Here is a 57,671-nt window from a genome sequence, read left to right as displayed (position 1 = left end):
CAGTCGCTCATCCAGCCGAAGTTCCTCGGCGACGCGGTCGGCCTGTCCACGACCGTGACGTTCCTCTCCCTGATCCTGTGGGCGTTCGTGCTCGGCCCGCTGGGCGCGCTCCTGGCCATCCCGCTCAGCCTGCTCACCCGCGCACTGCTGATCGACAGCGATCCCAACGCCGGATGGGCCGCGGCTCTCATCTCCGGCAAGGCCCCGCCCGGGAACGGGAACGACACATCGCAGACGCCCGATGACCGCGCACACGCCGGGCAGCCGTCGGGAGACCATGCGACGGACCACGCGGCGGACCACTCGACCGGCCACGCGGCGAGCACGGCCATCCGGCCCGCCCCGTGACCGCGCCGGTCTGTCGGCCCCGCCCCGTGACCGCGCCGGTCTGTCGGCCCCGCCCCGTAACCTGAAGACGTGTACCGCGAGTGGACTCCGGACCCGGCGCTGGCCGGGCGGGTGGCCTGCCTGTGGGCGAGCGAGGCGACGACCGCGAGGACCCAGCTGGTCGTCCCGGACGGTTGCGTCGATCTGATCTGGGCCCCCGACGGGCCGCACGTGGCCGGGCCCGACACCGGGCCGATGTCGGTGTCCATCTCTCCCGGTGACCGCTACGCCGGGGTCCGCTTCCGGCCGGGCGCGGTGGGCGAGGCGTTCGGGGTCCCGGTGGAGGCCCTGCGCGACCAGCGGGTACCGCTGTCCGAGCTGGGCGGGCTGCCCGGTCTCCCCCTCGACGCCGAGCCTCCCGGCGGGATGACCGCCGAGACCCTGCAGAGGGCACTGGCCGTACGGCTGCGCGCGGCGCCCGGCCCCGACCCGGCCGCACCCGCGATCGCGGAGGCGCTGCGGGCCGGGCGGAGCGTCGGGGAGGTCGCCTGGGACCTCGGCCTGGGCGAGCGGCAGCTCCACAGGCGGTGCGTGCGGGCCTTCGGATACGGTCCCAAGGTGCTGCAGCGGGTCGTGCGCTTCCAGCGGGCGCTGCGGCTGGCCGGCACCGGTCTCAGGCTGGCCGAGGTGGCCCTGGCCAGTGGTTACGCCGACCAGGCGCACATGTCCAACGAGGTGAGGCGGCTCGCCGGGGTGTCCCTGGGCCGGTTCCTCGACCGGCCGTAGGGCCCGGGCGGGGGCGAGGGCGGGCCTCGCCCGAGGCGGGCCCCACGGTCCCAGTCCCGGTCCCGGTCCCGATCGGCGCGGGCCTCAGACCAGCCGGCCGTACGCCTTGAGGGTCTTCAGCCGTTCCACCGTGAGGAAGCCGCCCCACTCGTGCCGCACGACCGGCGTCCACATCGGGAAGTTGGGCTCCCACCCGCCCTCGGAGGTCTGCTGGTCGATCAGCGCGTCGAGGTGCCGTTGCAGGATCTCGTCGGAGAAGAGCGGCAGCTCACCGGGCTCGGGCGCGAAGTCGAGCGGGAAGTGGGCCTCTCCCTGGGCGTCCGGGTCGAGGGCCACGGTGGCCAGGATCGCCTCGCGGAGCCGTGCGAACTGCTCGTGGGCCCGGTCCCGGTCCGAGACGCGCTCCAGGAAGTTGACGATCGCCCGCGCGGTGTACGTCTCGAACTCGGTCGTCTTCTCGATCTCGGCCCAGGTGAACTCGGTGGCCGGGCCCAGCCAGGGGTGGTTGATCTTGTGCTTGTGCAGGAGCCCGGCGATCGAGGCGGTGGGGATCAGGTGGCCGGGCGGGTCGTCGGGCGTCTCCCACCAGGGGGCCCGCGGGGTCTCGCGGACGCTCGGCGTCACGAACGGCACTCCCCCGTCCGCGGTGGTGATCGTCATCAGGTAGTCGCAGGCCCGGAGCACCATCGGGTCGTCGAAGGCGTCCATCTCGTCGAGGATCCAGAACGCCACCTCGACCGGCTCCGGCTGGCTCCCCGGCCCGCGGAGGTCGGGTTCGAGTGCGTTGCCGAACCCGCCGTCGGCGTTCTGGTAGGCGCGCAGTACGGCCAGCACCCGGTCCGGGGATCCGCCGCCGACCAGCCTCTCGTAGCGCAACCGGTCGATCAGGCGGGCGTTGAGCAGCATGTAGCGCTCGGCCGCGGCGAGCGCGTCAGCGGTCAGCATCTTCATGGTCACGACCGTACGGCCGGGACCGTGGCGGTGTCTTGCAGAAATCGGACGGCCGCGCGGAGGGCTCGCCCCGTGAAGCGGGAGAGGGCCGGTCTACGAGGTCAGGAGACGCCCGCGGCCGAACTCGGCGAACCGCTCGCGGAGGGTGGCCCGCGCCTCCCCGGTCAGCGGGACGAAGGTCATGTCACGGGACGGGCTCCACCACACCGGGTCGGCGCACTCCCAGCGCTCCTGCCGCAGTCCTCTCTTGTCCACCTTGTTGGTGGCGGTCAGCGGCATCCGCTCCGTGAGCCGTACGAACACCGGCGCCCACTTGCCGCCGAGGTCGGGCTGGGCCCGCAGGAAGGCGGTGAAGGCGGCCGGGTCGAAGGGGCCGTCGAGTTCGAGGGTGGCCATGACCTGGTCGCCGGTGCGAGGGTCGGGCACGGCGTACACCGCGCACATGACGGTCCCGGGGAAGCGGGACAGGATGCGCTCGACCGGGGCCGCGGCGAAGTTCTCGCTGTCCACCCGGAGCCGGTCGGCGTCCCGGCCGGCGAAGTAGAAGTAGCCGTCCGCGTCGCGGTAGCCGAGGTCGCCGCTCCAGTACCAGCCGCCGCGCAGGCGCTGGGCGTCGGCCTCGGGGTTGGCGTAGTACCCCTCGAACGCGGCGGCGTCCCGGCGGACGATCTCACCGATGGCCTCGTGCCCGTTGAGGAGCCCACCGCCGTCGCCGAACCGGGCGCGCGGGCACTCGCGGCCGGTCTCCGGATCGTGCACGGCGACGTCCATCCCCTCCGGCGGCACGCCGAGCGCGTCGGCCGGGGTACCGGGGACCTTGTTGATCGAGACGACGCCTTCGGAGGAGCCGTACCCCTCGATGATCGAGACCCCGAACCGGCGCCCGAACTCGGCCATGTCCCGCGCGGAGGCCTCGGTGCCGAACGCGGCCCGCAGGGGGTTGTCGGCGTCGTCGGGACGCTCGGGGGTGGCGAGGATGTAGGCGAGCGCGCGGCCGACGTAGTTGAAGTAGGTGACGCCGTGGCGGCGCACGTCGGGCAGGAATCCCGAGGCGCTGAAACGCCTGCGCATCGCGACCGTCGCCCCGGCCCGGGTGGCCATCGCCAGGTTCGCCATGATCGCGTTCCCGTGGAAGAGCGGCATCGCCAGATAGGTCACGCTGTCCCGCCCGATCCCGAACTGCCCGCCCCGCTCAGCGATCGCGGCCAGCCGCCCCTGCCCGCAGACCACGGCCTTCGGCGCCCCCGTGGACCCCGACGTGAACAACAGCAGCAACGGATCCCCGGCCCCCACCTCCGGCGACTCCACGCCGGTACGGCGGGCGAGGAGGGTGCGGTAGCCGGAGGTGTCCACGCGCAGGACGCGCTCCGGGGGGACCCCGGTCTCCAGGCCGTCGAGCAGGCCGTACCCGGTGGAGTCGGTCACGATGAAGCGGCAGTCGGTGTGGCGGACGTCCCCGGCAAGCTCCGCTCCCCGCCTGGTCGGGTTGATCCCGACCACCGCCGCTCCCGACAGGGCCGCGGCGAAGATCCACAGGACGTACTCCGGCACGTTCTCCAGCAGCACCCCGATGTGGAACGGCCGCCCCGGCTCGCGGAGGCCGAGCGCCAGGGCGGCCCGGCGCTCGGCCTCGCCGACCAGCCGCGACCAGGTGTAGCTCTCGTCCTCGAACAGCAACCCCACGTGCTCGTCACCGGCCCGGGCCCGGACCAGGTCCGCGAATGTCACCACATCCGGATCTTGAGCAAGCGCTTGGTGAAAGTCAAGGCTCCGGCCGGGGCGGGCGCCTCAGCGGAGGCGGCGATCCCGCTCAGGACCGGCGCCCTCGATCAGAGTCACCCCCGACCGGAGCCGCCCTCGATCAGAGTCACGGCCTCGTCATCGCCACGGCCCCGCCGCCGACCCGGGTCCGCCCGTCCGCCTCGGCGATCGATCCCTTCAGCTCGCTCGGCCGTCCCATGTCCACGCCCTGGATGATCGTGAACTCCCGCACGTCCGAGCCCAGCGCCCGCAGGTAACCGCCGAACGCCGCGGCCGCCGAACCCGTCGCCGGGTCCTCGACCACCCCGCCGGGCGGGAACGGGTTCCGCGAGTGGTAGCGCCCGTCGTGCTCACGCCAGAACAGGTTCACCGTCGTCCAGCCGCGGCGGGTCATCACCGACTTCAGCGCGTCGAAGTCGTAGTGCAGGTCCGCCAGCCTCGCCCGGGTCGCGACGGCGATCATGGGGTGGTCGTTCCCGGCGAACGCGACGTGCGGCGGGAACTCCTTGTCGAGATCGTCACGGGACCAGCCGAGCGCGGTGAGCGTCTCGTCCAGCGCGTCCTCCTCCATGGGGGCCGAACGCGTGGGCACGCTGGTGAGCGTGGCACGCAGCGTGTCACCGTCGACCTCGGTGTCCACGACGATCTCGCCCGCGTTGGTGGTGAAGGTCAGCCGCCCCACCCCCATCCGCTCCGCCAGGACCACGGCCGTGGCGATCGTGGCGTGCCCGCAGAAGTCCACCTCCGCCGAGGGGGCGAAGTAGCGGACCCGGAAGGCTCGGGCCGCGGTGTCCTGCGACGTCAGGAAGGCCGTCTCGGAGTAACCGACCTCGGCGGCGACGGCGAGCATGTCGGCGTCGGACATCCCGGCGGCGTCCAGGACGACCCCGGCGGGGTTGCCCCCCTCGGGGTCATGAGTGAAGGCGGTGTAGCGCAGGACTTCCACTTTTTTCATCACATTTCGGAACCTAGCAGCCCACCGCCGGGAGGTCCTGACCCTTCCGCGCCCTGGACGCGGTCCCTGCTCACTTCATGCGGAAGACCGGCCCCCTGGGCGTGAAGGGGAGCCGCCCTCCCGCCGGGATCAGGAACGCGTGCTCCCGGCGGACGCGCACCACGTCGCACCACCCGTCGGTGATCACCAGGATGGGCCCCTCCCGGGGAAAGTCGTCGGCCCGTTCCAGCAGGTCGATCCCGGGCTGCAGGACGGTGCCGCCCCTGCCGCGCACCCGGACCCGGCTGGCGATCTCCTCCACCGGCAGGTATCCGGCGTCGTAGGCGGCCGCGTCGCAGAACACCACCCGGGCCCGGGGGACGTCGCGGGCGACGGCGTAGGAGGCGATCGCGCCCAGCGCCTTGCCCAGCAGGGAGGTGTCCATCGAGCCGGAGGTGTCCAGCACGACGCCGAACGTCGCCCGCCGTACCAGCTCCTCCGGGCGGACCCGGCCGGGACGCGGGATGTCCGGCGTCGCGGCCTGGCGGCGGGAGGCGCGGGCGTAGGAACGGCGCCGCTCCACCGCGGGGACGTGCTCGTCGAACCAGCGGGCCAGGGCGGCGTCCCAGGGCAGCGGGGGCTGGTCCAGCGCGCGGATCTCCTGCTCCAGCCCGGCGGGCAGCAGGCCGCGCCCGCTGCTCTGGTGGTAGGCGAGCCCGGTCGACAGCGCGTTGCGGTAGTAGTCGTCGAGGTCGACGTAGCGGCCCGGCGCGCCGGACCTCGGGATCGGGCGGTCGAGCACGTCGCCGAGCCCGCGCCCGCGCAGGGTGGCGAGCTTGCGCAGGCGGCGCAGGTCGGTGGCGATCCGGTCGTAGACGGCCTCGGTGGACAGCCCCGCGAGCGACTGGTCGTACAGCAGGCCCTCGGGCATCACGCCGACGGCCATCTCCACCAGCCAGCCGTTGATCACGTAGTCGGCGGCGACGTTCCACAGGTACGGGTCGCGCCCGCCGACGCGCTCGCCGTGCCGGAGCGCGGCGTGCAGCATCTCGTGGGCCAGGATGAAGCGCCACTCCTCGGCCGACATGCGCACCAGGGGGTTGACGTAGATCTCGGCGGCCTCGGCGCTGACGGCCGCGATGGAGACGTCCCAGCCCCTGGCGAGCTCCGCGTCCGCGACGATCTTCATGCCCGCGGCCAGGGCGCCCAGCAGCGGGTAGGAGGAGATGAACCAGCGCAGCGCGTGGTCCCACGGCCCCGCGACGTGCCGGTCCGCCGTGGAGCGCGGCGCGCCCGCGAGGTCCAGCGCGGCGGTGGCCGTGTCGGCGACACCGATTGCGAAGTCCTCCTGGTAGTCCATGTTCTTGGCCGTCTCCTCGTCACCGATCACGAAGTCGGGCGGGCCGGGCGGGGTGAACCTGGGCGGCAGGCCGAGACGGCGCCACCGCTCCGACAGGGTGGTCTCGTCCTCGGGAGGCAGCTCGGCGGGGAGCGGCTCGGGACAGCGGCCGATCTTGAGGGTGCGCAGGAAGCGGTCGACGGCCAGGCAGCAGGCGGCGCGGTAGGCGGGGTCGGGGAGGTGGCTGGTGACCCAGCGGTCGTCGATCTTCTCTCCGATGTCGCCGGGGAAGGCGGAACGCGGGTCGGCGTGGCCGAAGCCGAGGTGGAGCAGGAGATGGGCGAAGACCCACGCCCACTCCTCGGGCTCGGCCCGGCGCCCGGGATGGTGGCGGACCCGGCCGTCGGCGAAGACCACGGCCCAGGTGTCCGCGGAGAGTTCGCGATCCTCGGCGACGTGGAGACAGGCGCTGTACGCGCGGAAGAGCGGGTGGCGGTCGACGAGCCGCCAGCCCTGCTCCACCTTCTCGCGCCAGGGATCGACCTTGGCCTTCTGCCGGGCCATCACGTGCGCGCCGCGATCAGCCGGGGCAGGTCGCGGCCCACCTCGACGAGGAACCAGGTCGGCAGGGCCGGAGCCCCGTCGGCGTCGTTGGCGATGACGAGCTGCGCGCACTCCAGGGAGATCTCGGCCAGCTCGACCAGCAGCGTCTTGGCCCGGAAGGCGAGGTCGCGGCCCCGGGAGGAGGCGCCGCGCTTGTCGGCCGGCAGCTCCTTCATCAGGCGGGCGCGGAAGGTCTCGGCCAGGAAGTACAGCAGGTCGCGGTCCTCGGGGGCGCGCGGCCAGGGCGCCTCGCCCTTGATCACGGCGTCGAGGTCGTAGGCGTGCCGGACGGTCTTGACGTAGGCGCGGAAGGCCGAGGCGTGGGCGGCGGTGAGGGTGCCGAGGGCCAGCATGGCGAGGGTCTCGTCGTCGACGTCGTCACCGTAGGAGTGCATGACGTCGGAGAGCATGTGCCAGGCGCGCGGGGAGGAGAACGGCTCCTCGGTCTTGGGCGGGGCGCTCCACAGGTGGTCCGGGCGCTGCACGAGGTACTCGACGATCCACGGGTGGATGCCGTTGCCGGTGGCCCAGGTCAGCCAGTCGGTGGCCGAGGCCCGCAGGTGCACGTGGACCAGGCGGTTGATCAGCGCCGAGGCCATCGGCCTGGCCAGCGCGTTGTCGGTGGCGCGGTTGCCCGCGCCGATCACGACCGATCCCGCCGGGAGCTCGTAGGCGCCGATGCGGCGGTCCAGGATGAGCGAGTAGAACGCCTTCTGCACCTCGGGCGCCGAGGCGTTGAGCTCGTCGAGGAACAGGCAGTACGGCTCGTCCCGCGCGATCGTCTCCGGCGGGGCGAACCGGCTGCGCCCGCCGACCAGCTCCGGCACGCCGATGAGGTCCTCGGGGGCGAGCTGGGTGCCCAGCAGCGTCACGCACTCCAGGCCGAGCGAGTCGGCGAAGTCGCGCACGAGCGAGCTCTTGCCGATGCCCGGCGCCCCCCACAGGAACACCGGGCGCACGACGGCGACGTGCAGGAGCACGCCCGGCAGCTGCGCCGGAGTGACGGTGACGGTTGCCTGCATGGCCTCAAGGGTGACAAACCGCCCGTCACAGCCGCACCGGGTTTTCAGGCCGGCGCGGGGACCGGCCTTCAGGCCGGCGCGGGGACCGGCCTGCCCGGAGGGTCGTCGGGTTCCGGCACCGCGGCCCGGGAGACGCGGCGTTCCCAGGGCAGGGCGAGCAGGAGGAGCGGCAGCAGCACGACCGAGGCCCGGGACCAGTCCCGGTGCAGGTACCACCAGGTCGTGGTGTCGAACTGGGTCATGTAGAGATATCCGTACCCCGCCCACAGCGAGACCCCGATGATGGCGGGCCAGGCGAAGCGGGTGGGGCGGGCCACCAGGAACGGCATGAACCACAGCAGGTACTGCGAACCGAGCCGGGGGGTGGTGATCATGAAGGCCACCAGGATGGCCGTGGTGACGTCCACCGGGTCGGCGCGGCGCCAGAAGAAGGCGACCAGCAGCACCGTGACGTAGATCAGGCGGGTGCCGAAGGTGGTGAGGTCGGGACGGAGCGCCCAGTCGCCGCCGGTGAACCACGGGGTGTAGCCCCACTCGCCGACGATCGGGCGGATGTCGCCGATCGTGCGCAGCGCCTGGACGATCTCCCCCAGGGAGGCGTTCAGGAAGATCGGCTCGGTGACGACGAAGAAGACCGGCGCGATGCCGGTGGCCACGAACGCGACCACCCGGGTGCGGACGGTGGGCAGCAGCAGGAGCATGCCGGGGATCAGCCAGATCGGCCAGCTCTTGGCGCACAGGGCCAGTCCCATCAGCAGACCGGCGAACAGGGCCCGGCGCATCGTCTCCCGCTCGCCCTCGTGCGGGGCGAGCGCCCGCGACAGCGTGGGAAGCGCCCTGGCTCCCAGGTGCCGTACGGCGCCGCCGAACCCGAGAGCCGAGATCTTCTCCCGCACCAGCGCGACCGGGTCGTTGCGCAGGCCGGGGCGGTCGGGGTCGGCGGGACCGCGGGCCACCACGAAGGCGGCCACGCCGAAGACCAGCGCGACCGGCTCGACCTGGCCGTGGATCGAGGCGACGAGGACCGCCAGGGGGTTGCAGGCGTACTGGAAGGCGCGCAGGTTGGCGGTGGCCCCTCCGGCGAGCTTGCCCACCAGCACGATGAGGATGATGTCGGCGACCACCGTCACCAGACGCCCGCTCCACTCCCACGGGACGCCGAGCCAGAGCAGCATGCCGTACACGTACGGGATCATCGGCAGGAAGTGCCAGCCGCCCTCGCTGCCGATGACGGGGTCCTGCCCCCGCAGCACCGCCTCACCGGCGGGCTTGAAGCTCTCGACGAAGTCGACCGGCTGCCACTCGCTCAGTGCCGCGAAGAGCATGATGAGCACCCGGAGGCCGATCCCGACCGCGAGGACGACGGGAAGCGACGGGCGCCAGCCCCTCCACTGCGCGACAAGGGCGAGCACGACACCTGTGACGAGGAGAAACCCCGTGGGAATTGCGTAGTCCATGACGGTGACCAGCCTGCCGGAAGTCCGGAGCGAACAACCACTCGAACGCCGAAACGAGACCTCTCTCCCAGCTTCGGCTACGCTTCGCAGTCGTTTCCGCGACGGAGGGTGACATCCGGAAACGGACCTCGCCGCCGGGAGTCCGTCTCTCCCGGCGGCGAGGGGTCCCTTTAGCCGAGCCCGTTGAGGTAGGCCCGGTGGCTGCGGGAGAACTCGAACCCGTTGTACTTGTCCCAGTTGATCGACCAGGTCATCAGGCCGCGCAGGTTCGGGTAGACCCCCTTGGGCTTGTACGGCCCGCAGTTCGTGCCCTTGGCCAGGCAGTCGAAGGCCTTCTGCACCTCGGCCACCGTGGTGAAGCCGTTGCCTGCCCAGGGCGCGGCGGGCAGGCCGATGGCGACCTGGTCCTGACGCAGGGCGGGGAAGACGTTGTTCGGGTTGCCCATGATCGGGAAACCGGCGAGCAGCATGTCGGTCATGGCCACGTGGAAGTCGTGCGTGCCCATGGTGTGGTACTGGTTGTCCAGGCCCATGATCGGGCCGGAGTTGTAGTCCTGGACGTGCAGCAGGGTCAGGTCGTCGCGCATGGCGTGGATGACCGGAAGATAGGCGGCGGACCTGCGGTCGGCGGCGCCGTTCGGGCCGGGGCCGTAGAACTGGTAGCCCAGCTGCACGAAGAACGTCTCCGGAGCCATGGTCAGCACGAACTTCGAGCCGTACTTCGCCTTGAGCGCCTTCAGCGCCGCGATCAGGTTGACGATCACCGGCGTGGTCGGGCCGGCCAGGTTGGTGTCGCCGTTGTCGAGATAGAGCGAGTGGCCCTCGAAGTCGATGTCCAGCCCGTCGAGGCCGTACTTGTCGATGATCGCGCTCACCGAGCGGACGAACGTGTCGCGCGCGGCCGCGGTGGTGAGCTGGACCTGGCCGTTCTGGCCGCCGATCGAGATCAGCACCTTCTTGCCCGCGGCCTGCTTGGCCCGGATGGCGGCGATGAACTCGGCCTCGGACTCGACGTTGGGGCACTCGGCGACGGGGCACTGCGTGAAGCGGATGTCTCCGGAGGTCACCGAGGTGGGCTCGCCGAAGGAGAGGTTGATGATGTCCCACTCGTTCGGCACGTCGGCCATCCGGATGTATCCGGAGCCGTTGGCGAAGGAGGCGTGCAGATAGCCGATCAGGAGCCGGTTGCGCGCGGGCGGGGTGCCCTCGGTCCGCACGGTGACGGTGTTGGAACCGGCGGACTCGACGCCGCTGGTATGGAAGGCCTTGACCTGGTAGGCGTAGCTGCCGGCGGCCGGGGTGACGTCGGTGTGGGAGGTGCCCGTCACCGTCGCGACCTTGGCGCCGCCGCGGTAGACGTTGTAGCCCGTCGCCGTCGGCGAGGCGGTCCACCTCAGCGCGACGCTCAGGCCGGTGGCGGTCCCGCTCAGGCCGGTCGGCGCGGGCGGGGGCGGGGGCTGGTCGTTGCCGACCGTCACGGAGACGGCGGTGGAGCGGGACGACTCCCCGGCCGCGTTGGTCGCGGTCACCTGGTACTGGTGGCTGCCGGGCGGCGGGTTCTCGCTGTAGGTCGTGCCGGTGACCGTGCCGACCCTGGTCCCGTTGCGGTAGACGTTGTAGCCGGTCGCGCCCTCGACCGCGTTCCAGCGCAGCGTGGCGGTGGTGACGCCGCCGGTGCCGCTCAGACCGGTCGGCGCGGGCGGGGCCTGCCCCTCTCCGGGGGGGCCGTCCAGGACGACGTCGTCGGCCTGGTAGGCACCCTGGCCGTACCAGCCGTTGACGTAGATCGTCACCGTTCTCGTCGACGGGCCGGTGGTGAAGGTCTGCGTCAGCCGGGTGTAGGCCGACGGCGAGGAGGCCCAGGTGCTCACGTCCGTGGTCCCGGTGCCGGTGGCGCCGAGGAAGACGTAGCCGCCGCGCACCCACGCCGACAGCGAGTACGACGAGCCGGGCTTGACGGCGACGACCTGCTGGCAGCGCGCCGTGTCGGAGCCGGCGGGGGTGGCCTGCAGCGCCCTGGAACCGGTGTGCACCGGCGAGGAGACCGCCGTCGCGCCCGAGGACGCCGAGCAGCTCCACCCGGTCAGGCCGTCCTCGAAGCCGGAGTTGGCGGCGATGTTGGCGGCGTGCGCGGGGGTGGCGGAGAGCATCGCGCCGCCCAGGGCCAGCACGGCCACCGTCGCGAGCCGCGCCCGCACTGATCGTTGCTTCATTACCTGCCTCACGAGGCTGTCTGTGTGGGGGTGTCGTGGAGGGGATTCGGGGGGTGTCGTGAACAGGGGTGCGGCCCGCGCCCCGGGGCCGTGGGGCGCGGGCCGTACCGGCTAGAAGCCGGCGGTGATCCGGGTGAACTCCCAGTCGGCCTGGGAGATGCCGCTGCAGTTGGAGGTCACGCCGCCGCCCGGGCAGGGACGGTCGCGGTTGACCGCCCAGTAGGCCAGGCGGGTCAGGCCCTTGGACTTGGCCCAGTTGGTGATCTGCTGCCAGGTCGCCGGGGAGGTCATCTCCTGCTGGTCGGACAGGCCGTTCATGCCGGAGATGCCCATGCGGGCGTAGGCCTGCGCGTCGGTGTAGCCGTAGGCGGACTTCAGCGCGTTCTTCAGGCCCTCGGAGGCGTTGACGGTGTCGGTGTAGATGTTGGAGCTGCCGAAGTCGAACGGCATGATCGTGAAGTTGTCGATCGGCACGTTCAGCGCCTTGGCCTGGTTGATCAGGCGGATGCCGTGGGCGTTAGGGCCGGTCTTGGTGGTGCCGAAGGTCACCACGACCTTGACGTTCGGGTTGTTCGCCTTGACGATCTTCAGGCCGTTGAGGATGCGGTCCTGGACCGTGTAGTTCTCGAACTCGTCGGTGTTCTCGATGTCGAAGTCGACCACCGCCGGACCGACGGCGTTGATGACCTGCTGCACGGCGCCGGCGAAGGCCTGCGGGGTGGAGCAGTTCGGGCCGAGCTTGTTCCCGCTCCAGCCGCCGAAGGAGATCTGCACGCTGCCGCCGGCGGCCTTGATCTGCGAGATCGCCTGCGCGTCGGCGCCGCCGGTCAGCGGCCGGTTGCCGTCCCAGGCGGGGGTGCAGCCGCCGCTGGACAGGATGAACGCCATGGTGAAGGACTTGATCCCGGTGGCGTTCATGACGGTCGCCGGGCTCGGCGGGTTGCCCCAGCCCATGTAGAGGTACGGCGCGCCGGCCATCTTGCCGGGCGGCTGCGGGTCGGTGCAGCCGCTGGTGGTGCCGGTGACCTGGGCGCTGGCGGCCGACTCGCCCTGGGCGTTGTAGGCCTTGACCGTGTAGGTGTGCGTGGTGCAGGTCCCCAGGCCGGAGATGGTGGCGCTGGTCCCGCCGACCTGGGCGCGCTGGGTGCCCCCCTCGTAGACGCGGTAGCCGGTCACGGTGCCGGAGGAGGCGCCCCACGACAGGGAGATCGAGGAGTTGGTGGTGCCGGTGACCGACGGGGCGCCGGGCTGGCCGGGCGTGCCGGGCGGGTTCGTGGGGCCGCCGGTGCCGGCCTTCCACAGGGCCGGGACGTTCGGCGGCTCCCAGCCGGGCAGGGAGGTGTGGGCCTGGATGGCCTGGTAGTCGACGCCGTTGTAGCTCACCTGCGCGCCGACGGCGTAGGAGGTGTACGGCTGCCAGGCGGGGGCGGCGAGGACGGCGGCCGCGCGGGGCGCGGTGGCGGCGTTGGCGGTGGCGACGGTGGCGGTGGCGAGTCCGGCCGAGGCCATCGCCAGGGTGGCGAGGACGGCCAGCGCCGCGCGGGGGGTCCTTCTCATGGGCGTTCCCAGGGAGCGGGGGGTTCTCATGGGCCTTCCTAGGGGAGGGTGGCGAGGTGGGGCTTGACGGTCTTGGAGAAGTTCCAGTTGTTGGAGGCGTCCCAGTTGATCGACCAGGTCATCGCTCCGCGGATCCCGGGGTAGGTGCGCGGCGGCACGAAGCTGCCGCAGTTCGTCCCCCTGGCCAGGCAGGTCAGCGCCTGGTTCACCACGGAGGGGGCGACGATGCCGCCGCCGGCCGCGCCGGGCCCGGCGGGCAGGCCGAGGGCCACCTGGTCGGGGCGCAGGCCGTTCTCCAGCTGGATGCAGGCCAGGGCGGTCAGGAAGTTGACCGTCCCCTGCGAGTAGGCGGCCATCTGGTCGCAGCCGAGCATCGAACCGGAGTTGTAGAACTGGGTGTGGACGACGGTGAGGATGTCCTTGATGCTCAGCGCGAGCTTGAAGTACTCCGCGCCGGTGGACTGCATGTCGATGGTCTGCGGGGCCATCGTGATGATCAGGTTCGCGCCCGCCTTGGCGCGCAGCGCCCGCAGCGCCTGGGCCATGTAGGTGGCGTTGAGGCCGTTCTCCAGGTCGATGTCCACGCCCTCGAAGCCGTACTGCTGCATCAGCCCGTAGACGGTGTCGGCGAACTTCGTCGCCGCCGCGGCGCTGGCCACCTGCACGCGGCCCAGCTCGCCGCCGACCGAGAGGATGACCTTCTGGCCGCGCGCCTTCAGGGTCGCGACGTCGGCCTTGAACTGGGCGTCGGTGTAGCCGCCGAGGGAGGCCGACAGACCCGGGTCCACGCCGAAGACGACCTCGCCGGGGGTGCTGGTGGCCTCACCGAAGGAGACCGCGACCAGGTCGTACTCCGCCGGCACCGCCGACAGCCGCAGCTCGACGGCGGCGTTGTCGAAGTTGTGCCAGTAACCGGTGAGGAAGTGCTTGGGCAGCGGGCTCTGCGGGCAGCCGGTGGTGGTGGCGCCCGCCGGGTCGCTGGCCGGCGACTCGCCCTGGGCGTTGTAGGCCTTGACCGTGTAGGTGTGCGACTCGCAGTCGCCCAGCCCGGAGATCGTGGCGCTCGTCCCGGTCACGGTGGCCTTCACCGCGGTGCCCTCGTAGACGCGGTACCCGGTGACGGTCCCGCTGGAGGCGCCCCAGGACAGCGCGATGCTCTTGGCCCCGCCGGTCGCGCTCGGCGTGCCGGGCTTACCGGGCAGCGTGGGGTCGGTCGGGCCGTCGCCGCCGCCGCAGGCGGCGCCGTTGAGCTTGCAGTTCGCCGGTACGGCGGCCGCCCCGCCGGGTGAGCCGAGGAAGCCGAAGCTCACCGACGCGCCGGGGGCCAGGGTGCCGTTCCAGCCGACGTTGGAGAAGGTGAAGTGCTGGCCGCTGCGGGTCAGGGTGGCGTCCCAGAAGGAGCCGACGTTCACCCCGGCGGGGAGGTCGAACTCGACCTTCCAGGAGTTGATCGTGGAGCCGGTCCCGTTCTTGATCGTGTACTTGCCCTCGAAGCCCGAGCCCCAGTCGCCGACCTTGGTGAAGGTGGCGGTGGCCGAGGCGGCCTGGGCGGGCGGCGCGGCCAGCATGGCCGCCAGGAGCGCCGCCAGGGCGACGAGGGACCGGGAGATGACGCGAAGTTTCACGTTGACCTCGTTGAACTGTGGTGGGGGGTGGCCGTACGGCTTGCGCCCGGCGGGGATGCTCCTCGGGGAGTGCGAGGAGGACGCGACGCAAGCCGTACGGCGGGGAGGGCACGCTCCCGCGGTGCAGGAGATCGGGAGGTGCCGGGGATCAGCGCGACGGCCGCAGGATGCTTGCAGGAGCCGTCAGATCGAGTAAAGGGGCGATGCGTCGCATGCGCGCTCCCGCGAAAGGGAGAAAAGGGAATTGTGGGACATCCGGCCAGGCGGACGCCGGGCAGCGACGGCTCTCTTCGTCGAGTTCCCGCAGCTCAGACTCTTGTCGGGGGGGTTCGAACGGGTCACGATCACTCCCATTCGGGCTTTCTTTTAGGAAAGTTTCCTAAGAGTTGACGTGATCGTAGCCTTGACAGAGCACTCTCAACAAGGCCCAAAACCCCGAGACTTTCGGGGATTCGGCGCAAGCCGCGCCTCACCTGGGAGGCGGCCTCCTCGGCACGGGTGGACGGGACCGGCGGCCTGCAGGAGTAAGTCCCGCGGCCCGCCGCACCCGCTGCCGCTTCAGGACCTGCCCGTTCAGCCGATCACTTCGGAGAACGGCTTGCGCGTCAGGTCGGGGACCTCCGCGTCATCGGCGGCGTAGCCGACCGGGAAGAGGACGTAGGGCCGCTCGTTGCCCGGCCGGCCGCAGATCTCGCTGAGGAAGGCCATCGGGTTGGGCGTGTGGGTGAGCGTGGACAGGCCCATCGTGTGCAGGGCGGCGATGAGGAAGCCGCAGGCGATGCCGACGCTCTCGTTGACGTAGTAGTGCTTGACCCGGGTGCCGTCGGGGCGCACGCCGTACTTCTCGGCGAAGCACACCACCAGCCACGGCGCCGTCTCCAGGTACTCCTTGTCGGGGCCGGTCTCCAGCGGGGCCAGCGCCTGCCGCCACTCCGGAGTCAGCCGCCCGCCCTCGTAGTTCTGCCGCTCCTCGACCTCGGCGGCCCGCCTGATCCGCCGCCTCGTCTCCGGATCGCCGATGATCACGAACTTCCACGGCTGCTGGTGCGCCCCCGACGGGGCGGTGTTCGCCGTCCGGATCGCCAGTTCCACGCACTCGCGCGGCACCGGCTCGTCACTGAAGAACCGCACGCTGCGGCGCCGGTCCATGTGCTCGTAGAACTCCCGCCCCCGGGAGATCATCTCCGCCTCGGGGTAACGGACCGGCCGGTACGGGACGAACGGGTGGGAGTGCTGCCGTGCCATGGTGACCTCCGTAGTTGCCCGCTGTTCAGGCGCACCCTGGATCGGGTGGCGGATATGCAGGCGTAGTGTGGATCTCACCGGTGAACCGGGCAACACCCCCGCTGCTCCACTGCCAGATCGTCAGCATCGATCGCGACCCGCACCCCGGAGGTGGACAGATTGGCAGTCCGGAAGCACGGTCTGGACGACCTCGACCGCAGGCTCCTCCACCTGATCAGAGAGCGTCCCCGCACCGGCCTGCTGGAGATCGCCCGCCTTCTCGGCGTCGCCCGGGGCACCGTCTCGGCCCGGCTCGACCGGATGGTCGCCGACGGCGTGATCACCGACTTCGGCCCGAACCTCTCCCCCCGCGCCCTCGGTTACCCGGTGCAGGCCTTCACCACCCTGGAGGTCGAGCAGGTCTCACGCGCCGACATCTCCGCCGCCCTGGAGGCCATCCCGGAGGTGCTGGAGGCCCACATCGTCACCGGCCCCGGCGACGTCTGGTGCCGCGTCGCCGGCCGCGACCACGAGCACATCCAGGAGGTCATCGACCGCGCCCTGGCCATCCCGGGCGTACGGCGCAGCAGCACTGTGATCACACTGTCCACAGTGGTCGGCCACCGCGTCCATCCCCTGGCCGCCCTGGAGTGATCCGCCTCCGCCCACAACCGCGCGCAGCCGGCAGGCTTTCAGGTCCGCAGGGGGTTACGGGTCACCAACCCCGGGAAACGGCTGAAGTCGCAATCCATGGTCCGCAGCTCCCGGACACCGTGCGTGACGCACAGCGCCGCGATCCGGGCGTCGTGCACCATGAAGCCACACTCCCATCTTCGCTTACTCTTCGAATGCTTCGACTACCCAGGGCTTCACCGAGCTCGGGCGAGGGAGACGCCTCACAGCTCATCCGTGGCGGGATGGCGAAGAGGCTGGTGGGAGTACCGTGGGGCAGGATCCTGTTCGCCCCCTGGAGTACCACTATGTTCTTCGGCATCACCGATATCTGGGCCTACGCCATCGGTGCGTTTCTGATCATCCTGCTGCCCGGGCCCAACTCGCTCTACGTCCTGGCCACCGCCGCACGGCACGGGGTGCGGCAGGGATACCTCGGGGCGGCGGGGGTGTTCGTCGGCGACACGGTCCTGATGGCGTTGTCGGCGGCCGGGGCCGCCTCGGTGCTGAAGACCACGCCGCTGCTGGCCGCCATGGTGAAGTACGCCGGAGGCGCCTACCTGGCCTGGATGGGCTTCCAGATGATCCGGGGGGCCTGGCGGGCGTGGCGGTCCCCGAAGACGGCCGCCGCGGCGGCGGAGGAGACGGTGGAGCCGGCCGCGAACCCGTTCCGCCGGGCGCTCATCATCAGCCTGCTCAACCCGAAGGCGATCCTGTTCTTCATCTCCTTCTTCGTCCTGTTCGTGGACCCCGGCTACAGCGCGCCCGCCCTGTCGTTCCTCATCCTGGGCACGATCCTGCAGATCTTCAGCATGCTCTATCTGAGCGCGCTGATCTTCGGTGGCACCTACCTGGCCGCGCAGTTCCGGCGGCGGCGCGTGCTGACGGCGACTTTCACCGCGGTTACAGGCGGGTTGTTCGTCGGCTTCGGCGCGAAGCTGGCCACCTCCACCATCGGCTGAGGCCCCGTCCCGATCGGGAAGGCTTTTCACCTCCCGTGACCTGGGCCACACGGTCAGGATGCCGAATTCCGCAGTGAGCACTCGGACGGGCCGGGTAGCGTGAACCGCCGGCGTACACCGAAGTAACCGTTCCGCAAGCGCGTCAACCTACCCTGGGCACGCCTGGACATCCCTCGCCTGGGTAGACGCGAATTGTCCAGTCATCCAGCGCCGGTCAGTCCACCGTCCCGTGGAGCGTCATGAGCCACCCGAACGTCGTCCTGCCCCGCCTGACCGTCCTCGCCCGGCAGGCGGTGCCCCGCCTGCTCGAAGCCGTCGTCGCCCCGCTCGCGGTCTTCTACGCCACGCTGGCCCTCCTGGGCGAGAACGGCGCGATGATCGCGGTGGCGACCTGGGTGTACGCGGGGATCGGCTGGCGGCTGGTCCGGCGGGTGCGGGTCCCGGCGACGATGTTCCTGGCCGCTCTGGCGATCACCCTGCGCACGCTGATCAGCATGTGGACCGGGAGCCCGGTGTTCTTCTTCCTCCAGCCGGAGCTGGGCACGATCTGCATCAGCATGGTCTTCCTGGCCTCGGTACGGCTGCGCCGCCCGCTGGTGCAGAAGCTGACCCTCGACTACATCCACCTGCCGTCCGCGGTGCTCAGGCACGAGCGGGTCCGCCGGTTCTTCGCCCGCATCACCCTGCTGTGGGCCTTCGTCCTGCTGGCCAACTCCACGGTGAGCATCTGGCTGCTGCTGCACCAGTCGATCGGCACCTACCTGCTGATCCGCACCTCGGCCGTCGCCGCGATCACCGGCCTGGCCGCGGCCGTCTCGATCTACGCCTTCCGCCGCGTCCTGGGCCGCCTGAACCACGAGCCCGCCCCCGCCGCGATCACCGCCTGAGCACGGGGCGCCTCTTCCCGGCGCGGGCCCGCGCCGATCAGAGCCTCTGCACCTCCCCGACCGCGGCGCAGAGCGTCTCCACCGCCTCCTCGGTCCACGGGCCGCCGGTGATCACCACCACGTGCTCGATCCCGAGCGCCGCGAGCGCGGCGCAGCGCCCGGTGAACGAATCCGCCGTCTCACCCGGCTGCAGCCGGGTGCTCAGCGTCTTGTCGATCGCGTCGTAGGGCCGGCCGATCTCCTCGCAGTGCCCGGCCAGGACGGCGAGCTTGTGCTTGACCGTCTGCCCGCCGTCGGGGACGTCGAAGAGGTTGCACGCGTCGGCGTAGCGCGCCGCCAGGCGCAGCGTCCGCCGCTCGCCCATCCCGCCGACCAGGATCGGCGGGCGCGGCCAGGACAGCGGGCGGGGGTTGCCGACCGGGCGTTCCAGCCGGTGGTGCCCGCCCTCGAAGGGGGTCTCGTCGCCCGCCCACATCTGGAGCGCCAGACGGAGCGTCTCCTCCAGCCGCTCGAACCGCTCGGCCACGGGCGGCAGGTCCAGCCCCATGGCCCGCGCCTCCTCCTCGTGGTACCCGGCGCCGAGCCCGAGCCAGGCGCGCCCGCCCGAGAGCACGTCGAGGGTGGTGACGGCCTTGATCAGCAGGGCGGGCGGGCGGTAGGTGACGCCGGTCACCATGGTGCCGAGCCGGGTCGTGCGCGTCTGCCCGGCCAGGAATCCCAGCACCGTGTACGCCTCGAGCATCTCCGCGTCGGGTGCGGCGCCGGGGTCGGCCTGGAGCAGGTGGTCGGAGACCCATACGGTGTCCAGGCCCGCCTCGTCGGCCGTGCGGGCCACCGCGCCGAGGCGGGCGGCCAGGTTCTCCGCGCCGCCCGGCCACGAGTAGTTCGTGATGTTCAGGCTCACCTTCATGGTCTTCACCCTTCCGTGCGCCCCGCCGCCCCGCATCCTCCGCGGGGCGGCCGGTGCCGTACAGCGCAGGGCGTACCCGGCGCAGGGGGCGCCTATCTCACCTCGCCCGCACATCACCCCGCACGCCGTCCCGCACATCACCCTGTACGCCGCCCCGCACGCCGCCCCGTACGTCGCCGGAGATCCGCCCCACCAGGATGAAGATCCCGGCCAGCCCGACGACCGCGCCGGTGAGCAGGGTGAACAGCCCGACCAGCCCGGTGACGCCCTGGCCGCCGCCGGGGTTCAGCGGGTTCGGGGTCAAGGTGACGACCATGCTCCACAGCGACCAGCCGAACATCCCGCCCGACCCGACCCAGGCCAGCGCCACCGGTATCCACAGCGGCCGGTCGGAGCGGCGCCGCACGACCGTCAGCAGACCGGTCACGGCGGCCGCGGCCAGGGCCGCGTTCACGCCGTCCTGCAGCCGGGCGCCGAACCTCCGCTGGGCGATCATCTCGGCGGTGAGGCCGTACTCCGCGCCGAGCGCCCACCCCAGGTCGATCACAACCAGGACCGCGGCGACGGCCACGGCGCCCCACGCCACGAAGGTCTGCAGCTCCCGCGCCGGGCCCGCCGCACCGGCCGCGCCTTCCGAGGTCCGGGCCTCGAACACCGCGGGCCAGCGGTGACGCGCGTGGTGCAGGAACCCGGCCGCCAGGCCGATCCCCTGGCAGATGAACCCGGCGTAGACGACGAGGTAGACCCATCCGGCCACCGGGGCGCCGGCCGGCACGACCGCGCCCTTCTCCAGCACGGCGGCCAGCGCGGTCAGCGGGGCCAGCAGGGGCAGCGGGGCCAGCAGGCCGATCCCGACCCACATGGGCAGCAGGACCAGCCCCGCCGGGATCCGGCGCCCCCACGGGCGCAGGAAGGCCAGCGCGATGAGCAGCGCCACCGCGTCCATGCCGAGGGTCAGGAGATTGAGCCCGAAGAAGCCGGCGTCCGAGGTCAGCCCCGAGTCGTTGAGGCCCAGCCGCCCTCCGGTCAGCCAGGTGACCTTCAAGGTGATGTAGGGCAGCGTGCCCGCGGCGGCCACCGCGACCGCCGTCACACGCAGAGCCCCCATCCGGGCGTCGCCGATCAGTTGAGTCATGCCCCGACTCTCGCCGCCCGCCCCTTCCCCCTCCTCCCGCCCCGAGGGGAACCCCCTCCCCCGCACGGGGGAGGAACCGCGCCGGGGCTCAGGACTCGGACGCCTCCGAGATTCGGGACTCGGAGGCCGCCGGGTCGACCAGGCCCGCCTCGTAGGCCAGGATGGCGGCCTGGACGCGGTTGCGGGCGCCGAGGCGGGTGAGGATCGCGCTCACGTGGGCCTTCACGGTGCCCTCGACCAGGTGCAGCCTGCGGGCGATCTGGGCGTTGGACAGCCCCGCGCCGACCAGGACGAGGACGTCGCGCTCGCGCGGGGTGAGGCCGCCGATCTGCTCGCGGGCGGCCGCCGTACGGCTCATCCGGCCGCCGGTCAGCTCGGTGATGACCCGGTGGGCGACCTTCGGGGACAGATAGGCGGCGCCCTCGGCGACGGCGCGGATCCCGGCCAGCAGCTCGCGCGGGTCACCGGTCTTGAGCAGGAACCCGCTCGCGCCCTCCCCCAGCGCGCGGGCGATGTACTCGTCCTCGCCGAACGTCGTCAGCATCACCACCCCGGTCTCCGGCGCGGCCCGGCGCAGCTCGGCGACCGCAGCCAGGCCGTCCAGCCGGGGCATGCGGATGTCGAGCAGGACGACGTCGGGGCGGTGGGCGAGCGTCAGATCGATCGCCTCCCGCCCGTCGCCCGCCTCGGCGACCACCTCGATCTCCGGGTCGGCGGCCAGGATGGCGCGGACCCCCGCGCGGATCATGGTCTCGTCGTCGGCCAGCAGCACCCGGATCATGTCACTCCGTTCGGCAGGACGTTCGGCAGGACGTTCGGCAGGGCGGGGATCGCGCCGCCCCCGCCGGGCGGTGAATGGATCATGCCACCCCGCCGGGTGAGACACGGTCCGCCGTGTTCTCGCCGCCCTCGCCGGAAGGCTCCGCCGGGGTTTCGCGGGCAGGTTCCGCCCGGGCCTCGTGGGAGGGCTCCGCCTCGTGGGAGGGCTCCGCCTCGTGGGAGGGCTCCGCCTCGTGGGAGGGCTCCGCCTCGTGGGGGAAGCGCGCCACGACCGTGAAGCCCTCCGGGCCGCGGGCGGCCTCGAAGGCGCCGCCGGCCAGCCGTACCCGCTCGCGCAACCCGATCAGGCCCAGACCGCCCCCGCGCGACCGGGCGGGCGGGGCGTCGGGGACGCGGTTGCGCACGGTCACCGTGACCTCCCCCGCCTCGACGGACGTCTCGACCGTCACCGGGGCGCCGGGGGCGTGCTTGGCGGCGTTGGTCAGCGCCTCCTGCACCACGCGGCAGGCCGTACGGTCCCGCAGATCGCCGTCCCCGCGCAGTTCCACCGCCAGGCCCGAGTCCCGCGCCCGATCCACGATCCCCGCGACGCTCTCCTGGAGCGGGGTCAGCGGGACCGCCTCCCCCTCACGCAGCACCCCGATGACCAGGCGCAGGCGCTCGGTGGTCTCACCGGCGGCGGCCCGCAGCTCCCCCGCCGCCCTGCGGTAGCGCTCGTCGAGGTCGGGCGCCATCTCCAGGGCGGCGGCCCGCAGCGCGATCAGGGCGAGGTCGTGGCCGATCGAGTCGTGCATGTCCTGGGCGATGCGGTTGCGCTCGCGGAGGCGGGCCTGGGCGGCCACGAGGTCCTGCTCGCGGACGCGGGACTCCGCGCGCTGGCGTACCACCAGCCCGACCGCCCACGGCAGGACCGCCCAGAGCAGCACGCCGGACAGGACCGAGGACCAGAACGCCGCCTCGGGCTTGGGCGCGGGGCCGAGGGAGACGGCCGCGGCCAGGACGGCGGTGACGCCCACGGTCGCGACGTAGGCCGCCCCGGCGAGCCGCATGCGGGGCATCCGGCGGCCGGCCTGGTAGCTGAGGACGACGACCGCGAGGGTGAACCCGTTCAGCGGTCCCAGCTTCACCGGCTCGGTGACCCACCCGAGCCGGGTGGTGGCCCAGCCCTCCTCGACGTTGAGCGACCCCATCGCCAGAACCGCCAGTGCGACGGCGAGCGGCGCCCGGCGGCGGGCGAGCACGGCCGCCGCCAGGAAGACCGCCCCCACCACGACCGTCCACGCCGGCCTCCAGCCGACGGCGGGTCCCAGCCACGCGGGGGCGGAGGGCACGATGAGCACCGGAACGCAAAGGATCGCCCAGAGCAGCAGATCTCTCCCGGCCCGGCGGACCGCCTTCTCCTTCATCGGCCCCCTCTCGCCCGTCACCCCGTGACGTTACAGGCGTCCTCACCCCGCCTTCCTCCGCCTCAGGGGGCAGGCCCACCCCCGACGAAGGTCAGGGGTGGGCGGAGCCGTTCGTGCGATGCCGGCGAACCTGCACAATCCATACGGTCAACCCATATGCAAGCGACATGACATCTACCACCCATACGGTCCACGTGACGGATCCCTGAGGGATCTCAGGGGTACGCCCCGCGGGCTAGGGGGTCTTCCCCGATGTCCCGGAGATCGCCGGGCCGTCAGCGTGCCATGAGAACCGTCCGAAACCCCTGGAGCCCGGATATGACCGATGCCATCCTCGACGCCGTCCAGCAGGCGATGTCCTCCCCCTGGATCTATCTGGCGCTGTTCGCGCTGGCGATGCTCGACGGCTTCTTCCCCATCGTCCCCGCCGAGACCTCCGTGATCACCGCGGGTGTGTTCGCGGCCTCCACCGGCGCCCCCGACGTGGCGCTGGTGATCGCGGTGGCGGCGCTGGGCGCGTTCGTCGGCGACCACATCTCCTACGCCATCGGCCGCACCACCAACGACAAGCTCCGCAACGGCAAGCGCAGCGCCAAGGCGTTCGCCTGGGCCGAGCAGGCGCTGGCCGAGCGGGGCGGGCTCGTCCTGGTGGTGGCCCGCTACATCCCCGGCGGCCGTACGGCGTGCACGCTGACCATGGGCGCGGTCGCCTACCGCCGCCGCTCCTTCGCCTTCTTCGACGCGATCGCCGCCTCCTCCTGGGCCGTCTACTCGGTCCTGATCGGCTACGTGGGCGGGGCCGCCTTCGAGCACGACCCGTTCAAGGGCCTGCTGCTGGGTCTGGGCATCGCCGTGACGATCACGGTGATCGTCGAGGTCGTCCGGTACGTGCGCCACCGCCGCACCGCCCCCGTTCCGGCCCCGGCCCCGGAGGCCGAGCCCGCCTACGCCGCCGACTGACCCGGCCGGGCCGGGCTCCCCCGCAAGGCCCGGCCCTCCGAAGGCCGCCGAGAACCACCGAGAACCACCGAGCACCACCGCTCCTCCCGGCATCCCGCCGACGATCGCCGCCCCGCGCCCCGGCCCCCGTCAAGGGGGCTTCCCCTACCCGGCTCTCAGGGATCTCCCGCCGAACTCAGGGCGATCCCCGATGGTTGCGGACTTCCCCGGCGCGGGACGCTGCCACTGGTCCCCCGGAAGACCCCCTCCGGACGCCTCGACGAGGTGTTGCGGCCATCTCGCCATGTCTTGATCGGCTCTGGGAGGAGTGCGCATGACCGTGCTTGCGGCCGGACTGGCCCTGCTGGGCTCGCTGTTCTTCGCGGCCGGCGCCGCCCTGCAGCAGTTCGAGGCTGCGGGCGCGGCCGGTCCCAACCTGCGCCGGCTGCTGCGGCGGCCCCGGTGGCTGCTCGGCGGCCTGGCGATCGGCGCGGGCACGGCCCTGCACATCGTCGCGCTCAAGTACGGCCCGCTCACGGTGGTCCAGCCGATGGGCGTGGCCAGCCTCCTGTTCGCCCTCCCGTGCGCCGCCGCCCTGCAACGCCGCAGGCCGCAGCCCGGCGAACTGGCCGCCGCCGCCGTGATCGCCATCGGGCTCATGGGCTTGGTGCTGGTCATACCGGAGCACTCCGACCCGCCGTATCTCGGCACCGGGGAGGCGGTGGCCCTGCTCGCGGGGGCGGCCGCCGTCTCCCTCCTCCTGTGGACCGCCGCCCTGGGCCGCGCCCCCGCCGCGCGGGCGGTGCTGCTGGCCACGGGGGCGGGCGTGCTGTACGGCGCCACCGCCACCCTCGCCCGCGTCCTGGTCGACGGCAACCGGGAGCTGTGGCTCCTGCTGGCCGCTCCGCTGCCCGCCCTGGTCGCGCTGGGACTGTTGCAGCGCGCCTACGCCGCCGGCCGCTTCGGCCCGGCCTTCGCCGCCCTTCAGGTGGCCGACCCGCTCACCGCGGTGGTCCTCGGAGCGCTGCTGCTCGGCGAGCCGCTGCCCACGGGACCGGCGAGCACCCTCACCGCCCTGGCCGCGGCGGCCCTGACCGCCGCCGGGACCCTCGCGCTCGCCCGCACCACTCCGATGTCGCCCGCACACGCCCCGACAGCCCGATGAACGGAGCCTCCCCCATGGTCACCTCAGCCGTCTCAGCCGCCTCCACCGCGACCACAGCCACGACCCCGTCCCCCGCTCCCGCGCTCCGGCCGATCCCCGTACGGCCGCGCCGGGTCCTGATCGGGACCGACACCTACCCGCCGGACGTGAACGGCGCGGCCTACTTCACCCACCGGCTCGCCACCGGCCTGGCCGCGCGGGGCAACGAGGTCCACGTGGTGTGCGCCTCGGACGAGGGCCCGGCCAGGACCGAGCACGTCGACGGGGTGACCGTGCACCGGCTGCGCTCCGCGCCGCTGCTGGTGCACCCGACCATGCGGGTCAGCCTGCCCACCCGGCTCGACCGGCTGGTCGACTCCATCGCTCCGGACGTGGTCCACGTGCAGGGGCACTTCGTGGTCGGCCGCGCGGCGATCGCCGCGGCCCGGCGCGGGGGCGTGCCGGTGGTCGCGACCAACCACTTCATGCCCGACAACCTCTTCCAGTTCGCGCACATCCCCGGGTCGCTCCGCGAGCGCGCGGGCGCCCTCGCCTGGCGCGACTTCAACCGGGTCTTCTCCCGCGCCGACCGGATCACCACGCCGACCCCGATCGCGGCCGGGCTGCTCGACCGCAAGGGCTTCGCGAGCCCGGTCGAGCCGATCTCGTGCGGCATCGACCTGGCGCGCTTCCACCCGCGCGCCGAGCCCCGCAGGTGGGCGCGCGAGGCGTTCGGCCTGCCGGACCGCGACACCGTGCTGTTCGTGGGGCGCCTGGACGAGGAGAAACGCCTGGATGAGCTCATCCGCGCGATGCCGTACATCCTCAGCGGCGACGACGTCCAGCTCGCGCTGGTGGGCACCGGCGGGCAGCGGGAGGCGCTGGAGAGGCTGGCGCGGCGCATCGGGGTCGGCGACCACGTGAGCTTCCTGGGGTTCGTCCCCGACGGGATGCTCCCCCAGGCCTACGCCGCCGCCGACGTCTTCGCCATGCCCGGTGTCGCGGAGCTGCAGAGCATCGCCACCCTGGAGGCCATGGCCACCGGCCTGCCGGTGGTGGCCGCCGACGCGATGGCCCTGCCCCACCTGGTGCGCCCGGGCGAGAACGGGTGGCTGTTCACCCCCGGCGACGTCAGGGAGCTGGGCCGGCACCTGACCGCGCTGCTCGGTTCGCCCGGTCAGCGCACCGTGATGGGCGCGGCGAGCCGGGCCATCGCGCTGACCCACGACCACCGGGCCTCCCTGGCCCGCTTCGAGGAGATCTACCGGGAGGTGGCCCGATGAGAGCCGTTCCGGCCTGGCGCCCGCTCGCCATGGGCGGGGCCGTGCTCGCCCTGGTCGCGATGGTGTACGCGCACCTGGCCGCCGGGGGCGCCGTGGACCCGATGAACGAGCTGATCAGCGACTACGCGCTGCTCGACGGCACCGCCTGGGCACTGGTCCTGGGCACCCTCGCGCTGGCCTCGGGGTGCCTGTGGACCGCGTACGGCCTGACCGGGACGGACCCGGCGGGCAGCGCGGCGGCCCGGGTGCTGCTCGTGGCCGGGGCGCTCGGCCTGCTGCTGACCGCCTCGTTCCCCACCGACGCCGCCCCCGACGTCGTCTCGATCACCGGGGAGATCCACCGCTGGTCGGCGGCCGTGGTGTTCACTGCGCTGCCGTGCGCGGGCTGGATGCTCGCCCGCCGCTCCCGCGACACCGCGCTGCTGACGGTCAGCGCGGCGTCGGTGGTGCTGCTGGCCGCCTTCCTAGCAGCACACCCCGGCTCGCTGACCGCCGACCTGATCGGCGGCGCCGCCTACTACGGACTCGTCGAGCGCCTGCTGATGCTCGCCGAGATCGCCCTGGTCTTGCTGGCCGCCCGCGGCGCGGGCCGCAAGGACCGTCAGAGCGTGGTCCGCCCCCTCCTCCAGCGACCGGCCCTGTCCGGCGAGCTCGGCCAGGATGTGGCGATCCCGGTCCAGCCGGGCCCGGGCGACCGCGAGCGCCGCCGCCAGCCGATCGGCCTCGGCTCCGTATGAATCGCCCGGTGCCGCTCGCCGCAGCGTCGCGGCGAGCGTCACCGCGGCCTCGTCCATGCCGGTGCGGGCGAACAGCACGACGAGGTTGCGCAGCGCGGTCGCGGTCAGCGTGCGGTTTCCCACCCGGCGCCAGTGGGCGATCGTCTCCCTGAACAGCTCCAGGGCGGGCTCGGGCGGGCCGTGCCGCCCGCGCAGCGCGACGGTCGAGGTGAGCACCAGACCGGCGATGAACCGGTTGCCGACCTCCTCGCACAGTGTCCGCGCCACCGCCAGCGACGCCTCGGCGGCGGCCGGGTCGACATCGGCCAGGACCTCGCCCTCGGCGAAGCGGGCGAAGGCGATCATGCTGGGGTTGCGCGACTCCAGCGCCAGCTCGACCGCCCGGCGGGCGTCCTGCAGCCCGGCGGCCGGGTCGCCGGAGTAGCAGTGGACGAGCGCCTGGTTGGCCACGCCCAGCGCCCGGATGGCCAGACCCTCGGCGATCTCCTCCAGCGCCCGGTAGGTGCCGAGCGCGGCGTCGAGGTCACCGCTGACGAGGGCGACGTCCCCGAGCGCCTCCACCGCCGCCGCCACGTCCTCCCGCTGGACCGGCCCTCCTGCCGCGCCGTCCGGAATCCCCGCGGTTCCGAGGAGGGCCAGCCGTGCCTCCGGGGACAGGGCCGCGGCCACCAGAGCGACGCTCCGGCGGGCGAAGGCGGCGGCCTCGCCCAGGCGGCCCTCGCTCCAGGCCGTGAAGGCGGCCACGCCGTAGACCGCCGTGAGCCTCGGATGCCCGGCCGGGTTCAGGGGGCCGTCGACCGCGGTGACCGTGGCCTCGCCCCAGGCCATCACGTCGCCCCGGCCGCGCCAGTAGCCGTAGCGTGCCAGCGCCGCGGCGAGGCGGACCATCAGGTCGTGCTCCCCCTCCCGGCACGACCACGTCCAGGCCAGGCGCATGTCGGGCAGCCACGTCTCCAGGGTCCGCATCCACCGCCCCTCGTCCGGCCCGCGCATCCCCTCCTCGGCCTCCTCGGCCAGCGCGGTCATCACCGTGGCGTGCCGGTGCCGCAGCCGCCGCAGCTCCTGCCCGTCCAGGCGGCACAGGGCGTAGGCGCGCAGCGTCTCCAGCATCCGGTAGCGGCCGACCCCCGCGTGGCCGGGCCGGGTCAGCATCGAGCGCTCCGCGAGCCGGGCCACCAGGTCGGCGGTCCCCGGCCCGGCGACGGCCTCGGCGGCGGTCCCCGGCCCGGCGACGGCCTCGGCGGCGGTCAGGTCGAAGGTGCCCGCGAAGACCGCCAGCCGCAGGAAGGTGCGCTGCTCCGGTTCGGAGAGCATGTCGTACGACCAGTCGATCATCGTCTCCAGCGCGCCGTGCCGGCCCACCGGGCGGGTGCGCCGCAGCAGGGCGAAGCGCTCGTCCAGCCGGTCGGCGAGGTCGTCGACGGTGAGCGAGCCGATCCTGGCCGCGGCGAGCTCCACGGCCAGCGGCAGGCCGTCCAGCGCCCGGCAGATCTCGGCGATCCGCTCCCGCTGCCCGGCGCCGACGGCGAAGCCGGGCAGCGGGACCCGGGCCCCGAACAGCTCGACCGCGTGGTCTCGCCCGAGCGGGGGGACGTCCATGACGTGCTCCCCCGCGGCTCCCAGCGGTTCGCGGCTGGTCGCCAGCGCGGTCACCCCCGGCATGCGGTCCACCAGGCACGGTACGGCCGGCAGCAGGTGCTCGCAGTTGTCCAGCACCAGCAGCCCGCGCGCCGAGCCCGCCCATTCGCCGAGCGCGTCCTCGACCGCCGCGCCCGGCTCGGCCTCCAGCCCGACGGCGGCGGCCACCGTGTGGGCCAGCGCCCGGGGGTCCTGCAGCGCGGCGAGGTCCACCCAGAAGACCTCCTCGGCGTGGTCGTCGGCCACACACTGGGCGAGCCGGGTCTTCCCGACGCCGCCGGGGCCCACGAGCGTGACGAGGCGGCCGGGGACCAGCGCCTCGCGGATCGCCGCGAGCTCGGTCTCGCGGCCGATGAGGGAGCCCGGACGGGTCCGCGGCCGGCGGCTGCGCCGTACGGGAGGCCGTGCCTGGACAGGCGGGTCGGGACGCAGCTCCCCGCGCAGGACGCGCCCGTGCAGGTCGCACAGGTCGGCGGAGGGGTCCAGGCCCAGCTCGTCGCGGAGCGCGTCGCGGTGACGGGTGTAGGCGGCCAGCGCGTCGGGGGTCCGGCCGGTCCGCGCGAGCGCGGTGACCAGGAGCGCGACGGCGCGCTCACGCCACGGGTGGGCCACGGCCAGCGCGTCGAGGTCCAGCGCGGCCGTGGCCGCGTCGCCCAGGGCGAGCAGCGCGGCGGCGCGTTCCTCCCTGGCGCTCAGCCGCAGCTCCTCCAGGCGGGCGGCCTCGGCCCTGGCGAAGTCGAATCCCGCCAGGGCGGGCCCCCGCCACAGCCCCAGCGCCTCCTCCAGCAGGCCCAGCCTGCCCCCCGGATCGGCGGTGCGCCCCGCGCGGGCCACCAGTTCGGCGAAGCGCTCGGCGTCCACGCTCCCGGCCGGGACGTCGAGCAGGTATCCGGGCGGACGCGTCAGCACGAGCCCGTCCCCGCCGAGGAACTGGCGCAGCCGCGTCACGCAGGTCTGCAACGTGTTGCGGGCGTCGCGCGGCAGCCGGTCGCCGAAGACCTCGTCCACCAGCTGCTCGAAGGGCACCACGCGGCCCCGCCGCAACAGCAGGCCGGTCAGCAGGGTGCGCTGCCGGTCACCGGTCACCTCGACGGGCGCGCCGTCCCGCCGGACCTCCAGCGGGCCCAGGATCATGAACTCCACGCCCTCACGATCGCGGCCGGCCGGCGCGATGACCACGCACTAATACGGGTTCGGGCGTTCGAGGACAGTCTCCTGGGGACGGCCACAAGTGGGAACACCACAAACCTGGCGCCAATTAATAGGGCCAATCACACTTACGGCTGGAGCTCCTACCTACGTTAACGTAGGTTACGGTTCCGTAGTCTGCGAGGGAGAACCTATGCGCGAGTTCAGTCAGACCGAGTTGCTGCATGAGCTTGAGCCCGTCGTGGCCCGCGAGCTGGACCGGCACCTCAAAGTCGCCAAGGAGTGGTTCCCGCACGAGTACGTCCCGTGGTCCGAGGGACGGGACTACGACGGCGTGTTCGGCGGCGAGGCCTGGTCCGAGACTGACTCGACGATCCCCGAGGAGGCGCGCGTCTCCCTCATCGTCAACCTCCTGACCGAGGACAACCTGCCGAGCTACCACCACGAGATCGCCACCACCTTCGGCCGCGACGCGGCGTGGGGCACGTGGGTCCACCGCTGGACGGCAGAGGAGGGCCGGCACGGCACCGCCATCCGCGACTATCTGACGGTCACCCGGGCGGTCGACCCGGTGGCACTGGAGCGGGCCCGGATGACGCACATGGAGGAGGGCTTCAGCAACTCCTACGACGGCGTCCTGCACTCGCTGGCCTACGTCTCCTTCCAGGAGCTGGCCACCCGCATCTCCCACCGCAACACCGGCAGGGCCTCCGGCGACCCGAACTGCGAGCGCCTGCTCGCCAAGATCGCGGCCGACGAGAACCTGCACATGCTCTTCTACCGCAACCTGCTCAACGCGGCCTTCGAGCTCACCCCGAGCCAGACCATGCGGGCCGTGACCGACGTGGTCACCACCTTCCAGATGCCGGGCACCGGCATCGAGGGCTTCACCCGCAAGGCCATGATCATCGCCAACGCCGGGATCTACGACCTGCGCCTGCACCTCGACGACGTGCTCATGCCGGTGCTGCGCCAGTGGGCCGTCTTCGACCTGAAGGACCTCGACGCCGACGGCGAGAAGGCCCGCGAGGAGCTGGCCGAGTTCCTGGCCCGCACTGAGGCCACCGCCTCCCGGTTCGTCGAGCGCCGTGAGGCCCGCCGCGCCGCCCAGGCCGCCCGCGTCTGACCCTTCCGCGTCCGGGCCTGACCCTTCCGCGTCCGGGCCCGAGCCCGATGGCCCGGACTCGGCGACCGGCTGCGGATGTGAGCAGCTGAAGGTGTGAGCAGCTGAAGGTGTGATCGGCTCCGGCCGGGTTCAGGCCGCCGACGTCGTGACCGGCTCGCGGTCGCGGGAGACGCCTGCCGCGGGGCGCAGGCTGCGCAGGAAGGTCAGCACCAGCAGCGCGGCCAGGCCGGTGCTCACCGGCGGGACGAGGAAGGCGAAGGTGGAGCCGAAGCGGTCCACGAGCTGGCCGGCGACCGCCGCGCCGGTGGCGATACCCAGGCCGATCGCGCCGTTCAGCAGGGTGAACGCCTCGGTCCTGACCTCGGCCGCGACGAGCCGCTCGACGAGGGTGTAGCCGGTGATCACCGCCGGGGCGATCACGAGCCCGGCCATGGCCGCGGCGCCGTACAGCAGGGGGATCGACCCGGCGAAGCTCAGGGCGACCGTCGCGGCGGACAGCAGCGCGACGGCGCCCGCCAGCCGGTTGGCCACGCCCGCCCGCCAGCGCACGACGCCGTAGACGATGCCGCCGACGAAGCTGGCGCCGGAGAACGCGGCGTAGACCGGCCCGGCCGCGCCGGCCTGGCCGAGGGCCGCGGTGGTCGAGGTGATGCCGACCTGGAGGCTGCCGAAGACCGTGCCGAGCGCGACGAAGGCGGCCGCGAGCACGGCCACCCCGCGCAGCCGCAGCACGCCGCCCTGGGAGCGGACCAGGACCGGCATCGGCTCGGGGGCGCCCTCGCGGACCGCCGCGAACATCACCGTTCCGGCCACGACCATGACCAGCGCCACCGACAGCGCCCAGACCGGCGAGAACCCGGTCGAGACCGCCACCAGCAGCACCGGGGCGAGGGTGAAGGTCAGCTCGTCGGTGATCGACTCCAGGGCGAAGGCCGTTCCCAGCCGCTCCGACCGGCCCAGCAGGTGCGCCCAGCGGGCCCGGACCATCGACCCCACCTGCGGCATCGAGCCGCCGGCCAGCGCCGAGACGACCACCAGCAGGGGGACGGAGGCATGGGCCGAGGCGAGCGCCAGCAGGGCGCCCAGCGCGACGGCGTGCACGGCGGCCTGGGGCAGCAGGACCTTCGCCTGTCCGTAACGGTCGGCCAGGCGCCCGGTCTGCGGGCCCACCAGCGCCTGTGTGACGGCCGCCGCCGCGGAGGCGACGCCCGCGGCGCCGTACGACCCGGTGGACCAGTGCACGAGCAGCAGGATGCCGAGCTGCAACATGGCGTACGGCAGGCGGGCCAGGAAGGCGGGGGCCAGGAAGCGCCAGGCTCCCGGGGAGCCGAGCACGGCGAGATAGGACTTCATCGGGGTCTCCGTCCGAGTCCAGACGGAGCGCCGCCCGGTCCGGGAGCGCACCGTCATGGTGGGCTTCGACCGGGGTAGATACCGCTTATAGCGGCCGCCTTGCGGTCATTGCATGCATCCGTTCAGAACGCACCAATGCGCCATCTTATGCCACTAATCGGACTCAGCTTTACTCCTGCCCCTGGTGTCCCCGACTGCGCTCAGCCCGGAGCGGGGGTCATCACCGGGCCGACGGCGCGGAAGACGATCGCGAAGGACCCCCGGTCCGTGTCGGCCTGGTAGGCGTAGCAGCCGGGAGCCCGCACCCGGGTGGCGGACGGGTGGTCCCGCCAGCCGCCGGGCGCGGCGTCCCGCTCCGGGTCGAGCACGAGCTCCCGCACGACGGGATCGTCGAACCCGACCTCGCCCGGGCTGTCGAGCCGCCGGCCGCGGACCAGGACGGGGGTGGTCACCGCCGGGTCGACCGCCCACATCACCTTCTGCCAGCCCCAGTCCCAGTCCCCCCAGCCCTGGCCGGACTCGGGGACCGAATACCGCAGGACTCCTCCCGGGTCCAGTCCCACCGGCCCGACCGGCCCCCCGCCCAGGACCGGCCCGAACGCCGGATCCGGGCTCCTGCTCTCCGTGGTGACCGGGCACGGCTCCCCCGGCCGGAGCGGCGCGGTCACCCAGGGACGGCGCAGCCGCGCCAGGGGGTCCGATGCGGCCGCGGAGCCGGAGGCCTGCACCGGTCCTGCGGTCACCTGTTCAGCGGGGCCGGGACCGGCCGCGCAGGCGGACGCCGCGAAGGCCAGCACGGCGACGGCGAAGATCAGTCTCGATGCCACAACCCCTGTACACCCGAGATCGGCGGAAGGTTCCCGCCCCCGCCGGGCTCGCGCCGTACAGGGGCGCCGGGAACCTCCGCACACCGTCTCGCCGTACCGGCGCCGGTGGAAGCGCGACAGCAGGCGAGGCCGGAAAGCCGGTCCTCCGCGCCGGTGCGGGGCCAGGATTTCGCGAGGCCGGGGAAACAGCAGGTGAGACCGGAAAGCCGACCCTCCATGACGGTGGAGGCGGTCAGGCCTTCATGAGGTCGGAACGGTTGACCCTCTTTGCCGGTGGGGGTCAGGTCTTCGTGGGGTCGGGGAAGGGGACGGAGGGGTCGGCGAGGCGGGCGCGGTCGACGGGGGAACCGCTGCGGATCAGCTCCTGTACCGGGGTGATGCCCTCGTCCCAGCGGTTGACGTGCATGCCGGCCACGACCCGGCCGCCGGACAGCCAGAAGGCGTGGAACTCCTGTCCCTCCAGGTCTCCGCGGACGACGACCTCGTCGTATCCGCCCGGGGCGAACCAGCCGGAGAACTCCATGCCGACGTCGTACTGGTCGGTGAAGAAGTACGGTGCCCGGTCGTAGACGACCTCCCGGCCGAGCATGGACCTGGCCGCCGCCGGTCCGCCGTTGAGCGCGTTGGCCCAGTGCTCCGCCCGGATCCGCTCGCCGTACAGCGGGTTGAACGCGTTGGCCACGTCGCCGGCGGCGTAGATGTCGGGGTCGTCGGTGCGCAGGGCCTGGTCGACCAGGATCCCGTTGTCCACGGGCAGGCCCGCCTGCCGGGCGAGCTCGTCGTTGGGCCGCACGCCGACGCCCACGATCACCATGTCGGCCCGGATCTCGTCACCGGCGTCGGTGACCACCGCCTCGACCCGGCCGTCACCGGCGAAGCCGGTCACCCCCGTGCCGAGCCGCAGCCCCGTGCCGTGCCGCCGGTGCACGCCCGCGAAGAAGGCGCCCATCTCCGGGCCGAGCGCGGCCTCCAGCGGGATGGGCCGCGGCTCGACGACCGTCACCTCGCAGTCGTACTCCCGCGCGGCGGCGGCGGTCTCCAGCCCGATCCATCCGGCCCCCACCACGACCACCGCCCTGTCGCCGCCGCGCAGGGCCTCGCGCAGCCGTTCGGAGTCCCCGACGGTGCGCAGGTAGTGCACGCCCTCCAGGTCCGCGCCAGGCACGTCGAGACGGCGCGGGGACGAGCCTGTGGCGATCAGCAGCTTGCCGTAGCCGATCCGCCGGCCGTCCTGGAGCTCGACCTCGTAACGGCCCCGGTCGAGGCCGGTGACCGTCTGGCCCGGCAGCAGCTCCACGGAGTTGTCGCGGTACCAGCCCTCGTCGTGGACGTGGATCGCGGCCCTGTCCTCCTTGCCGAGGAGGTAGCCCTTCGACAGCGGGGGCCGCTCGTAGGGGCGTTCGGGCTCGGCACCGATCAGCGTGACGCCGCCCTCGAACCCCTCCTCCCGCAGGGTCTGCGCGGCCTTCGCTCCGGCGAGGCCCGCTCCGACGATGACGAACGTCTGCTCGGTGGCCATGGGACTGTCTCCCGTCCGTTGGGATGCCGATGTCGTCCCCGTATCCCCTCAGTATGAGGAGCGCGAGCGCCGGGCGGGAGCGTATCGGGAGGCCAGCAGGGCCAGCGCCACCGCGCCGGCGAGGAGGCCGAAGTCGCGCAGGGCGACGTCGTGGAAACCGGGCCCGGTCAGCAGGTTGACGATGATCCCGGCCAGCCAGGCGGCGACGAGCCAGCCGCCGAACCCGGGGACCACCGCCACCGTGATCCCGGCGACGATCTCGACGACGCCGACGGCGTACATGGCCTGCTCGGCGGTGCCGGGGACGATGTCGTCGATCCAGGGGGCCAGGTACTCCGTCCAGTCGGTGAGCAGGCCGAAGAACTTGTCGAGGCCGAACAGGATCGGCGCCGCGGTGAACACCACGCGCAGCAGCAGGAAGGCCCGGTAGCCGGGGTCGGACATGGTGGCGCGGTTCGCGGAACCGGTGGCCGAGGTGTCGGAGCTCATGGCGCCCCTCCTTCTAAAAACAGGATTCGCTTCAGCTAGAACGCTAGACCTCGTCCCCAATTTCGTCAATGAGTGTTGTCTATAGAATGGAGGCATGGAGGATCCCGCACAGCAGATCGCGCAGGGGCACGAACGGCGCAGGGCCGCCCGGATCTCCGCCGTCGCCGCGCTCGACGAGCCGACGCGGCGCCAGGTGTACGACCTCGTCGCGGCGAGTCCCGAGCCGATGAGCCGCGACGAGGTGGCCGAGGCCCTGGACCTGCCCCGCACCACCGCCGCCTTCCACCTGGAGCGGCTCGCGGCGTGCGCGCTGCTCGACGTCGTCTTCGAGCGGCGCACCGGCCGCAGCGGACCGGGCGCCGGCAGACCGGCCAAGCTCTACCGGCGGGCGGCGTGCGACGTCGAGGTCTCCGTACCGGAGCGCCGCTACGACCTGGCGGGGCGGCTGCTGGCCGGAGCCGTGCAGGAGGCCGAACGCTCGGGCGAGTCACCCCGTGCCGTCCTGGACCGGCACGCTCTCCGGCTGGGCCGGGAGCTCGGCCGGGAACGCGAGGAGCGCAAGGAAGTCGAGCGGGCGACGCGCGCCGCCGACGGCCCGGAGGCCGTGCTGGAGGTCCTGGAAGCGCACGGCTACGAGCCCGGCGCCGAGGACGGCGAGATCGTGCTGCGCAACTGCCCCTTCCACGTCCTGGCCAGGGAGCACACGGAGCTGGTGTGCGGGATGAACCTGCACCTGCTCGACGGGCTCCTGCAGGGCCTGGGCGCCGACGGCCTGACCGCGCGCCTCGCCCCCGCCCCGGGCCTGTGCTGCGTACGCCTGCGCCCCACCGCCTGACGCGACCCGTCCCGTGACGCGATCCACACCCCTTCCCGGGAGATTATTTCATCACTTGTTGATTTAATGAGAGGAGACTTATCGTCGAGCCAAGGAGGCATGCCATGAATGCTCCACTGATCCTCGACTTCCGCGACATCGATGCCGGGATGCTGCCGCTGGTCGGCGGGAAGGCCGCCAACCTGGGCGTGCTCACCGCCGCCGGGCTGCCGGTCCCGCCGGGCCTGTGCGTGACCACCGAGGCCTACCGGAGGGTCACCGAGCGGGCGGCCGGGCTCGAGGCGGTCTTCGACGCCCTGCAGGTGACCTCCCCCACCGACACCCGGACGCTCAACCGGCTGGCCGCCACCGCCCGCGGCATCGTGCTCGACGCCCCGGTGCCCGACGACGTCGCCGCGGCCGTGCGGGACAGCGCGCCGCACGGCCCCGTCGCGGTGCGCTCCTCGGCCACCGCAGAGGACCTGCCGCACGCCAGCTTCGCCGGGCAGCAGGACACCTACCTCAACGTCGTCGGCCGGGACGCGGTGCTGGAGGCGGTCCGGCGGTGCTGGGCCTCGCTGTGGACCGACCGGGCCGTGGCCTATCGGGCCGCCAACGGGATCGACCACCGCGCCGTACGGCTCGCCGTGGTGATCCAGGAGATGGTGCGGGCGGAGGTCGCCGGGGTGATGTTCACCGCCAACCCGGTCACCGGGCGGCGGCGCGAGGCGGTGATCGACGCCAGCCCCGGGCTCGGCGAGGCCGTCGTCTCGGGCGCGGTCAACCCCGACCACTTCGTGGTGGACATCGCGACCCTGGAGATCACCGAGCGGCGTCTGGGCGACAAGCGGCTGGCCGTACGGCCCGTCGAGGGGGGTGGCGTGGAGCACGTCGAGACCCCGTCGGAGAACACGGCGGAGGGCGCGTGCCTGACCGACGACCGGATCAGGGCGCTGGCCGCGCTGGCCGGCCGGGTCGAGGACCACTACGGGGCGCCGCAGGACACCGAGTGGGCCGTCGACGACGAGGGCGTCCTGTGGCTCACCCAGTCCCGCCCGATCACCACGCTCTTCCCGATCCCCCGGCACTCCGACTCGCAGGCCGCCGACGGCACGCGCGCCTACTTCTGCATGAGCGTGGCGCAGGGGGTCTACCAGCCGCTGACCCCGATGGGCATGCAGGCCTTCCGGCTGATGTCGGCCTCGGCGGCCGAGCTGTACTCCGGCGTCCCGGTGGCCGACCGGCGGGCCGGGGCCCCGCAGTTCGCCGAGGCGGGCGGACGGATGTTCTTCGACGTCACCGGGGTGGTGCGCAGCCGGACGGGGCTGGCGTTCTTCCCCCGGGTGCTGGACGTGATGGAGGCCAGGTCGGCGGTGATCCTGCGGGAGCTGTCGCGCGACCCCCGTTTCGGCATGCTCCACCGTTCCCGGCGCCCCGCCCTGCGCCGGGCCGCCCGGCTCGGCAGGCGCTACCGCATCCCTCCGCGCGCCGTACAGGCCCTGATACGGCCGGAGTCGGCGCACCGGCGGGCAGAGCGGACGGAGGCGGTCCTGCGGGCGAAACTCGCCTCCCCGCGCGAGGCCACCCCGGTCCAGCGGCTCGACCGCGTCGAGCGGCTGCTGTCCACCGAGCTCTTCCCGCTCGTCCCGACGATCCTGCCGGGCGCGGGGGCCGGGTTCGCCATGCTCGGCCTGGCCTGGCGCCTGCTGGGCGACCGGGCGCGGCCCGGCGAGCTGGCCGGCGTCCTGCGCGGGATCCCGCACAACGTGACCACCGAGATGGACCTGGCGCTGTGGCGCCTGGCCACCCGCGTGCGCGAGGACGACAAGGCCGCGGCGCTGCTGCTGGAGACCCCCGCCGCCGAGCTCGCCGAGCGGTTCCACGCCGGGACGCTGCCGGCCGCGGTGGACGAGGGCCTGCGGGAGTTCCTGGGCGTGTACGGCGCGCGGGCGGTCGCGGAGATCGACCTCGGGGTGCCCCGGTGGTCGGAGGACCCGACCCACGTCATCGGTGTGCTGGCCAACTATCTGCGCCTGGACGATCCGGACCTGGCGCCGGACGCCCTGTTCGCCAAGGGGGCCCGGGAGGCGGTCACGACCGCCGCCGCCCTGGCCGCCCGCGTGGGCGGGCTGCGCGGGCGGGTGGTCCGCTTCGCCCTCGGCCGCGCCCGGTCCCTGACGGGCCTGCGCGAGCTGCCCAAGTTCCTCATGGTCACGGCCCTCGCCGCGATGCGCGCCGAACTGAGGATCATCGGCGCCGAGCTGGCCGCCCGCGACCTGGTCGACTCCCCCGACGACGTCTTCTTCCTGACCACGCGCGAGGTCCGCGACGCGCTGACCTCCCCGCCCGCCGGGCTGCGCGCGCTCGTCGCCGGACGGCGCGAGGAGTACCAGCGGGAGGGACGCCGCAGGCACGTGCCGCGGGTCATCCTGTCGGACGGCACCGAGCCCGAGGCCGTGGCCGCCCCGGTCGCGGCGGACGGGGCCATGACCGGTACCCCCGCCTCGGCCGGGACCGTGACCGGGCGCGCCCGGGTGGTCCTCGACCCGGTCGGCGCGCACCTGGAGCCCGGGGAGATCCTGGTCTGCCCCTCCACCGACCCCGGCTGGACCCCGCTGTTCCTCACCGCGGGCGGCCTGGTGATGGAGATGGGCGGGGCCAACTCCCACGGCGCGGTGGTCGCCCGCGAGTACGGCATCCCGGCGGTGGTCGGCGTGGCCCGCGCGACCGAGCACATCACCACCGGTCAGGAGGTCACCGTGGACGGCTCCTCCGGCGCGGTCACCGTGGAGACCGGCTCACAGGACCCCGCCCCGGCGAGCGATATGGAGAGCCAAAGGATCACTTAAGGCGGTGTTAAGCCCGCCCCTGCCAGCATCTCGACCGTACGGTTTCCCCCCTTCCCCGGCCATTCGTGCCGCACAGAGGAGTGATCGAGTGTCGAGGCAGCGCATCCTTGCGTCTCTCGCGGGTGTAGCGGTGACGGGCGCGCTGGCGGCCGTCATACCGGCGTCGGCGGCGTCGGCGGCCGACTGCGCGACCGCCTGGAGTTCCACGAAGGCGTACCAGGGCGGCGCGAGCGTCTCCTACAAGGGCCGCAACTGGTCGGCCAAGTGGTGGACCCAGAACGAGACGCCCGGCGCCTCGGGCTCCGGCGTCTGGGCGGACAAGGGCGCCTGCGGCGGGTCGACGACCCCGGCCCCGGCCCCCTCCACCGGCTGCTCCCACCCGAACTGGGTCGCGGGCAAGTTCTACGCCACCGGCGCCATCGTCAGGTACACCGACGGCAAGCTCTACCGCGCCGAACACGACAACCCGGGCTACGACCCGGTCATCAGCACGTGGTACTGGGAGCCGTACGCCTGCAACGGCAGCACCCCGGCTCCCACGACCCCGCCGCCCACCGACCCGGCCCCCTCGGGCTTCGTGGTCAGCGAGGCGCAGTTCAACCAGATGTTCCCGAACCGGAACTCCTTCTACACCTACAAGGGCCTGACCGCGGCGCTGAGCGCCTACCCCGGCTTCGCCAAGACGGGCAGCGACACCGTCAGGAAGCAGGAGGCCGCCGCGTTCCTGGCCAACGTCAACCACGAGACCGGCGGCCTGGTCCACGTGGTGGAGCAGAACACCGCGAACTACTCGCACTACTGCGACCGGAGCCAGTCGTACGGCTGCCCCGCCGGGCAGTCGGCCTACTACGGCCGCGGCCCGATCCAGCTGAGCTGGAACTTCAACTACAAGGCGGCGGGCGACGCGCTCGGCATCAACCTGCTCAACAACCCGAACCTGGTGCAGACCGACGCCGCGGTGGCCTGGAAGACCGCCCTGTGGTACTGGAACACCCAGAGCGGCCCGGGCACGATGACCCCGCACAACGCGATGGTCAACGGCCGCGGCTTCGGTGAGACGATCCGCAGCATCAACGGCAGCCTGGAGTGCAACGGCCGCAACCCCGCCCAGGTGCAGAGCCGGGTCGCCTCCTACCAGAAGTTCGTCCAGATCCTGGGCACCACCCCCGGCGGCAACCTGAGCTGCTGACCGCGCGCGTCGCCTCCGCGCGTCTCCCCCGGGCGGGACCCGGTCACCGCGATCACCGCGGACGGTCCCGCCCGCCGGGACGGGGCCCGCTCACCCCCTGCCGAAAGCCGGCGGGCCCCGTCCCTCCCCCTCACGGGGCCCGCCCGACCGTTCAGGGAGGCGGGATCTCCCCCGATCCGCGGGCGATCAGGCGGGTCGGGATCACGACGGTCCTGGCCTTGGAGCGCTCGCCGTCCAGGCGGGCCATCATCAGCTCCGCCGCGGCCCGGCCCATGGCCGCGGGGTCCTGGGCCACCACGGTCAGCGCGGGCTCGAGCACCTCGGCCAGCGGGAGGTCGTCGAAGCCGACCACGGCCACGTCCCGGCGGCCGAGCCTGGCCAGGCCGAGGATGACGCCGGTCGAGGCGAAGTTGTTGGCCGCGAAGACGGCCGTGGCCGGTTCCCGCCCGTCGAGCAGCCGGGTCACGGCGGCCGCCGCTGCCTCGTGGTCGTGGCCGATCTCCACCAGGTCCCGGTCGAAGGGGATGCCCGCCTCGGCCAGCGCGTCGCGGTAGCCCTGGAAGCGCTCACGCCGCGTGTACAGGGCGGGGTGGTCGCCGATGAAGGCGATCCTGCGATGCCCGTGGCGGATCAGCTGCGCGACCCCGGCGCGCGCCCCCTCCCGGTTGGAGCTGACCACGGAGTCCGCGGTCAGGCCGCCGGCCAGGCGGTCCAGGAAGACGATGGGCAGGCCCGCGGCCCGCTCGGCCCGCAGCGGGCGGTGATCGCCGCCGGCGGAGGGCACGATGAGGAGGGCGGTGACCCGCCGGGCCAGGAAGGTGGAGATCAGCGAGCGCTCCCGCTCGGCGGTCTCCTCCGAGGAGCCCACGATGAGGGTCAGCCCGCGGGCCCGCACCGCGTTCTCGACCCCGCCGGCCACCGTGCCGAAGAAGGGGTTCCCCATGTCCGGGATGACCAGCCCCACCGTGGAGTCGCGCGCGCCGACCCGCATGTTCCGCGCCATGAGGTTCGGCTGGAAGCCGAGCTTGCCCATGGCCTCCAGGATGCGCGCACGGGTCTCGGCCGCCACCGGGCCGTCGTCGTTGACCACGCGGGAGACGGTCTTGGCCGTGACGCCGACCTCCCGGGCCACGTCACTCATGGTCGCGCGGCGAACCTTGGACATGGACCACCGTTTTCTCGTCGGAGCCGCTCGGTCGGGAACAGGCTAAACCGTGATCGTTCTTCTCCGGTACGGCCCCGCACCTGGCCGGCGGGGGTCTCCGCCCCGGTCGGGCGACCCGGGCGGGCCGCCGGACCGGGTACGGGAGCGCCGGGTACGCCACCCGGGGAACGGGCGGGACGGGCCCCCGGGCCGGGGAGCGGGATGGAGCGACCACCCCGGGCCGGGGAGCGGGATGGAGCGGCCGCCCCGGCCGGGGGTCACGTGAGGCCGGCCGCCCGCGCCGGGGGTCACGTGAGGCCGATCGCCCGGGCCGCCTCCTTGTCGGCCACCACGGCCTGCTCGTCGGCGTCCAGCCGCAGCGCGCCCGTCATGATCGCGACGACCTCGGCCATGCTGTGCTCGCCGGGCTTGATCTGGGCGACGCGGCGGCCGAGCCGCTGCACGTGGATCCGGTCGGCGATCTCGAACACGTGCGGCATGTTGTGGCTGATCAGCACCACCGGCAGGCCCCGGTCGCGGACCCTGCGGATCATGTCGAGCACCTGCCCGGACTCCTTGACGCCCAGCGCCGCGGTCGGCTCGTCCATGACCACCACGTGCCGGGCCCAGGCCACCGCCCGCGCCACCGCCACGCCCTGGCGCTGACCTCCGGACAGCGACTCCACCGGCTGGGTCAGGGACCGCAGGCCGATCTTGAGCTCGGCCATGTGCCGGGCCGACTCCTCGCGCATCCGCCGGTGGTCGAGCAGGCGGAAGACGCGGCCGAGGAAACCGGGCCGGCGCGCCTCGCGGCCGAGGAACATGTTGCTGGCGATGTCGAGCGAGGCCGCCACCGCCAGGTCCTGGTAGACGGTCTCGATGCCGTTCCTGCGGGCGTCGAGGGGGTCGCGGAAGCGCACCGGCCTGCCGTCCAGCATGATCTCGCCCTCGTCGGGCTGGAGCGCCCCCGTCAGGGCCTTGATCAGGCTCGTCTTGCCCGCGCCGTTGTCGCCGATGACGGCGAGCACCTCGCCCGCCATCAGGTCGAAGTCGGCGCCGTCGAGCGCCGTCACGTGGCCGTAGCGCTTGACCAGGCCGCGGGCCTGCAGCACCGGGGTCTGCGCGGTCCCGGCGGGCGGGACCGGGGCGGAGGGAGAGTCGGTCATCGGATCCTCCTGCGGGAGAGCTGGTCCACGGTGACGGCGAGGATGACCAGGATTCCGGTGATCAGGGTCTGGTAGATCGAGGCCACCCCCATGAGCTGCAGGCCGTTCCGGAAGACGCCCACGATGAGCGCGCCGATCAGGGTGCCGATCACCAGTCCCCGGCCACCGAACAGGCTGGTGCCGCCCAGCACCACGGCGGTGATGCTGTCGAGGTTGTCGGTCTGCCCGGCCTGCGGGTCGCCGACGCCGGTCCGGGAGACCAGCAGCAGCGCGGCGATGCCGTACACGAACCCGGCGGTCGTGTAGACGCCGACGGTGAGCCGGCCGGTCCTGATGCCGGTGAGCCTGGCCACCTCGGGGCTGTTGCCCAGGGCGTAGACGTGCTTGCCCCAGGCCGTCTGGCCGAGCAGGTAGGCGAACAGCAGGAACAGCAGGATCGTCAGCAGCGAGCCGTACGTCACCCGGGTGTCACCGATGGCGAAGGTCTCGCCCAGCGCGGTCAGCGGCGCCGGCAGGTTGGTGACCGTCTGGTCCTGCGAGTAGATGTGGGTCAGCGCGAAGGCCACGTTGAGCATGCCCAGCGTGACGATGAACGGCGGCAGCGGGACGAGCGTGACCAGCAGCCCGTTGGCCGCGCCGAACCCCGCGCACACCAGCAGGCCGAGCGCGATCGCGACCAGCGGGGGCACGGTGCCCTCGGCGGCCAGCTTGGCCATCAGGATGCCGCCGAAGGCCATGATGGCGCCGTTGGACAGGTCGATCCCGGCGGTGAGGATGATCAGCGTCTGGCCGATGGCCAGCGTGCCGACCACCATCACCTGCTGGATGATCAGCGAGAAGTTCCCGCCGGTGAGGAACTGGTCGCTGTTGAAGGAGAAGAAGACGCAGGCGAGCAGCAGGGCCGCCAGCGGTCCCACCGTCGGCGTGCTCAGCAGCCGGCGGGCCGGCGAGGGCTCGGCCGCCTCGGGCGGCTTGGGAGGGGTCATCGTCGCGGTCATGTTCACCCCCAGCAGTTCTGCAGGCCGAACGCGGTGTCCTTGGCCTCGACGCCGCCGGCGGGCTTGTCGGTGATCAGGGTGACGCCGGTGTCGGTGTAGCCGGAGACCTTGGTGCCGTTCTTGCCGTAGTCGACGACGGCCTTGACGCCCTGCTCGGCCATCTTCAGCGGGTACTGCTGGGAGGTGGCGGCGATCTGGCCGCTCTGCACGGCCTTGGTGCCGACGCAGCCGCCGTCGACCGAGACGATGAGCACGTCCTTCTCGCGGCCCTTGGCCTTCAGCGCGGTGTAGGCGCCCAGGGCGGCGGGCTCGTTGATGGTGTAGACGAGGTTGATGTCGGGGGCCTTCTGCAGGCAGTTCTCCATCGCGGTCTGTCCCTTGGACTGGTCGCCGCCGGTGTCCTGGGAGCAGACCACGGACGGGTCGCCCTCTTGGATGCCGAAGCCCTTGAGGAAGCCGTCGTGGCGCAGCTGCCCCACCGCGATGCCGGGAGCGAGGTCGAGGGTCGCGATCTTGGCGGGCTTGCCGGCCATCGTGGCCTTGGCGTACTGGCCGATGAGCTCGCCGGCCTTGAAGTTGTCCGTGGCGAACAGCGCGTCGGTGGCCTCCTGCGGCTCGGTCGGGCTGTCCAGCGCGATGACCAGGACGCCGGCCGAACGCGCCTTCTGCACGGCGGGCACGATCGCCTTGGAGTCGCTGGGCGTGATGAGGATGCCCTTCACCCCGGCGGCGACCATGTTCTCGATCGCGGTGATCTGGCTGGCGTTGTCGCCGTCGAACTTGCCCGCGGCGGTCATCAGCTCCGCGCCCTCGGCCTTGGCGGCGGCCTCGGCGCCGATCTTCATCTTGACGAAGAAGGGGTTGGTCTCGGTCTTGGTGATGAGGCCCACTTTGATCGCGTCCGCCTGGCCGGCGGTGCCGCCTCCCCCGCCGCAACCGGCGAGGGCGATCGTGGCGACTATCGCGCAGGCGCCGAGGGCGCCGGTCGCGCGAGTGCTACGAGACATGGGATGACTCCTGGTTCCTCTGGGGGGGCGGGTGATGTCAACGTTGACATATGTCAACGTTGACATCCCTTGCGATGCGATGATGAACTCCGTTTGAGGAAACGTCAATGCCTCTTCTCCGTAACGAGTGGGCACCATGGATCCCGTGCCCGGAGACGTCTCTTCCCAGAAAGGCAGGCCAATGCCCTCCACCCAGGTCGCCGTGCTCGGCGAGTGCGTCGCGGACGCCTTCACGATCGGGAGCGCGGGTCCGAACGAACTGACCCTGCGCGTGCTGCCCGGAGGGGGCCCGGCCAACACCGCGGTGGCCCTGGCCCGTCTGGGCACCCCCACCCGCTTCCTCGCCCGGATCTCCCGCGACTCCTTCGGCTCCATGTTCCGCGCCCACCTGGAGGCCTCCGGGGTCGACCTGAGCGGCTGCGTGAGCGCCGGCGAGCCCAGCACGCTGGCGGTGGCCACTCTCGACGCGGCCGGGCAGGCCGGCTACTCCTTCCACGCCGAGGGCAGCGCCGACTGGCAGTGGAGCGCGCAGGAGCTGGACACCGGGCGGGTCGGCGAGGCGGCCTGCCTGCACACCGGCTCCCTGGCCCTGGTCCGCGCGCCCGGGGCCGGGCACGTCGAGGAGCTGCTGGAGCGCGTGCGGGAGCGGACCACGGTGTCGATCGACCCCAACGTGCGGGCCGCCCTCGTGCCCCCGGCCGTCTACCGGACGCGGATGCACCGGTGGTGCGCGCTGGCCGACATCGTCAAACTGAGCGACGACGACCTGGGCCAGATCCACCCCGGCGAGCCCGTGGAGCAGGTCTGCGAGAGCTGGCACGCCGCGGGCGCCCGCCTGGTCGTGGTGACGCGCGGCCCGCAGGGCGCGCTCGTCTCGCTGGACGGGCAGGCGGCCACGGTGCCCGCGCCCGCCGCCAAGGTCGTGGACACGGTCGGCGCCGGGGACTCCTTCACCGCCGGCCTGCTGCACCGGCTGCACGCCCAGGGCCTGCTCGGCGGGCGGCTGGACGGCCTCACCCTCGCCCAGGCCACCGAGGCGGCCGCCTTCGCCGCCCGGGTCGCCGCGCTGACCTGCTCGGTCGCGGGGGCCAACCCGCCCTGGGCGGCCGACCTGGCCGGACAGACGCTCCCGATGAGCTGAGGGGAGCCCGCGGCCGGGCGGACCGGCCGGGGAGGCATCTCGACCAAGCGCTTGGCGGAGAGCATGATGGCCTGGTGCCGTACGCCGACGTCTTCGCCCGCAGCATCGCCGACCCCGAGGGCTTCTGGGGAGAGGCCGCCCAGGCCGTCGCCTGGAGCGCCGCGCCGTCCCGGGTCCTGGACCGCGACGATCCCCCGTTCTACCGCTGGTTCCCCGACGGGGAGCTCAACACCTGCTTCAACGCCCTCGACCGGCACGTGGAGGCGGGGTACGGCGAGCGCCTCGCGCTGATCCACGACAGCCCGGTCACCGGGACCGTCCGCCGCCTCACCTATGCCGGGCTGCTGGAGGAGGTCGCCCGGTTCGCCGGGGTGCTCCGGGACCTGGGCGTGACCAGGGGCGACCGGGTGGTCGTCTACATGCCGATGGTGCCCGAGGCCGTCGTCGCCATGCTGGCCTGCGCGCGGCTGGGCGCGGTGCACTCGGTGGTGTTCGGCGGGTTCGCGCCCAGGGAGCTGGCGGTCCGGATCGACGACGCCCGGCCCAAGGTGATCGTCTCGGCGTCCTGCGGGATCGAGCCGAGCCGGGTGGTGCCGTACAAGCCGATGCTCGACGCCGCGCTCGACCTCGCCGCGCACCGGCCCGAGCGGTGCGTGATCCTCCGGCGCGAGCAGGCCCCCGCCGAGCTCGTCCCGGGCCGGGACCTCGACTGGGCCGAGGCCGTGGCCGCCGCCGAACCGGCCGGATGGGTGCCGGTGCGGGCCACCGACCCGCTCTACATCCTCTACACCAGCGGCACCACCGGCCTGCCCAAGGGCGTGGTCAGAGACAACGGCGGGCACGCGGTCGCGCTGCTGTGGAGCATGCGCGAGGTCTACGACGCCCGGCCGGGAGAGGTCTTCTGGGCGGCCTCGGACGTGGGCTGGGTCGTCGGCCACTCCTACATCGTGTACGGCCCGCTGCTGCTGGGCGCCACGAGCGTCCTGTACGAGGGCAAGCCGGTCGGCACGCCGGACGCGGGCGCGTTCTGGCGGGTGATCTCCGAGCACGGGGTGAGCACGCTGTTCACCGCGCCCACCGCCTTCCGGGCGATCAAACGGGAGGACCCGGCCGCGGCCCTGCTCGGCAAGTACGACATCTCGTCGCTGCGGACGCTGTTCCTGGCCGGGGAGCGCCTGGACCCCGACACCTACCACTGGGCCTCGGAGAAGCTGGGCGTGCCGGTGGTCGACCACTGGTGGCAGACCGAGACCGGCTGGCCCGTGGCGGCGAACCTGCGGGGGCTGGACCCCATGCCGATCAAACCGGGCTCCCCCACCGTGCCCGTCCCCGGCTACGACGTCCGGGTCCTCGACTCCGACGGCCGCGACCGCGCCCCCGGCCAGGAGGGCGCCATCTGCCTGCGGCTCCCGCTGCCGCCCGGCACGCTGCCCACGCTCTGGCAGGACGACGAGCGCTACGTGAGCTCGTACCTGTCGCAGTTCCCCGGTCACTACCTGACCGGCGACGGCGGCTACCTGGACGAGGACGGCTACCTGTTCGTGATGGGCCGCACCGACGACGTGATCAACGTGGCCGGGCACCGGCTCTCGACCGGGTCGATGGAGGCGGTGCTGGCCGCGCACCCGGCGGTCGCCGAGTGCGCGGTGATCGGGGTCGCCGACGAGCTGAAGGGCCAGGTGCCGCGCGGTTTCGTGGTGCTCAAGAGCGGGGTGGAGGCCGACCCGCAGACGGTGTGCGCCGAGCTGGTCCGGGCGGTGCGCGACGAGGTGGGGGCGGTGGCCGCGCTGAAACGGGTGGACGTCGTCCCGGCCCTGCCGAAGACCCGCTCGGGGAAGATCCTGCGCAAGACCATGCGCGGCATGGCCGAGGGCGCCGACGAACCGGTGCCCTCGACGATCGAGGACGCCACGGTCCTGGACGCCCTGCGCCCGGTCATCGCGCCTGATCAGGGACGGTAGGCGGCCGGAGTGCGGGACGGCCGGCCGAGTGGGTCCTCAGGCTGAGGGTGGGTACGGCGGTGCGCGGCAGGGCGGGTACGGCGGTGCGCGGCAGGGCGGGTGTCGCCCAGTCGTGAGGCGCGTCCCCGGCCAGGCAGCACCCGCCCGGCCACGGACACACCCCATGGGCGGCCCCGCCATCCGGCACGCCGGCCCGGGCCACGCACACGGGACCGGCCCGGGCCGGGCCGTACACGCGGGGCTCAGCGGGAGGCGGGGGTGTGCTCCCGCTCCCGCCGGGAACGCTGGGGCGCCCGGTAGGCCCACTGCCAGGCCAGCTCCAGCGGCCCCCGGTCATAGCGGCGCAGCCAGAGGGAGGCCAGCGTCATGAACAGCACGCAGATGACCGCCCAGGCGACCGGCACCCACCACGGCCGCAGCCCGTCCAGGCGCTCGGCCAGCCCGAGCCCCCAGCCGTAGCAGAGCACGGCCCCCGCCAGGTTCTGGAAGACGTAGCAGCTCAGCGCCGTCCGGCCGACGGCCGTCAGGCCCCGGCGCAGCGGGCCGGGGGCGCCGGACATCCGGTGGACGATCGTGGTGACCAGGCCGAGCAGGCCCAGGGCCACCAGCGGCGGCAGCAGATAGCGGTCCACCAGGAACCAGTCCTGCCCGGCGAAGGAGGTCAGCAGGTTCAGCGGGGCGCCCACGCCGAGACCGAAGATCATGAGCCTGCGCCGGAGCGCGGCGCCCCGGCCGGAGTCCTCGAACACCCCGGCCCGCGTCAGCCGTGAGCCGAGCAGGAACAGCACGACGCCCATCGGGACGATGAACACCGCCTCCAGCCGGTAGAGGCCGAACAGCTCGAACCGGGCGGCGACCTGCTCGCCGTAGCTTCCCCGGCTGAACAGCGTGCTCGGGGCGGCCGGGGCGGCCGCCGTGTCCTGCTCGTACAGCAGCGCGGCGGTGAGCAGGCCGATCACCACCGCGAACACCGAGCCCACACCGATCATCCAGGCCCGCACGGCGCGGTCGCTCCGGCCGATCAGGTAGGCCACGATCATCGAGGTGATCGCGTAGCCCATGAGCACGTCGAACTCGAAGATCAGGAAATAGTGGATCAAGCCTTCGACGAACAGCAGCGCGGCCCGCCACAGGTACCAGCCGGGCCAGGGGGTGCCGCGCCGCCGCGCCGAGCGGTACTGCAGCTCCAGCCCCACCCCGAACAGCAGCGTGAGCAGCGCCAGGAACTTCCCGTTGGTCAGGAATCTCAGGAAGGTCTCCACGGCGCCCGGCCGGGCCAGCGCCTCGAACACCGCGGCGGGTCCGCCGGGGTCGGTGAAGATCCAGATATTGGTGCCCAGCGTGCCCATGATGGCCACGCCCCTGAGCACGTCCAGAGCGTCGATACGTCGGTCGGTCATATCCTCCACGATCGCGTCCCGACCGGCCCGGGACATCGGCACGCGGACCCAGACGGGCCGTACACCGATGGATGTACGGCCTCCGTCTTCGGTCCGGTCCGGCCGTCGACTAAAGATGCTCGCCGAGGAAGTCCGTGACGGCCTCCACGGCCTGGGTGACGTACGGCTCGGCGTCGTAGAGGTCGATGTGCAGCCGGGCGTCCAGCCAGACGAGCTTCCTGGGCTCGTCCATGCGCTTGTAGGCCTCCTCGGCCCCCTCCGGCGAGCAGAAACGGTCGACGACGCCGTGCACGATGAGCCCGGGTGTGGGTGACAGGAAGTCGGCGCCGGTCATGTTGTCCACGGTGACCAGCTCGCGGATGGAGGCCCGGGTGACCTCGTTGCGCCAGTGCGGCGAGGCGCCGCGCTCGGTGCCGTAGTAGGCGAACGGCTCGTCGCCCGGCATCGCGGCCTCGCCCTCCTGCGCGACGGCCGGGAGATACTCCGTCGGCCCGCCCTGGTCCTGGCGCTCCAGGACCTCGGTGAAGGAGGCCAGCGCCCCCCGGTATCCCTCCGGGGACATCCCGGCGCGCATGGCGTAGGGGTTGTTGTAGGCGCCCGCGATCCCGGCGAACGCCTTCACCCGCGGGTCGAAGGCGGCGAACCTGAGGGCGTACCCCCCGCCCAGGCAGATCCCGACCGCGCCGATCCGGTCGCCGTCCACCTCGGGCCGGGCGCGCAGCAGCGACACCGCGGCCCGCAGGTCGTGCAGCTTGCCCTGCGGGTCCTCGTGCCGGCGCGGCCGCCCGCCGGACTCGCCCCAGTTGCGGTGGTCGAAGGCCAGCGTCACGTATCCGGCCTCGGCCAGCCGGGCGGCGTACAGCCCGGTCACCTGGTCGCGGGTGCCGGTGAAGGGCCCGGTGAAGACCAGCGCCGGATGCGGTCCCGGCCCGGCCGGGACGCGCAGGTCTCCGACGAGCGTGATCCCGTCTGCGGTGAACTCAACCCTCTCGGTCATGCCCCCAAGTCTGTACGGCCCGCACCGGCGGCGCGAGCCGTACAGCTCCCGAGGAGACGGCCCGCTAGGAGTCGAACCCGAGACCCATCCGGTCCAGGGTGCGCAGCCACAGATTGCGGCGGCCCTGGTTGAGGTCGGCCTGGGCGATCGACCACCGGGTCATCTGGATCCCGGCCGAGCGCACCGGCTCGGGCGGGAAGGGGATCGGCTTCTCCTTGACCATCCGCAGCTCGGTCCGCTCGGTCCGCTCACCGCTCAGCAGGTCGAGCATGACGTTGGCGCCGAACCGGGTGGCCCCGACGCCCATGCCGGTGTATCCGGCGGCGTAGGCCAGGCGCCCGCCGTGCGAGGTGCCGTAGAACGCGCTGAAGCGGCTGCAGGTGTCGATGACCCCGCCCCACCGGTGGGTGAAGCGCAGGTCCGACAGCTGGGGGAAGGTGGCGAAGAAGTGCTCGGCCAGCTTGACGAAGGTGGCGTCGCGCTGCTCGTACTCCGGCTTGATCTTCCCGCCGTTGTAGTAGACCGCGTCGTAGCCGCCCCACAGGATGCGGTTGTCCTCGGTCAGCCGGTAGTAGTGGAACTGGTTGGCCGAGTCGCCGACGCCCTGCCGGTTGTGCCAGCCGACCGAGGCCAGCTGCCCGGCCGAGAGCGGCTCGGTCATCAGCACGTAGTCGTAGACCGGCACCAGGAAGTGCCTGAGCCTGCGCAGCAGCGGCGGGAAGACGCCGGTGCCCAGGGCGACCCTGGCGGCCCTGACGGAGCCGTAGGGCGTGAGCAGGTCCAGGCCCGCCGGGGTGTCGCGCATGGCGCGCACCGGCGTGCGCTCGTGGATGCGCACGCCCAGGTCGAGGCAGGCCTGCCGCAGTCCCCAGGCCAGGCGGGCGGGGTCGAGCATGGCGCAGCCGTCGCGCTCCCACATCCCGCCGACGTAGGTGGGCGAGTCCACCTCCGCGCGCACCTGGGCGGCGTCCATCATGTCGAGGCGGACGCCAAGCTCGCGGGCGATCTGCGAGCTCTCGTGCATCTCCTCCAGCTGCCACGGCTCGGTGGCCACGTGCAGCTCGCCGGTGCGCTCGTAGCCGCAGTCGATGCCGTAGCGGGCGACGGTCTCGCCGATCTCGTCGAGGTTGCGCAGGCCCATGTGCTCCAGCGTGGAGATCTCCTCGGGCCAGCGCTCCAGCCCGTTGGCGATGCCGTGGGTCAGGGTCGCCATCGCGAAGCCGCCGTTGCGGCCCGAGGCCGCCCAGCCGATCCTGCGTCCTTCGAGCAGGACCACGTCGAGCGACGGGTCGCGCTCCTTGGCCATCAGGGCCGTCCACAGCCCCGAGAAGCCGCCGCCGACCACCGCGAGGTCGGCGCCCGTGTTTCCGAAGAGCCGCGCCTGCGGCTCCGGTTTCGCCGGACTGTCCAGCCAGTACGGCTTGCGCTCCGCATCAGTCAGTGCCTTCAGCGGATCCACAATCTCACTTCCCAACGTGAGTCTTGAAAAGATTCCTTGAGTTGATTGCTCGGTCAGTCAGTTGAACGAGCGCGGGTTCCCCCCGCCTGTTTCCGATCTCGCCTCCCTGTTCCTTGCTCGCGGCGTACGCCGCGGGCCCGCGCCGTGCGGCGCGGGCCCGCGGGGTCCTCAGGTGCGGCGTCTGCTCGCGATCGCGTTGCCGACCGCGATCGCGACTCCGATGCCGAAGATGAGTGTGCCCATCACATTGACCTGCGGCGGGATGCCCACCTTGACCGAGCCGATGATCCACAGCGGGAACGTCAGCGTGGAGCCGTTGACGAAGCTCGTCACGACGTAGTCGTCGATGGACAGCGCGAAGGCCAGCAGCGCCCCGGCGAACACCGCGGGCATGATCGCCGGCAGGGTCACCAGGCGGAAGGTGGTCCACGTGCCCGCGCCCAGGTCCCTGGCCGCCTCCTCCAGCGAGGGATCCAGCCCGACCACCCGGGCGCGCACCGTCACCACCACGAAGGACAGTGAGAACAGCACGTGCGCGATGGTGATGGTGAGCAGGCCCCGCGGGGTGTTCCCCGAGACGAACAGCGACAGCAGCGAGGCTCCCATGACCAGCTCGGGCGTCGAGATCGCCGCGAAGACCAGGAAGTTGCTCGCCCCCTTGCCGCGGAAGCGGTAGCGCCCCAGGGCCAGGCCCAGGAGGGTGCCGATCACGGTGGTCAGAATGGTGCTGATCACCGCGATCTGCAGGGAGTTGACCAGCGCGCCGGTGAGCGAGCCGTCGGCGAACAGCTCGCCGTACCAGCGCAGCGTGAAGCCCTGCCAGGAGGTGTTGGACTTGCTCTGCTTGTCGTTGAAGCCGAACAGGATCATCACGGCGATCGGCGCGGTGAGCCACGCGATGATCAGCCAGGTGTAGACGTGCAGGAGCCGGTCGCCGAGTCTGCCTCTCATCGGGCCGCCGCCTCCAGCACGTTCTCGGTGCCGAGCGACCGCGCGTAGACGAAGATGCCCACCAGCAGCACCGCCATCAGCGTGAACGACAGCGCCGACGCGGTCGGGTAGTCGTTGTTGGTCAGGTACTCGGTCTGGATGATGTTGCCGATCATCGTGTTGCCGGTGCCGCCCAGGATGCGGGCGTTGACCGGGTCGGCCGTGGCCGGCACGAAGGTCATCAGCACGCCCGCGAAGACGCCGGGCAGCGACAGCGGCAGCACCACCCTGCGGAAGGCCGCCAGCCGCGAGGCGTACAGGTCGTAGGCGGCCTCGACGACCCTCGGGTCCACCCGCTCCAGCGCCACGTAGATCGGCAGCACCATGAACGGCAGGAAGTTGTAGACCAGGCCGCCGATCACCGCCACGTCCGTGGCCAGCACGTGGAAGTCCGCGGGCAGCAGCCCCGCCGACTTCAGCGGCCCGAACAGGATGCCGTCGTCGGCCAGCAGGAAGCCCCAGGAGATCGTGCGCAGCACGAAGGAGACGAAGAACGGCAGCAGCAGCAGGAACAGGTACATCGACTTGCGCCTGCCGCCCTTGAAGGCGATCCAGTACGCCATCGGGTAGGCCAGCACCAGCATGATCAGCGTGGCGATCCCGCCGTAGATCAGCGACCTGATCAGCTGAGTGTGGTACTGCCCGACGGCCTTGGCGTAGTTGGAGACGCTGAAGGTCTGCTGGAAACCCTCCAGGAGGTTGCCGGTCGTCAGCGAGACCGAGGCCATGGCGGCGATCGGGACCACGAAGAAGATCGCGAACCAGATCCAGGCCGGCAGGGCCAGCAGGTACGGAGCGGCCGCCGCTCTGACTCTTCTCATCCGCTAGCCCTGCGTGACGGCCTGGAACATGCTCTCGAAGGCCTCCTGTTCGGCGGGCGTGGAGGGCGTGACGTAGGTGTGCAGCTTGGCGTAGTCGGCCTCGGTCGGGAAGATCAGCGGGCTCTCGATCATCGCCTCGAGGGCCTCCTTGTCCTCGCCCTTCAGCCCGGCGGCCTTGGTGGACAGGAGGTCCTTCACCGCGGGCACCGGCGTGACGTACTGGATGTACTCCGTCAGCTCGGCGGCGATCTCGGGCTTGTACAGGTAGTCCATCAGCATGAGCGCGTCGACCGGGTTGGCCGCGCCCTTGGGGATCATCATGTTGTCGGTCCAGATGGTGCCGCCCTCCTCGGGCACCATGAACGCGACCGGCTCCCCGGCGAGCTGACGCTGGAAGACGTCGCCCGACCAGCCCATGGTCAGCCACACGTCGCCCTTGGACACCGCGTCGATGTAGTCCTGGTCGTAGTACTTGCGGACGATGCCGTCCTCGCGCTGCTTCTGGAGCATCGCGGCGGCCTTGTCCCAGTCGGCCTTGGTGGACTGCTCCGGCGCGACGCCGAGCGCGAGCAGGCCGTAGTTGGCGATCTCCTGGGAGTCGGCCATCATGCCGACCTTGCCCTTGTACTTGGGATCGAACAGCGCCTGGATGCTCTTGATCGGGTCCTTGACGTACTTGGTGTTGTACGCGATCCCGGTCATGCCCGAGGTGTAGGGGATGGAGTAGGTGTTGTTCGGGTCGTAGGCCGGGTTCTTGTACTTCGCCCCGGCGTTGGCGGCGAAGTTCGGCAGCTGCTTGTGGTCCAGCGCCACCAGGTAGCCCAGGGCCTGCATCTTGGCGAACTGCGTGCCGTTGGTCATCACGATGATGTCGTAGCCCAGCGGCTGCCCGGCCCGCAGCTGCGGCTCGGCCTTGCCGAAGAAGGAGGCGTTCTCCTCGATGACCTCGAGGTACTCGACCTTGATCCCGGTCTCCTGCTCGAACTTCTTCAGCGGCCCGCGGTCCTCGGGCATGTACTCCGGCCAGTTGGCGAAGACGACCTTGCCGTTCTTCTGCTTGCCGGCCCAGAAGCCGGCGACCTCGGAGGGCTTGGGGGCGGCCTTCTGCTGGCCCTGGACGCCGCAGGCGCTCAGGGCGAGCCCGGCGGCGGACAGTCCCGCCAGGCGGAAGACGTCGCGACGGCTGACGGAGCGGCTCTGGGTCATGCCGCGGAGGAAGGCGGGAGAGGTGCTGAGGTGGTGCATGGAGGGACTCAACTTCCGATTGCGTACGAGTGGTGCGGCTGCCACGACAACCACACGGCGTCGCCACGCTCCGCCGTACTCGTGCTGTCGAGCGCGTTCTGCTGGAATACGGTGACCTCGGCGCCGTCGGCGAGGCGCACCGCATAACTGTTGTACAACCCCAGGTAGACCACCTCGGATACGGTGCCGCGCACGGCGCTGATGTCCCCCGACGGCTCCTCGGTGGAAATGGTGATCTTCTCGGGCCGGACGGTCACCGAGATCGGGTCCCCCGCCTGCCGTGACGCCTCCGCCACCAGGACCCGTCCGTGCTCGCCCAGCTTCAGTACGGCGCACCCGGACTCGACCCGGTCCACGGCGCCGCTCAGCAGGTTGGAGGTGCCGATGAAGCCGGCCACGAAGGCGGTGGCCGGGCGCTCGTAGATCTCGCGGGGCGAGGCGAGCTGCTCGACCAGGCCGTCGTTCATCACCGCGATGCGGTCGCTCATGGTGAGCGCCTCGCTCTGGTCGTGGGTGACGTAGACGAACGTGATGCCGACCTCGCGCTGGATGCGCTTGAGCTCGATCTGCATGGCCTGGCGGAGCTTGAGGTCCAGGGCGCCCAGCGGCTCGTCGAGCAGGAGCGCGCGGGGCCGGTTGACCAGGGCGCGGGCCAGGGCCACCCGCTGCTGCTGGCCGCCGGACATCTCCCGGGGGCGGCGCTTCTCGCGCCCGACGAGGTCCACGATCTCCAGCATCTCGCCGACGCGCCGCTTGATCTCGGCCTCGGCGACCTTCCGGCGCCGCAGGCCGAAGGCCACGTTCTCCCAGACGCTCATATGGGGGAAGAGCGCGTAGGACTGGAACACCATGTTCACGTCGCGTTTGTTCGGCGGGACGTTCGTCACGTCCTGGCCGTGCAGCCGCACGACGCCGCGCGTGGGCTCCTCGAACCCGGCCACCATGCGCATGGTGGTGGTCTTGCCGCAGCCGGACGGGCCGAGGAGCGAGAAGAACTCGCCCTCGGCGATCGCCAGGGTGACTCCCTTGACCGCCTGGACGACCTCACCGTGGGCGAGATACTCCTTGACGACCCCGTCGAGCTCGATGGCGGGCACCTGTGGTGCGCCGGAGGCGGCCTCGGCCGCCTCCGTGCCCGCCTGGATTCCGGTCATACCAGGCTTGTTCCTCTGTTCGCGGCTATTCGCCGATGTAGTGCATGACGTGCTTGACGCGCAGGTAGTCGTGCAGACCGAAGACCGACAGGTCCTTACCGTAGCCGGAGTGCTTGAACCCTCCGTGCGGCATCTCCGAGACGAACGGGATATGGGTGTTGACCCACACCACGCCGAAGTCCAGCTTCTTCGACATCCGCATCGCCCTGCCGTGGTCGGAGGTCCACACCGAACCCGACAGACCGTACTTGACGCCGTTGGCCTTGGCGACCGCGTCGGCCTCGTCGGAGAAGGTCTGGACGGTGATGACCGGGCCGAAGACCTCGTTCTGCACCATCTCGTCGTCCTGCTGGAGGCCGTCGACGACGGTCGGGGCGAAGAAGTAGCCCTTGTCGCCGATCCGGTGGCCGCCGGTCAGGACCTTGGCGTGGCCGGGTACCCGCTCGAAGAAGCCGGCGACGCGCTCCAGCTGGTTGGCGTTGTTGAGCGGGCCGTACAGCGCCTCCTCGTCCGAGAGGTCGCCGGTCCTGGTGCCGGCGGCGGCCTCGACCAACGCGGCGGTGAACTCGTCGTGGACGTCCTCGTGGACCAGCACGCGGCAGGCGGCGGTGCAGTCCTGGCCGGCGTTGTACAGCCCCGCGGTGGCGATGGCCTCCGCGGCGGCCTTGAGGTCCTTGACGTCGTCGAAGACGACGACCGGGGCCTTGCCGCCGAGCTCCAGGTGGACCCGCTTGAGGTCCTCGGCCGCGCTCTTGGCCACGGCCATGCCCGCGCCGACCGAGCCGGTGATCGCGACCATCTGCGCGGTCGGGTGGCCCACGACGAGGGCGCCGGTCTCGCGGTCGCCGACGACGACGTTGAAGACGCCCTTCGGCAGCACCTCACCCATGATCTCGGCCAGCTTGACCGTGGAGACCGGGGTGGTGTCGGACGGCTTGAGCACGACGGTGTTGCCCGCGGCCAGCGCCGGGGCGATCTTCCACACGGCCATCATCATCGGGTAGTTCCACGGCGTGACCTGGCCCACGACGCCGATCGGCTCGTGCCGGATGACGGAGGTGTGGTCGGCCAGGAACTCGCCCGAGGTCGGTCCCTCAAGAGTGCGGGCGGCACCGGCGAAGAACCGGAAGTGGTCGGCGGCCACCGGCGTCTCGTCCTCGGCCATGCGGGCACGCGGCTTGCCGGTGTTGCGGCACTCGGCCTCGTTCAGTTCCCCGGCCCGCGCCTCGATGGCGTCGGCGACCTTCAGCAGCAGGTTGGCGCGCTCGCCGGGCGTGGTCTGGCTCCAGCTCTCGAACGCGGCCGCCGCGGCGGCGTAGGCCGCGTCGACGTCCTCCGCGCCGGAGATCGGCGCCCGGAGGTAGGCCTCGCCGGTGCACGGGTCGATGACATCGGAGAACCTGCCGCTCTTGGCGTCCACCAACTCGCCGTTGACGTAGTTTCGGAGACGGGTGAGCTCAGTGTTCTCAACCGGGGTGGTCATCGTCGACCTCCTAGAGCATGGGGGCTGAGTTGTCGCGACTCTTACAGAGCAACAGGCTCGCGACAAGGGATTTCGTTGCGAAGATACCAAATTGCTACGGAATCGCTTGACAGAGCGGTCAGAACTGACAACATGTCGCATCGGAGACGCAACATGACGGCTACAGCCCCGAAACATGACGCCAGGGAGCGCGGATGACGACGCCGCCCAAGGTCCGCCGTGACACCGACGCCAAGTCCGGCACCGTCGTCCTCGACGAGATCTCCAAGCGGATCATCGAGGAACTGCAGTCCGACGGGCGCAAGCCGTACGCGGCGATCGGCAAGGCGGTGGGCCTGTCCGAGGCCGCCGTCCGCCAGCGGGTCCAGCGCCTGCTCGACGCGGGCGTCATGCAGATCGTCGCGGTCACCGACCCGCTGACCCTGGGCTTCTCCCGCCAGGCGATGATCGGCATCAAGTGCGAGGGCGACCTGGAGATGGTGGCCGACGAGCTGTCGGCCATCGCGGAGATCGACTACGTCGTGCTGACCGCCGGGTCCCTCGACATCATGGTCGAGGTGGTGTGCGAGAGCGACCAGCACCTCCTGGAGATCCTGGGCAAGATCCGCGCCATCCCGACCGTGCGCGCGACCGAGACCTTCGTCTATCTCAAGCTGCACAAGCAGACCTACTCCTGGGGCACCCGCTGACACCCCGGCGGGTTGCCCGCTGAGACCTCCCGGGGCGCCCGGCGGCCTCATCGTCCGAGGTGCTCTTCCAGGACCCCGGCCATCTCCGCGAGGAACGCGTCCACCTGGCCCACGGAGTAGCCGGGCTTGAACATGACCGTGGCGAACCTGACCCCCCGCACGTCCTGGGGCGTGAGCGGCTGCTCGGTGGTCCCGCGCAGGGTCGCCACGAGCCGGTCGAGGAAGACGTCGACCTCTCCCTCGTTGTAGCCCATGCCCAGCCGTCCGGGCCGGAAGGCGACCTGCTCCACCCTGAGCGCCTGCCGTTCGCGCTCGGCGAGCGTGACGCTGACCGGCATCGGGGGCTTGGGCCAGGGGTCGAGCGGCCGCTCCTGATGGGGCTGCGCCTGGTGGGGCTCCTGATAGGACT

General features: G+C 72.3%; 47 protein-coding genes and 1 pseudogene (2 of these 48 running past the window's edge). 16 read left to right on the top strand and 32 right to left on the bottom strand.

Going from position 1 to position 57,671, the window contains the following annotated elements; all coding sequences use genetic code 11:
* Positions 1–348, top strand: partial view of an AI-2E family transporter gene (locus tag Psi01_RS04595; protein ID WP_204062657.1) — the final stretch only. The gene continues 828 nt to the left of window position 1, outside the view; the window shows 348 of its 1,176 coding nt (coding positions 829–1,176); its start codon lies off the left edge, out of view; it ends in the stop codon at positions 346–348.
* A gap of 69 nt (positions 349–417) precedes the next feature.
* On the top strand, positions 418–1,113 hold the full coding sequence (locus tag Psi01_RS04590; RefSeq protein ID WP_239127084.1) for a helix-turn-helix domain-containing protein: 696 nt from the start codon (positions 418–420) through the stop codon (positions 1,111–1,113).
* A gap of 84 nt (positions 1,114–1,197) precedes the next feature.
* Here the strand turns inward: Psi01_RS04590 and Psi01_RS04585 are convergent, their stop codons facing one another.
* The 10 genes from Psi01_RS04585 to Psi01_RS04540 all read right to left on the bottom strand — a co-directional run bounded on the left by Psi01_RS04585 (position 1,198) and on the right by Psi01_RS04540 (position 15,820).
* Positions 1,198–2,064: a hypothetical protein gene (locus Psi01_RS04585; protein WP_239127082.1), complete on the bottom strand. Its 867-nt coding sequence runs from the start codon at positions 2,062–2,064 to the stop codon at positions 1,198–1,200.
* Between the two features lie 93 nt (positions 2,065–2,157).
* The gene (locus Psi01_RS04580) at positions 2,158–3,795 is read right to left on the bottom strand and encodes an AMP-binding protein (RefSeq protein ID WP_204062656.1); all 1,638 of its coding nucleotides are present in this window, start codon (positions 3,793–3,795) and stop codon (positions 2,158–2,160) included.
* A gap of 136 nt (positions 3,796–3,931) precedes the next feature.
* Positions 3,932–4,780 carry a PhzF family phenazine biosynthesis protein gene (locus Psi01_RS04575; protein WP_204062655.1) on the bottom strand — a complete coding sequence of 283 codons (849 nt, stop codon included), beginning with the start codon at positions 4,778–4,780 and terminating at the stop codon, positions 3,932–3,934.
* A 70-nt stretch (positions 4,781–4,850) separates the two neighbouring features.
* On the bottom strand, positions 4,851–6,662 hold the full coding sequence (locus tag Psi01_RS04570) for a vWA domain-containing protein (RefSeq protein WP_204062654.1): 1,812 nt from the start codon (positions 6,660–6,662) through the stop codon (positions 4,851–4,853).
* Complete coding sequence (locus Psi01_RS04565) at positions 6,662–7,723, bottom strand: ATP-binding protein (RefSeq protein ID WP_204062653.1); 1,062 nt, start codon at positions 7,721–7,723, stop codon at positions 6,662–6,664. The genes Psi01_RS04570 and Psi01_RS04565 overlap by 1 nt, the downstream gene beginning before the upstream one ends.
* A gap of 68 nt (positions 7,724–7,791) precedes the next feature.
* Positions 7,792–9,135, bottom strand: coding sequence for a putative hexosyltransferase (locus tag Psi01_RS04560; RefSeq protein WP_239127080.1), 1,344 nt, complete (start codon positions 9,133–9,135; stop codon positions 7,792–7,794).
* Between the two features lie 215 nt (positions 9,136–9,350).
* Complete coding sequence (locus Psi01_RS04555; protein WP_239127078.1) at positions 9,351–11,393, bottom strand: carbohydrate binding domain-containing protein; 2,043 nt, start codon at positions 11,391–11,393, stop codon at positions 9,351–9,353.
* Positions 11,394–11,504: 111 nt separating this feature from the next.
* Positions 11,505–12,950 (bottom strand): carbohydrate-binding protein, encoded by a 1,446-nt coding sequence (locus tag Psi01_RS04550; RefSeq protein ID WP_239127077.1) that lies wholly within the window; start codon positions 12,948–12,950, stop codon positions 11,505–11,507.
* A 38-nt stretch (positions 12,951–12,988) separates the two neighbouring features.
* Positions 12,989–14,575: a chitinase gene (locus Psi01_RS04545; protein ID WP_204062651.1), complete on the bottom strand. Its 1,587-nt coding sequence runs from the start codon at positions 14,573–14,575 to the stop codon at positions 12,989–12,991.
* Positions 14,576–15,148: 573 nt separating this feature from the next.
* Entirely contained in the window at positions 15,149–15,820 is a 672-nt protein-coding gene (locus tag Psi01_RS04540) for a nitroreductase family protein (RefSeq protein ID WP_204062650.1), read from the bottom strand.
* Between the two features lie 159 nt (positions 15,821–15,979).
* Here Psi01_RS04540 and Psi01_RS04535 point away from each other — a divergent pair, with 159 nt between their 5' ends.
* From Psi01_RS04535 to Psi01_RS04525, 3 genes are all read left to right on the top strand, one after another.
* Positions 15,980–16,453, top strand: a complete 474-nt coding sequence (locus tag Psi01_RS04535; RefSeq protein ID WP_204062649.1) for an Lrp/AsnC family transcriptional regulator — start codon at positions 15,980–15,982, stop codon at positions 16,451–16,453.
* Positions 16,454–16,779: 326 nt separating this feature from the next.
* Positions 16,780–17,433: a leucine efflux protein LeuE gene (gene leuE / locus Psi01_RS04530; RefSeq protein WP_204062648.1), complete on the top strand. Its 654-nt coding sequence runs from the start codon at positions 16,780–16,782 to the stop codon at positions 17,431–17,433.
* A gap of 239 nt (positions 17,434–17,672) precedes the next feature.
* Positions 17,673–18,320 carry a VC0807 family protein gene (locus Psi01_RS04525; protein WP_204062647.1) on the top strand — a complete coding sequence of 216 codons (648 nt, stop codon included), beginning with the start codon at positions 17,673–17,675 and terminating at the stop codon, positions 18,318–18,320.
* 37 nt (positions 18,321–18,357) lie between these two features.
* On the opposite strand, the gene Psi01_RS04520 is transcribed toward Psi01_RS04525, so the two are convergent.
* The 4 genes from Psi01_RS04520 to Psi01_RS04505 form a co-directional block, all read right to left on the bottom strand.
* Positions 18,358–19,230 carry an LLM class F420-dependent oxidoreductase gene (locus tag Psi01_RS04520; RefSeq protein WP_204062646.1) on the bottom strand — a complete coding sequence of 291 codons (873 nt, stop codon included), beginning with the start codon at positions 19,228–19,230 and terminating at the stop codon, positions 18,358–18,360.
* A gap of 97 nt (positions 19,231–19,327) precedes the next feature.
* Positions 19,328–20,365: a hypothetical protein gene (locus tag Psi01_RS04515; protein WP_204062645.1), complete on the bottom strand. Its 1,038-nt coding sequence runs from the start codon at positions 20,363–20,365 to the stop codon at positions 19,328–19,330.
* Positions 20,366–20,453: 88 nt separating this feature from the next.
* A complete protein-coding gene (locus Psi01_RS04510; RefSeq protein ID WP_204062644.1) occupies positions 20,454–21,146 on the bottom strand; it encodes a response regulator in 693 nt (230 codons plus the stop codon).
* Positions 21,147–21,225: 79 nt separating this feature from the next.
* Positions 21,226–22,572 (bottom strand): histidine kinase, encoded by a 1,347-nt coding sequence (locus Psi01_RS04505; protein WP_204062643.1) that lies wholly within the window; start codon positions 22,570–22,572, stop codon positions 21,226–21,228.
* Between the two features lie 297 nt (positions 22,573–22,869).
* Here Psi01_RS04505 and Psi01_RS04500 point away from each other — a divergent pair, with 297 nt between their 5' ends.
* The 4 genes from Psi01_RS04500 to Psi01_RS43135 all read left to right on the top strand — a co-directional run bounded on the left by Psi01_RS04500 (position 22,870) and on the right by Psi01_RS43135 (position 26,654).
* Complete coding sequence (locus Psi01_RS04500; protein WP_204062642.1) at positions 22,870–23,511, top strand: DedA family protein; 642 nt, start codon at positions 22,870–22,872, stop codon at positions 23,509–23,511.
* 313 nt (positions 23,512–23,824) lie between these two features.
* A complete protein-coding gene (locus tag Psi01_RS04495; protein ID WP_204062641.1) occupies positions 23,825–24,655 on the top strand; it encodes a DMT family transporter in 831 nt (276 codons plus the stop codon).
* Between the two features lie 14 nt (positions 24,656–24,669).
* Complete coding sequence (locus Psi01_RS04490; RefSeq protein WP_204062640.1) at positions 24,670–25,917, top strand: glycosyltransferase; 1,248 nt, start codon at positions 24,670–24,672, stop codon at positions 25,915–25,917.
* Positions 25,914–26,654 carry a DUF998 domain-containing protein gene (locus Psi01_RS43135; protein WP_239127073.1) on the top strand — a complete coding sequence of 247 codons (741 nt, stop codon included), beginning with the start codon at positions 25,914–25,916 and terminating at the stop codon, positions 26,652–26,654. The genes Psi01_RS04490 and Psi01_RS43135 overlap by 4 nt, the downstream gene beginning before the upstream one ends.
* 1,086 nt (positions 26,655–27,740) lie before the next feature.
* Here the strand turns inward: Psi01_RS43135 and Psi01_RS43130 are convergent.
* Positions 27,741–29,426: pseudogene (locus Psi01_RS43130) on the bottom strand (AfsR/SARP family transcriptional regulator); the annotation flags it as partial.
* Positions 29,427–29,634: 208 nt separating this feature from the next.
* Between Psi01_RS43130 and Psi01_RS04480 the strand changes: the two are divergent.
* A complete protein-coding gene (locus tag Psi01_RS04480) occupies positions 29,635–30,567 on the top strand; it encodes an acyl-ACP desaturase (RefSeq protein WP_204062638.1) in 933 nt (310 codons plus the stop codon).
* A 129-nt stretch (positions 30,568–30,696) separates the two neighbouring features.
* Here Psi01_RS04480 and Psi01_RS04475 read toward each other — a convergent pair whose 3' ends face one another.
* From Psi01_RS04475 to Psi01_RS04460, 4 genes are all read right to left on the bottom strand, one after another.
* A complete protein-coding gene (locus tag Psi01_RS04475; protein WP_204062637.1) occupies positions 30,697–31,920 on the bottom strand; it encodes an MFS transporter in 1,224 nt (407 codons plus the stop codon).
* 200 nt (positions 31,921–32,120) lie between these two features.
* Entirely contained in the window at positions 32,121–32,747 is a 627-nt protein-coding gene (locus Psi01_RS04470; protein WP_204062636.1) for a hypothetical protein, read from the bottom strand.
* Between the two features lie 280 nt (positions 32,748–33,027).
* Complete coding sequence (locus Psi01_RS04465) at positions 33,028–34,266, bottom strand: NAD(P)/FAD-dependent oxidoreductase (RefSeq protein ID WP_204062635.1); 1,239 nt, start codon at positions 34,264–34,266, stop codon at positions 33,028–33,030.
* Between the two features lie 48 nt (positions 34,267–34,314).
* Positions 34,315–34,755, bottom strand: a complete 441-nt coding sequence (locus Psi01_RS04460) for a DoxX family membrane protein (protein ID WP_204062634.1) — start codon at positions 34,753–34,755, stop codon at positions 34,315–34,317.
* A gap of 94 nt (positions 34,756–34,849) precedes the next feature.
* Here Psi01_RS04460 and Psi01_RS04455 point away from each other — a divergent pair, with 94 nt between their 5' ends.
* From Psi01_RS04455 to Psi01_RS44020, 3 genes are all read left to right on the top strand, one after another.
* Positions 34,850–35,590: a helix-turn-helix transcriptional regulator gene (locus Psi01_RS04455; protein ID WP_204062633.1), complete on the top strand. Its 741-nt coding sequence runs from the start codon at positions 34,850–34,852 to the stop codon at positions 35,588–35,590.
* 104 nt (positions 35,591–35,694) lie between these two features.
* Positions 35,695–38,418 carry a PEP/pyruvate-binding domain-containing protein gene (locus Psi01_RS04450; RefSeq protein ID WP_204062632.1) on the top strand — a complete coding sequence of 908 codons (2,724 nt, stop codon included), beginning with the start codon at positions 35,695–35,697 and terminating at the stop codon, positions 38,416–38,418.
* A 130-nt stretch (positions 38,419–38,548) separates the two neighbouring features.
* Positions 38,549–39,607 (top strand): glycoside hydrolase family 19 protein, encoded by a 1,059-nt coding sequence (locus Psi01_RS44020; protein WP_275424489.1) that lies wholly within the window; start codon positions 38,549–38,551, stop codon positions 39,605–39,607.
* A gap of 151 nt (positions 39,608–39,758) precedes the next feature.
* Here Psi01_RS44020 and Psi01_RS04440 read toward each other — a convergent pair whose 3' ends face one another.
* From Psi01_RS04440 to Psi01_RS04425, 4 genes are all read right to left on the bottom strand, one after another.
* A complete protein-coding gene (locus Psi01_RS04440) occupies positions 39,759–40,772 on the bottom strand; it encodes a LacI family DNA-binding transcriptional regulator (RefSeq protein WP_204062630.1) in 1,014 nt (337 codons plus the stop codon).
* Between the two features lie 287 nt (positions 40,773–41,059).
* Positions 41,060–41,917, bottom strand: a complete 858-nt coding sequence (locus Psi01_RS04435) for an ATP-binding cassette domain-containing protein (protein WP_204062629.1) — start codon at positions 41,915–41,917, stop codon at positions 41,060–41,062.
* Complete coding sequence (locus Psi01_RS04430) at positions 41,914–42,915, bottom strand: ABC transporter permease (RefSeq protein WP_204062628.1); 1,002 nt, start codon at positions 42,913–42,915, stop codon at positions 41,914–41,916. Before Psi01_RS04430 ends, Psi01_RS04435 begins: the two co-directional genes overlap by 4 nt.
* Positions 42,916–42,917: 2 nt before the next feature.
* The gene (locus Psi01_RS04425; protein ID WP_204062627.1) at positions 42,918–43,922 is read right to left on the bottom strand and encodes a sugar ABC transporter substrate-binding protein; all 1,005 of its coding nucleotides are present in this window, start codon (positions 43,920–43,922) and stop codon (positions 42,918–42,920) included.
* A 181-nt stretch (positions 43,923–44,103) separates the two neighbouring features.
* Here Psi01_RS04425 and Psi01_RS04420 point away from each other — a divergent pair, with 181 nt between their 5' ends.
* On the top strand, positions 44,104–45,063 hold the full coding sequence (locus tag Psi01_RS04420; protein WP_204062626.1) for a carbohydrate kinase family protein: 960 nt from the start codon (positions 44,104–44,106) through the stop codon (positions 45,061–45,063).
* Positions 45,064–45,137: 74 nt separating this feature from the next.
* Positions 45,138–47,024 carry a propionyl-CoA synthetase gene (locus Psi01_RS04415; protein WP_239127071.1) on the top strand — a complete coding sequence of 629 codons (1,887 nt, stop codon included), beginning with the start codon at positions 45,138–45,140 and terminating at the stop codon, positions 47,022–47,024.
* Between the two features lie 242 nt (positions 47,025–47,266).
* On the opposite strand, the gene Psi01_RS04410 is transcribed toward Psi01_RS04415, so the two are convergent.
* The 8 genes from Psi01_RS04410 to Psi01_RS04375 form a co-directional block, all read right to left on the bottom strand.
* Positions 47,267–48,424 carry a DUF418 domain-containing protein gene (locus tag Psi01_RS04410; protein WP_204062625.1) on the bottom strand — a complete coding sequence of 386 codons (1,158 nt, stop codon included), beginning with the start codon at positions 48,422–48,424 and terminating at the stop codon, positions 47,267–47,269.
* Positions 48,425–48,533: 109 nt separating this feature from the next.
* A complete protein-coding gene (locus tag Psi01_RS04405) occupies positions 48,534–49,421 on the bottom strand; it encodes an alpha/beta hydrolase (RefSeq protein WP_204062624.1) in 888 nt (295 codons plus the stop codon).
* 64 nt (positions 49,422–49,485) lie between these two features.
* Positions 49,486–50,880, bottom strand: a complete 1,395-nt coding sequence (locus Psi01_RS04400) for an NAD(P)/FAD-dependent oxidoreductase (protein WP_204062623.1) — start codon at positions 50,878–50,880, stop codon at positions 49,486–49,488.
* Positions 50,881–51,048: 168 nt separating this feature from the next.
* Positions 51,049–51,831: an ABC transporter permease gene (locus Psi01_RS04395; protein ID WP_204062622.1), complete on the bottom strand. Its 783-nt coding sequence runs from the start codon at positions 51,829–51,831 to the stop codon at positions 51,049–51,051.
* Complete coding sequence (locus Psi01_RS04390) at positions 51,828–52,691, bottom strand: ABC transporter permease (protein WP_204062621.1); 864 nt, start codon at positions 52,689–52,691, stop codon at positions 51,828–51,830. Before Psi01_RS04390 ends, Psi01_RS04395 begins: the two co-directional genes overlap by 4 nt.
* Positions 52,692–52,694: 3 nt before the next feature.
* Positions 52,695–53,936 (bottom strand): ABC transporter substrate-binding protein, encoded by a 1,242-nt coding sequence (locus Psi01_RS04385; protein WP_204062620.1) that lies wholly within the window; start codon positions 53,934–53,936, stop codon positions 52,695–52,697.
* A gap of 8 nt (positions 53,937–53,944) precedes the next feature.
* The gene (locus Psi01_RS04380; protein WP_204062619.1) at positions 53,945–55,090 is read right to left on the bottom strand and encodes an ABC transporter ATP-binding protein; all 1,146 of its coding nucleotides are present in this window, start codon (positions 55,088–55,090) and stop codon (positions 53,945–53,947) included.
* Positions 55,091–55,115: 25 nt separating this feature from the next.
* Positions 55,116–56,573, bottom strand: coding sequence for a gamma-aminobutyraldehyde dehydrogenase (locus Psi01_RS04375; RefSeq protein ID WP_204062618.1), 1,458 nt, complete (start codon positions 56,571–56,573; stop codon positions 55,116–55,118).
* Positions 56,574–56,767: 194 nt separating this feature from the next.
* Here Psi01_RS04375 and Psi01_RS04370 point away from each other — a divergent pair, with 194 nt between their 5' ends.
* Complete coding sequence (locus Psi01_RS04370) at positions 56,768–57,262, top strand: Lrp/AsnC family transcriptional regulator (RefSeq protein WP_204062617.1); 495 nt, start codon at positions 56,768–56,770, stop codon at positions 57,260–57,262.
* A 47-nt stretch (positions 57,263–57,309) separates the two neighbouring features.
* Here the strand turns inward: Psi01_RS04370 and Psi01_RS04365 are convergent, their stop codons facing one another.
* A protein-coding gene (locus tag Psi01_RS04365) for a DivIVA domain-containing protein (RefSeq protein ID WP_204062616.1) crosses the window boundary here: on the bottom strand, positions 57,310–57,671 show its 3' end. The gene runs 628 nt beyond the window's last position; the window shows 362 of its 990 coding nt (coding positions 629–990); its start codon lies beyond the right edge, outside the window; the stop codon is at positions 57,310–57,312.

It is taken from the genome of Paraplanobispora siamensis (assembly GCF_016863175.1).
GTDB lineage: Bacteria > Actinomycetota > Actinomycetes > Streptosporangiales > Streptosporangiaceae > Planobispora > Planobispora siamensis.
Note: the sequence above shows the minus strand (reverse complement) of the source record. Positions and strands in the feature narration are given on the sequence as shown.

Bases quoted from the DNA above. Each gene is read 5' to 3' on its own strand.
- Psi01_RS04585 (WP_239127082.1), bottom strand. From the start codon at position 2,064: ATGAAGATGCTGACCGCTGACGCGCTCGCCGCGGCCGAGCGCTACATG.
- Psi01_RS04575 (WP_204062655.1), bottom strand. From the start codon at position 4,780: ATGAAAAAAGTGGAAGTCCTGCGCTACACCGCCTTCACTCATGACCCC.
- Psi01_RS04570 (WP_204062654.1), bottom strand. From the start codon at position 6,662: ATGGCCCGGCAGAAGGCCAAGGTCGATCCCTGGCGCGAGAAGGTGGAG.
- Psi01_RS04565 (WP_204062653.1), bottom strand. From the start codon at position 7,723: ATGCAGGCAACCGTCACCGTCACTCCGGCGCAGCTGCCGGGCGTGCTC.
- Psi01_RS04555 (WP_239127078.1), bottom strand. From the start codon at position 11,393: ATGAAGCAACGATCAGTGCGGGCGCGGCTCGCGACGGTGGCCGTGCTG.
- Psi01_RS04550 (WP_239127077.1), bottom strand. From the start codon at position 12,950: ATGAGAAGGACCCCCCGCGCGGCGCTGGCCGTCCTCGCCACCCTGGCG.
- Psi01_RS04540 (WP_204062650.1), bottom strand. From the start codon at position 15,820: ATGGCACGGCAGCACTCCCACCCGTTCGTCCCGTACCGGCCGGTCCGT.
- leuE (WP_204062648.1), top strand. From the start codon at position 16,780: ATGTTCTTCGGCATCACCGATATCTGGGCCTACGCCATCGGTGCGTTT.
- Psi01_RS04525 (WP_204062647.1), top strand. From the start codon at position 17,673: ATGAGCCACCCGAACGTCGTCCTGCCCCGCCTGACCGTCCTCGCCCGG.
- Psi01_RS04520 (WP_204062646.1), bottom strand. From the start codon at position 19,230: ATGAAGGTGAGCCTGAACATCACGAACTACTCGTGGCCGGGCGGCGCG.
- Psi01_RS04515 (WP_204062645.1), bottom strand. From the start codon at position 20,365: ATGACTCAACTGATCGGCGACGCCCGGATGGGGGCTCTGCGTGTGACG.
- Psi01_RS04510 (WP_204062644.1), bottom strand. From the start codon at position 21,146: ATGATCCGGGTGCTGCTGGCCGACGACGAGACCATGATCCGCGCGGGG.
- Psi01_RS04500 (WP_204062642.1), top strand. From the start codon at position 22,870: ATGACCGATGCCATCCTCGACGCCGTCCAGCAGGCGATGTCCTCCCCC.
- Psi01_RS04495 (WP_204062641.1), top strand. From the start codon at position 23,825: ATGACCGTGCTTGCGGCCGGACTGGCCCTGCTGGGCTCGCTGTTCTTC.
- Psi01_RS04490 (WP_204062640.1), top strand. From the start codon at position 24,670: ATGGTCACCTCAGCCGTCTCAGCCGCCTCCACCGCGACCACAGCCACG.
- Psi01_RS43135 (WP_239127073.1), top strand. From the start codon at position 25,914: ATGAGAGCCGTTCCGGCCTGGCGCCCGCTCGCCATGGGCGGGGCCGTG.
- Psi01_RS04480 (WP_204062638.1), top strand. From the start codon at position 29,635: ATGCGCGAGTTCAGTCAGACCGAGTTGCTGCATGAGCTTGAGCCCGTC.
- Psi01_RS04475 (WP_204062637.1), bottom strand. From the start codon at position 31,920: ATGAAGTCCTATCTCGCCGTGCTCGGCTCCCCGGGAGCCTGGCGCTTC.
- Psi01_RS04465 (WP_204062635.1), bottom strand. From the start codon at position 34,266: ATGGCCACCGAGCAGACGTTCGTCATCGTCGGAGCGGGCCTCGCCGGA.
- Psi01_RS04460 (WP_204062634.1), bottom strand. From the start codon at position 34,755: ATGAGCTCCGACACCTCGGCCACCGGTTCCGCGAACCGCGCCACCATG.
- Psi01_RS04455 (WP_204062633.1), top strand. From the start codon at position 34,850: ATGGAGGATCCCGCACAGCAGATCGCGCAGGGGCACGAACGGCGCAGG.
- Psi01_RS04450 (WP_204062632.1), top strand. From the start codon at position 35,695: ATGAATGCTCCACTGATCCTCGACTTCCGCGACATCGATGCCGGGATG.
- Psi01_RS04440 (WP_204062630.1), bottom strand. From the start codon at position 40,772: ATGTCCAAGGTTCGCCGCGCGACCATGAGTGACGTGGCCCGGGAGGTC.
- Psi01_RS04435 (WP_204062629.1), bottom strand. From the start codon at position 41,917: ATGACCGACTCTCCCTCCGCCCCGGTCCCGCCCGCCGGGACCGCGCAG.
- Psi01_RS04430 (WP_204062628.1), bottom strand. From the start codon at position 42,915: ATGACCGCGACGATGACCCCTCCCAAGCCGCCCGAGGCGGCCGAGCCC.
- Psi01_RS04425 (WP_204062627.1), bottom strand. From the start codon at position 43,922: ATGTCTCGTAGCACTCGCGCGACCGGCGCCCTCGGCGCCTGCGCGATA.
- Psi01_RS04420 (WP_204062626.1), top strand. From the start codon at position 44,104: ATGCCCTCCACCCAGGTCGCCGTGCTCGGCGAGTGCGTCGCGGACGCC.
- Psi01_RS04410 (WP_204062625.1), bottom strand. From the start codon at position 48,424: ATGACCGACCGACGTATCGACGCTCTGGACGTGCTCAGGGGCGTGGCC.
- Psi01_RS04405 (WP_204062624.1), bottom strand. From the start codon at position 49,421: ATGACCGAGAGGGTTGAGTTCACCGCAGACGGGATCACGCTCGTCGGA.
- Psi01_RS04395 (WP_204062622.1), bottom strand. From the start codon at position 51,831: ATGAGAGGCAGACTCGGCGACCGGCTCCTGCACGTCTACACCTGGCTG.
- Psi01_RS04390 (WP_204062621.1), bottom strand. From the start codon at position 52,691: ATGAGAAGAGTCAGAGCGGCGGCCGCTCCGTACCTGCTGGCCCTGCCG.
- Psi01_RS04385 (WP_204062620.1), bottom strand. From the start codon at position 53,936: ATGCACCACCTCAGCACCTCTCCCGCCTTCCTCCGCGGCATGACCCAG.
- Psi01_RS04380 (WP_204062619.1), bottom strand. From the start codon at position 55,090: ATGACCGGAATCCAGGCGGGCACGGAGGCGGCCGAGGCCGCCTCCGGC.
- Psi01_RS04375 (WP_204062618.1), bottom strand. From the start codon at position 56,573: ATGACCACCCCGGTTGAGAACACTGAGCTCACCCGTCTCCGAAACTAC.
- Psi01_RS04370 (WP_204062617.1), top strand. From the start codon at position 56,768: ATGACGACGCCGCCCAAGGTCCGCCGTGACACCGACGCCAAGTCCGGC.